This is a genomic window from Sphingomonas sp. SP2 (genome assembly GCF_058313385.1).
The window spans coordinates 1-55646 of sequence record NZ_JBZFLD010000002.1 but is presented as its reverse complement, the minus strand read 5'-3'; the positions used below and the strand labels follow the sequence as shown (position 1 = coordinate 55646).

Below are 55646 nucleotides of genomic sequence, written 5' to 3'. Positions count from 1 at the left end.
GAGATTTCGGCCAAGGAAGCGCAGGACATATTGCGCGAGGCGCCGGGCGTGATGCTGATCGATAAGCGCGAGCCGGGCGGCTATGTGACGCCGGTCGAGTGCGTGGGCGATTATGCGACCTTCGTGTCCCGCGTGCGCGAGGATCCGACGGTCGAGAACGGCCTCAACCTGTGGGTGGTGAGTGACAACCTCCGCAAGGGCGCGGCGCTGAACGCGGTGCAGATCGCCGAGCTGTTGGGGCGCAAGCACCTGCAGAAGGCGTGATCGTCATCCCGGGCTTGACCCGGGAGCCCGCTTCTTTCCTCTATGCCGTGCGTAGTATGCGGGACTCCGGATCAGGTCCGGGGTGACGGAGGAGGCAGGAAGTGACCCAGATGACCGGCGGGTGCGCGTGCGGGGCGAAACGGTTCACGGTGGACCTGCCGGACGATCACCACGCCTATCTCTGCCACTGCCGGATGTGCCAGCGGGCGAGCGGCAATGTCAGCCTGGCAATGGTCGGGGTGCGCCAAGACGCCGTGACATGGGAAAGCGAGCCCGACTGGTATCGCAGCTCAGCGATCGCCGAGCGGCCCTTCTGTGCGGCCTGCGGGACGAGCCTTGGCTTTCGCTATCTCGAGGGCACCGACAAGATGGACCTCACCGTGGCGGCCTTCGACGATCCGTCAGGCTTCGTGCCCAAGTCGCATTTCGGCGCCGAGAGCATGCATCGCGCCTGGCTCAATACCGAAGGCCTGCCCGAGACCCGCAGCGAGGATTATGCCGCGCTGCAGGACCGGTGGGAGAAAGCCAAGGGCTGAGGATCGCGGGGTCAGTCCGCGATCAGGCTCATGCAGGTAAGGCCGGCCTCGGCTTTCTCGAGTTCGCCGATGTCGACTTCCTCGACGTCGAAGCCGAGCGCCCGCAGGCGTTCGGCGGTGCGGGGATAAGCGGCGGGGTAGATGAGCTTGTCGCCGGCGCGCAGCGCATTGGCGCCGAAGTCGTCGCCGGGGAAGTTGGGGAGGAGGAAGACGTCCTCGAACACCGCCGGGTCGATCCAGTCGGGGTTGAGCAGGACGACGTCGCGCCCGGTCGCGTCATGGCCGGCATAAGTGGCGCCGGTCTTGAGGTGAAGGCACTTGTCGTGCGGCACCTCGATCACCTCGTAGCCGAGGCGACCGGCGAGGCCGGCGAGATTGACGATCCCCGCGCAGTCGGTGCGGCGCGACTGGCCGACATAGATCTTGTCGCCGATCCGCAGCACGTCGCCGCCATCGAGGCGGCCGCGGGTCAGGCGGTGGACGGTGAAGCGGTCGGCAAGGCTGTCGGCGGTGCTGTCGGCCTCGGCCCGGCGCGAAGGGGCGCCGGGGCGGGTGATGATCGCATGCTCGCCGAGCAGGATGGCGGTGTCCTCGACGAATACCGCGTCGGCGTGGCCGGGCAGGTCGGGCAAGCGGACGACGTCGAGGCCCGCGCCCGCGAGCGCCTGTTCGTAGGCGCGGTGCTGCCGTTCGGCGCGGTCGAGGTCGATCGGCTTCCTGTTGAGGTGGGTCAGTTCGCAGGCGGCAAAGGTCGGGCTCAGGCCCCGCGTGAAGGCAGTCGGCATCGTCGCTCCTGAAGGTCTTGCCTGAAGAGACGAAGCGAGGGCCTGCGAGTTCCTGAACGGACCGACAGGAAAAAGAAAAGGGCGCCCCGCGACCGGGACGCCCTCTTCGGTTCGAGTAAGGAAAAAGCTTAGCGCTTCGAGAACTGGAAGCTGCGGCGGGCCTTGGCCTTGCCGTACTTCTTACGCTCGACGACGCGCGGATCGCGGGTCAGGAAGCCGGCGCGCTTGACGGTGGTGCGGAGCACCGGCTCGTAGCGGGTCAGCGCCTGGGCGATGCCGTGCAGCACGGCGCCCGCCTGGCCCGACAGACCGCCGCCCTTGACGGTGGCGATGATGTCATACTGGCCGGCGCGGTCGGTGATGCCGAACGGCTGGTTGATGACGAGACGCAGCGTCGGACGCGCGAAATAGACTTCCTGGTCGCGGCCATTGACCGTGATCTTGCCCGAGCCCGGCTTCAGCCAGACGCGCGCAACGGCGTCCTTGCGGCGGCCGGTCGCATAGGCGCGGCCGAACTTGTCGAGCTGCTGCTCACGCAACGGAGCGTCCGAGACGGCCGGAACGAACGGCGCGGCTTCGTCCGAAGCGGCGTCGGTCGCCGGAGCGGCGTCGTCGGCAGCGGCGGTCTCGGCCGGAGCGGCAGCCGCTTCGGGAGCCGGGGCCGGCTGGCTGGTCAGGGCGCCGAGATCGGCGAGGGACTTCTTGTCGGCCATGTTATGCGCCCACCTTGTTCTTGCGGTTCATGCCCGCCACGTCGAGGACCTGCGGGTCCTGACCCGCGTGCGGATGCTCCGTGCCGTTGTAGAGATGCAGGGCGCGCATCTGGTCGCGACCGAGCGGGCCGCGCGGGATCATGCGCTCAACCGCCTTCTCGAGCACGCGCTCGGGGAAGCGACCCTCGAGCACCTTGGCCGCGGTGACTTCCTTGAGGCCGCCGGCGTAGCCGGTGTGCTTGTAGTAGGTCTTCTGCGCGGCCTTGCGGCCGGTGAAGCGGACCTTGTCGGCGTTGATGACGACGACATGGTCGCCGCAATCGACGTGCGGGGTGAAGCTCGGCTTGTGCTTGCCGCGCAGGATATTGGCGATGATCGTGGCGACACGGCCGACGACCAGGCCTTCGGCATCAATCAGATGCCACTTCTTCTCGACCTCCGCCGGCTTGGCCGACTTGGTGGTCTTCATCAGCGCCTTCATGGCTGCGAAACCTCATGAAACAAAGGAAAACGCCGCCCCGAGGGACAGCGCTTGTGGGCGCCTATTCGCGGTGGAGGGCCCGAAAGTCAAGCAAAACAGGCGGTTTGCGGGCGGGTAAAATGATACCCTGCTAATTTTGGATGAGGTGAAACAGCGAAAAATCGGGGTCGATCAGGGCCGCCCGGCGCACTTCGGGTTCCTGCTGCGGCGGGTGGAGCCGGGGCGCGCCCTTGTCCTTCACCGGAATGCCGGCATCGAGGCAGACTTGGTAGAAGGCGTCGAGGTCGTCGAGGCGCAGGCAGGTGCCGTAGCCGCTGTTCTCGGGATCGAAGTCGGGATGGTGGAAATATTCGATCTGGAGCGTGCCGCGGCGGAGGATCATCCAGCCGGCCGAGCGATAGGCGCAGGTGAAGCCGAGGCGGGCCATGAAGGCGGCGGTGACGTCGAAGTCCCGCGAGGGAAGGTTGGGGGTCTGCCAGTCGCTCATGCGAAACGCTCGGGCGTGCTGTTGGCCGCGACCCAGTCGGCATAGGGGCCGAAGGCGCGCTCGACCGGCCAGGCGGTGATGGCGGGAACGTCGTAGCTGTGAAGCTGGGCGATGCGGGCGATCAGCGCCTCGGCGGTCGCGGCGTTCGTCTTGAGGATGGCGGGCACCTCCTTCGACTCCTCGACGCGGCCCTCCCAGCGGTAGATGCTGCGGCAGGGGGCGAGGATGTTGATGCAGGCGGCAAGGCGCTCCTCGATCACGAGCCGGCCGATGCGGTTCGCTTCGTCGGCGTCGGCGAAGACGCAATAGAGGGAGACGAGGGTCATCGTCCCCCGGCGGCGCTCGGGACGAGCGTTGCCTCTTCAATGCCGTCCGTGGCGGGCGCGCTCGAGGCTTCCGCCAGCCGGTGCGCCGCGGCGACGATGCTGGCGAGGAGGAGCGCGGCGGTCGCCTGGTGGGCGACGGCGACATGGAGGTCGACGCCGGTCATCAGGGTCGCGATGCCGAGCAGGATCTGGGTCCCGATGGCGGCATGGACGAGGATCGACTGGAGCCGGCCGCCGACGCGCTTGACCCGGCGGCTCAGCACCACCGCGAAGGCGAGGACGACGAAGGCCCACCAGCGGTGGATGAACTGCACCGTGATCGGATTGTCGACGAAGTTGCGGATGAAGGGTTCGAGCCAGGGCGCGCCGGCCGGATAGAGGTCGCTCCCCATCAGCGGCCAGGTGTTGAAGGCATAGCCCGCGTCGAGGCCGGCGACATAGGCGCCGAACAGGAGCTGCACCGCGAGGGCCGCGAGGGTCCACAGGCCGATCGTCGGGACCCGCCGCGGCACCGCGCCGGGGGCGCGGAGATCAAGCGCGGTCCACAGCGCAAAGCCGAAGATGAAGAGCGCGGTGAGGAGATGCACCGCGAGGCGGACGTGGCTGACGTCGGTCCGCTGGGTGAGGCCCGACGCCACCATCCACCAGCCGATCGCGCCCTGGATGCAAACGAGGATGAAGATGCTGCCCGTGCGCCAGCCATATCCCTTGGGAATGGCCCGCTTCGCCGCGAACCAGGCGAGGGGAAGGAGGGCGACGAGACCGATCAGCCGGCCGAGCTGACGGTGCATCCACTCCCAGAAGAAGATGTTCTTGAATTCGTCGAGGCTCATGCCCCGGTTGATCTGCTGATATTCGGGGATGCGCTTGTAGAGCTCGAACTCGCGCAGCCACTGGGCCTCGGTCAGCGGGGGAATGGCGCCGGTGATCGGCTTCCACTCGGTGATCGACAGGCCGCTTTCGGTCAGGCGGGTGATCCCGCCGACGACCACCATCACGAAAATGAGGCCGCACAGGGTCAGCAGCCAGTTGCTGATCGCACGCGGGCGCGCGGACGGCGGAAGAAGCGCGGGCAGGGCAGCGGACATGGCGGCCATATGGCCGGGAGGAAAATCACGCGCAAGCGGACCAAATGTCCCACCCGTGATGTTGTAACTTTCCTAATGTTGCACTATTACATTCCGGCACGTTCATGACTCATACGCACGCCTCGAACCATCTGTGGGACCGGCTGGCCATCGGCTTGTCGGGGCTGTGCCTTGTCCATTGCGTGGCGACGAGCGTGCTGGTGGCGGCGATGTCGGCCTTCGGCAGCCTGCTCGGGGGCGAGTGGGTGCATGAGGTCGGACTGACCTTCGCGATGATGCTTGGCGCCTTTGCGCTGGGCCGCGGGATCTGGAACCACGGTTTCATGATGCCGAGCGCGGTCGGCGGCCTCGGGCTCGGCGTGATGGGCGGCGCGCTGACGCTTCCCCACGACGGGAGCGAAGCGGTCGCGACCATGCTCGGCGTTCTGATCCTGGCGCTCGGCCACGACCTCAACCGCCGCGGCACTGCCCACCCGTTCGGCCGGCGCTAGTCCTCGCCCTCGATCGCGGGAGCTTCGGTCAGGTAACGCGGGGTCTCGGGCGCCTTCAGCTTGTAGAGAACGCCAAGCGCGCTCAACGCTATTCCGATCGGCCAGCTGGCGAGGGTGACGAGCGCCGCCGCGATATTCCACGCGGTCATGGTCCGGTAGCGACGGGTGAGCCGCGTGACATAGGCAGGGTCGAGCCGGTCATCGACGTGGCCCTGCGCGTTGCCGATGGTCCATTTGAACAGCCAGGTCATCGAGGTGAGCGCGAGGCTCCAGGTGAGGAAGATGGCTGCGTCGGGAAGCGCCGCGGGGTGGGTCAGGCTCTCGGTGAACGCGCGGATCGGGAAGCTGATGTAGCCGATCATCGTCAGGAACAGGGCGGTCGCGAGCAGGAAATGATGCCCGGTGGTTCGGTAGATGGCGCCCGAGAAATGATGGTGCACCCAGTAGAGCGCGATCACCAGGCTGGCGAAGAGGTAGCTCAAATTCTCGGGCCAGCCGGCAAGCAGTCGCGCGCCGAAGCCCGCGCCCGACCCCTGCAGCGCCGGCAAGGCGACGTTGAAGATCGGCAGGGTGAAGGCGATGGCGAAGACGCCGTCGGCAAAGGCCTCCATCCGGCTGGTGCCGCGGATCGCGCCTTCGCCCTCCACGGCGTCGCGGCGCACCGGTTCATCGGCGCGCGTCGGAGGGGAGGGGGGCGTTGCCATTCGCAACCGAACGTTCCCATGGCGGTGCGGTTCACTTGCCGCTGAGGGATGGGAGGCATATTGTTACAACATGGCCAAGCACGATCATCACCACGGCGGCGGCGACGACCTCAAGACGGCGGCGCGCGAGCGACTTACCGAAAGCGGCGAACAGTGGACCGGTATGCGCGAGGCGGTGTTCGACGCGCTCGCCGGGTTCGACCGTCCGGCAAGCGCTTATGACATCGCCGAGGCGGTGTCGAAGGCGCAGGAACGCCGGGTCGCGGCCAACAGCGTCTACCGGATCCTAGACCTGTTCGTCGGCGCGAACCTCGCCCGCCGGGTCGAGAGCGCCAACGCCTATGTCGCGAACAACCACCCGGCCTGCCTCCACGACTGCATCTTCCTGATCTGCGATCATTGCGGGCAGGCCAAGCATATCGACAATGACAGCATCGCCAATGACGTCCGCCAGGCCGCCGAAAAGAGCGGTTTCGCGCCGACGCGCCCGGTGATCGAGGTGCGCGGCACGTGCGAGGATTGCGCCTGAGGGAAAAGCGGCGAGGGACCGAGAGGCCTATTCGACTTCGCCGAAGCAAGTAGCTAGGGACAGACCGGTATGAATCAACGTCCCGACACTCCGCTCCTCGACACGGTCCATTATCCGGCCGACCTCCGCAAGCTCGACAAGAGCCAGCTGCCGCAGCTTTGCGCGGAGTTGCGCGAGGAAGTGATTTCGGCGGTGTCGGTGACCGGCGGGCACCTCGGCGCCGGGCTCGGCGTGGTCGAGCTGACCGTCGCCATCCATTATGTGTTCGACACCCCCAACGACAAACTGATCTGGGACGTCGGCCACCAATGCTATCCGCACAAGGTGATGACCGGCCGGCGGGACCGGATCCGGACGCTGCGCATGGGAGGGGGCCTGTCGGGCTTCACCAAGCGCTCCGAAAGCGAATTCGACCCGTTCGGCGCGGCCCACAGCTCGACCAGCATCTCGGCGGCTTTGGGCTTTGCGATCGCCTCCAAGCTCGATGGCGACAACAAGCGCGCGATCGCGGTGATCGGCGACGGCGCGGCGACCGCGGGCATGGCCTTCGAAGCGATGAACAATGCCGCCGACGCGGGCAGCCGGCTGATCGTCATCCTGAACGACAACGACATGTCGATCGCGCCGCCGGTCGGCTCCCTGCGCAACGCGCTGGCGCGGCTGGTCAGCAGCAACAAATATCTCAGCCCGCGCAAGCTCGCGGCGCGGCTCGCCGGGCATCTTCCCAAGCCCGTCCGCAACGCGGCCGAGCGGTTCGAGGAATATGCCCGCGGGATGATGACCGGGGGCACGCTCTTCGAGGAGCTGGGCTTCTATTATGTCGGGCCGGTCGACGGCCATGACGTGGTCGGGCTGGTCGAGATCCTCGAGAATGTCCGCGACAGCGACCACGGGCCGATGCTGATCCATGCGGTGACGCAGAAGGGCAAGGGCTATGCCCCGGCCGAGAGCAGCGCCGACAAATATCACGGCGTGGTCAAGTTCGACGTCGTCACCGGCAAGCAGGACAAGGGCCCGGGTGGCGGACCGCCGGCCTATACGCGGGTCTTCGCCGACGCGCTCGTCGCCGAGGCCAATCGCGACGAGAAGATCGTGGCGATCACCGCGGCGATGCCGGGCGGGACCGGGCTCGACGTATTCGAGCAGGCCCATCCGACGCGGATGTTCGACGTCGGCATTGCCGAGCAGCATGCGGTGACCTTCGCCGCCGGCCTCGCCGCCGAGGGCTATCGGCCGTTCTGCGCCATCTATTCGACCTTCCTCCAGCGCGCCTATGACCAGGTGGTCCATGACGTCGCGATCCAGAACCTGCCCGTCCGCTTCGCGATGGACCGTGCCGGGCTGGTCGGCGCCGACGGGGCGACCCATGCGGGTTCGTTCGACCTCGCCTATCTCTGCACGCTTCCGAACTTCGTCGTGATGGCGGCGGCCGACGAGGTCGAGCTGTCGCACATGGTCCATACGATGGCGCTCCACGACAGCGGCCCGATCGCGGTCCGCTATCCGCGCGGCAACGGACGCGGCCTGCCGATGCCGGCCGAGCCCGAGCGGCTCGAGATCGGCAAGGGCCGGGTGGTGCGCGAGGGCAAGACGGTCGCGATCCTCTCGCTCGGGACCCGGCTCGAGGAAGCCGAGAAGGCCGCCGAGCAACTGGAAGCCATGGGCCTGTCGACCACGGTCGCCGACCTCCGCTTCGCCAAGCCGCTCGACGAGGCGCTGATCCGCAAGCTCCTTACCAGCCACGAGGTGGCGGTGACGGTCGAGGAAGCCGCGGTCGGCGGGTTCGGCGCGCACGTGCTGACGATGGCGAGCGACGAGGGCCTGATCGACGCTGGGCTGAAGCTTCGCACCATGCGCCTGCCGGATGCTTTCCAGGACCAGGACAATCCGACCAAGCAATATGACGAGGCGAAGCTCAACGCGCCGCACATCGTCGACACGGTGCTGAAGGCGCTGCGCCGCAACAGCGTGGGTGTCGACGCGGGAGCGATCGCCTGAGGGCAAGAAGGCAGTCTTAACGCGAAGACGCGAAGAAGGCAGGGAAGGCGCTAAGGCTTTGGAGAGCGTCGAAGAGTTCGCGCGGATCGCGGTGGATTGCGGCTTGCAGGTACACCGGGAACTGGGGCCGGGCCTGCTCGAGAATGTCTACGAAATGCTGCTCGCAGTTCGCCTCCAGAAGGCGGGCTTGGCGGTGGAGCGCCAGAAGGCGCTTCCGATCGACCTGCCCGACCTTTCGCTCGAAGTGGGATTTAGGGTCGACCTATTGGTCGAGGGGCGGCTGATCATCGAAGTGAAGGCGGCCGAGCGGCTACTTGGGGTCCATTCCGCGCAGCTGCTGACCTATTTGCGGCTCAGCCGCCAGCCGCTCGGGCTTCTGATGAATTTTGGCGAGGAGACGTTCAAGCAAGGCCTTCGGCGCGTCGTCAACTCGACTGGTGCCGCATGACCAACGGCCTTCGCGTCTTGCCTTCCTCTGTCTTCGTGCCTTCGCGTTGAAACTTCCTTCTTCCTCAAAGCAACGCGTCGATCAGGCGCTGGTCGATCGGGGGCTGGCGGAGAGCCGCTCGCGGGCGCAGGCGCTGATCATGGCGGGGCTGGTCTTCGCGGGCGAGCGCAAGGTCGCCAAGGCGGGGGAGACGATTCCCGCCGACGCCGCGCTCGAGGTCAGGGGCAAGGACCATCCGTGGGTCAGCCGGGGCGGGCTCAAGCTGGTCGGCGGGCTCGACCATTTCGGGATCGATCCGGCGGGTCTCACCTGCATGGACGTCGGCAGCTCGACCGGCGGCTTCACCGACGTGTTGCTGAGCCGCGGAGCGACCCGCGTCTATGCGGTCGACGTCGGGACCAACCAGCTCGCCTGGAAGCTGCGCCAGGACGAACGGGTCGTGGTGCTGGAGCAGACCAACGCCCGGCACCTGACGGCCGAACAGATCCCCGAAGCGATCGACCTCCTCGTCTGCGACGCGAGTTTCATCGCGCTGTCCAAGGTGCTGGAGAAAGCGGTCGATTTCGTCGTGCCGGGCGGCAAAGCGCTGCTGCTGGTCAAGCCGCAGTTCGAGGCCGGGCGCGCGGAAGTGGGCAAGGGCGGGGTAGTCCGCGATCCCGAGGTGCACGAGCGGGTCGTCACGCAGGCCCAACAATGGATCGCTTCGCGGGGTTGGGCGGTTCTGGGAGTGACGCGTAGCCCGATCACCGGACCGGAGGGCAATGTCGAGTTCCTGCTAGGCGCGACCAAGGAGCAATGACGGATGGCCACGTTGGCTGACGATTTCGGACAGAATGACGGGCGCCCGGTGCGGCCGTGGTGGAAGATCGCGCTGGTGACCGTGCCGCTGCTGGTCGTGGCCGGCTCGGGGATCGGCTATCTTTCGAACAGCGGCTTTTCGAACGGCTGGTACATTCCGCTGGAGAAGCCGAGCTTCCAGCCGCCGGGCTGGGCCTTCGGGGTGGTCTGGACCATCCTCTATACTTTCATGGGGATCAGCCTCGCGCTGATCCTGTCGCGGCCGGCCTCGCCGCAGCGGCGCCTCGCGCTCGTCCTGTTCGCGGGGCAGCTCCTGCTCAACTGGTCCTGGTCGCCGACCTTCTTCGGCGCGGGCTATATCGACTGGGCCTTCCTGCTGATCGTCGGCATGGACGTGCTGGTGACCGCGCTGATTATCGCGGCCTGGCCGCTGTCCAGGGTGGCGGCGCTGCTGCTTGTGCCCTATCTGGCATGGCTGTGCCTCGCCACGACGCTCAACTACGAGACGGGCAGGCTTAATCCTGGCGCCGACCGAGCGCCGCTGGGGATCACTGGGGGTTAGACTGATGCAATCGCAGAACCGCTTCTTCGAGGACTTCGTCAAGATCATGAACGGGGCGGCCGGGACCGTCGCGGGCATGACCCGCGAGGCGCAGGATTCGATGCGCGAGCGTATGAAGGACTGGATGGCCGGGATGGACTTCGTCTCGCGCGATGAATTCGAGGCGGTGAAGGCGATGGCCGCGACCGCCCGCGCCGACGTCGAGGCGCTGAAGGCCGAAGTCGCCGCGCTCAAGGCCGGCAAGGCGACCCGCAAGGGGCCGACCGGCGACGCCAAGGCCCCGCCCGCGGGCACGACCGGCATCGAGACCCCCGAGGAGTGAGCTTGCCCGCGCGCGACGAGGAAAGTCAGGGCGAAGAGCGCGACGACGGCGCGCCGATCGAAGTGCTCGAGGCCTATTTCGAGGCCCGAGGCTGGGCCTGCGAGCGCTCGGGCGACGGCGAGATCGTCGCCTCGGCGCCGGGCAGCTGGGCGCAATATGAGCTTCGCGGCGTATGGCGTCCCGACGACCAGGTCCTGCAGTTCCTCGCCTTCCCCGACGTCAAGGTCGCAACCGACAAGCGCGCCGCCATGTACGAGACGATCGGGCTGGTGAACGAGCAGCTCTGGCTGGGTCATTTCGAACTCTGGTCGAACAGCGGGCTGATCGTGTTCCGCTATGCCGCGCTGCTCGACAACGGCGACGATGGCCTTAGCTTCGAACAGGCGGAATCGATCAGCGAGGCCGCGCTCGAGGAGTGCGAGCGTTTCTACCCCGTGTTCCAGTTCGTCCTGTGGGGCGGCAAGAGCCCGACCGAGGCGATCCAGGCGGCCCTGATCGAGACGGCGGGCGAGGCCTGAGGTCAGACGCATCGTTCATGCTGAGCGACGTCGACGCACCATTGTACAAGCGCCCTTCGACTTCGCTCAGGGCGAACGGAAGTTAGCGAATGTCCAGACACACACTTTTTGTCGGCTGCGGAAACATGGGGCAGGCGATGGTCGCCGGCTGGCTGCTGGCGGGCGAGGCGGCGGGGGATTTCACCGCGGTCCGGCCGAGCGGGACACCGGTGCCGGGCATCCGCACGGTGCAGCGCCTCGGCGAGATCGACCGGGCGCCCGACCGGCTGGTGCTGGGCTTCAAGCCGCAGCAGCTGCGCGACCTCGCGCCCGAGGTCGCCCGCTGGGTGACCCCGCAGACGGTGGTCGTGTCGATGCTCGCGGGGGCCGACGTGGCGAGCCTCAAGCGGCTGTTCCCGGGCGCGCGCGCGATCCTGCGGGTGATGCCCAACCTCCCCGTGGCGGTGCGCCGGGGCGTCCTGCCGCTGTTCACGCCGAGCCATGAGGACCGGGCGCTCCAGTACGAGCTCCAGCCCTGGTTCTCGATGCTCGGCTTCGCGCCCTGGTGCGCATCCGAGGAGGAATATGGCGCGGTCGGCTTCGTGACCGGATCGACGCCTGCCTATGTCGCGCGCTTCATCGCCGCCTTTGCCGCGGCGGGCGAGGGGCGGGGGCTCGACCCCGCGGTGGCGCTGACCGCGGCGCGCGAGGCGGTGCTGGGCTCGGCCTGGCTGGCCGCGGCGACGGGCGAGCCGATGTACGAACTGGCGCGCAAGGTGACCAGCCCCAAGGGCACGACCGAGGCGGGGCTGAAGGTCCTCGATGGGGAGCTTCCCGGCCTCATCGACCGGACGCTCGCCGCCGCGACGCGGCGGTCTGCCGAAATGGCGGCCGAGATCCGCGGCGAACCGCTCCAGTAAGCGGCCATCAAGTTGCGCCGCCGCGCGCTGCCGCCTAAGCCGCGCGCAGATTGCAGGAGGGTGATTTCGTGAGCTTCGACGACCGCGACGGCTTTATCTGGTTTGACGGCAAGCTGGTGCCGTGGCGCGAGGCGAACGTCCACGTCCTGACCCATGCGCTTCATTACGCCTCGAGCGTGTTCGAGGGGCAGCGCGCCTATGGCGGCAAGATCTTCAAACTGTCGCAGCACAGCGCGCGCCTGAGGAAGTCCGCCGAACTGCTCGGCTTCGAGATTCCGTGGAGCGTCGCAGAGATCGACGCCGCCTGCGAGGAAGTGCTGAAGGCCAACAACCTCACCGACGCCTACATGCGCCCGGTCGCGTGGCGCGGGTCAGAGAGCATGGGCGTCAATCCCGCGGGCACCAAGCCGCACCTCGCTATCGCGGCCTGGGTCTGGGGCAAATATTTCGCGCCCGACAAGGCGGCCAAGGGCATCCGCCTCGACATCGCGCCGTGGCGCCGGCCCGCGCCCTACACTGCGCCCGTGCACAGCAAGGCCGCAGGTCTCTACATGATCGCGACGATGAGCAAGGCGCATGCCGACAATCGCGGCTTTGACGACGCGCTGATGTTCGATTATCGCGGGCAGGTGGCCGAAGCGACCGGCGCCAACGCCTTCTTCGTGCGCGACGGCGTGCTGCACACCCCGACGCCCGACTGCTTCCTCAACGGGATCACCCGCCAGACGATCATCGAACTCGCCCAGCGCCGCGGGATCGAGGTGCAGGAACGCGCCATCTGGCCGGAGGAACTGGAAAGCTTCGAGAGCTTCTTCCTGACCGGTTCGGCGGCCGAGGTGACTTTTGTTCAGTCGGCGGGGCCGTGGAATTTCGAGATCGGCCCGATGCAGCAGATGCTGGCCAAGGATTATGACGACTTGGTGAACGGGCGGCTGGGGTAAGCGACCTTGTGCTCCGGCGTAGGCCGGAGCCCAGTTTTCTCCCTTCCGAATAGGGCACTGGACCCCGGCCTTCGCCGGGGTACAAGAGCGCCCGGAGGGGGAATTCACGACCATGGCTACAGCCTCAGCATCGAGCGACACGAGCGCGATCAATCCGCAGCGCGACCGGCTGGTGATCACCGCCTCGGCGCTCGGGACCGTGTTCGAATGGTATGATTTCTTCCTCTACGGCATCCTCGCGGCGCTGCTGGGCAAGCTGTTCTTCCCGGCCGACAATCCGACTGCGGCGACGCTTGCCAGCCTTGCCGCCTTCGGAGCGGGGTTCGGGGTCAGGCCGCTCGGCGCCCTGCTGTTCGGCTGGTTCGGCGACCGGGTCGGGCGCAAATATACCTTCCTCGTCACCATCAGCCTGATGGGCGGCGCGACCGCCGCGATCGGCTTTCTTCCGACCTATGCCAGCGCCGGATTGTGGGCGCCGGCGCTGCTGGTCGGGCTCCGGTTGCTGCAGGGCCTCGCGCTCGGCGGGGAATATGGCGGGGCGGCCATCTATGTCGCCGAGCATGCGCCCGAGGGGAAGCGCGGCCAGTATACGAGCTGGATCCAGGTCAGCGTGGTCGGCGGCTTCCTGCTCAGCCTGATCATGGTGCTCGCCTGTCGCTATGCGCTCAGCCCTGAGCAGTTCGACGCCTGGGGCTGGCGAATCCCCTTCCTGTCGAGCCTCGTGATGCTGGCGATCTCGCTCTACATCCGGATGAAGCTCAACGAGAGCCCGGTGTTCCGGGCAATGAAGGAAGCGGGCACGGTCAGCCGCAACCCGTTCAAGGACAGCCTGACCTATCCGGGCAACATCAAGCGGGTGCTGGTGGCCTTGTTCGGCGTCGCGGCGGGCCTGACGGTCATCTACTACACCAGCCAGTTCGGGACGCTCTACTTCCTGCAAGGGACGGCGCGGGTCGGCGAGACCGAGGCGCTGCTCTACATGGCGGTGGGCGCGTCGATCGCGGCGCCGCTCTATGTCGGCTTCGGCGCCCTGTCGGACCGGGTCGGGCGCAAGAAGATCCTGCTGCTCGGCTACGGGCTGACTTTGGTGCTCCTGTTCCCGCTGTTTCACCTGATGGCCGACGGGGCCAATCCGGCGCTCAGCCGCGCGACCGCGAGTTCGCCCGTCACGCTGAGCGTCGACCGCAACTGCGACTATAGCGTGTTTGCGTCGAAGCAGGAGCAGCCCTGCGCCAAGGCGCTGGCCTTCCTCGCTAAGCGCGGGGTCAGCTACGCCAAGGATTATTCGGGCGTGCCCGCCGCGGGGGCCGCGCTGCGGGTCGGCGAGACCCGGGTCGAGGGCTTCGACGACAAGGCCTATACGGCGGCGCTGGTCGCGGCGGGCTATCCCGACAAGGCCGATCCGGCCGAGAAGCAGCGCTGGAAGATCATTCTCGCGGTGGCGGTGATGGTGGCGCTCTCGGCGATGACCTACGGCCAGGTCGCGGCGATCCTCGTCGAGATGTTCCCGGCCCGAATCCGCTACACGTCGATGAGCGTACCCTATCATATCGGCTCGGGCTATTTCGGCGGATTTTTGCCGCTGATCAGCCAGTATATCGTGGTCCGCACGGGCGATGCCTATGCCGGCCTGTGGTACACGATCGCGGTGGTGGCGATGGCCTTCGTCGTGAGTGCGATCTGGCTTCCCGAGACGTACCGCAAGGCGCTCGACTGAACCGAAGCGGAGGGAATATTCGGCCGTATGGGTTCCGAAGTTTAGAAATCCTTTGTTTCCCGACGCTAATGGCCGAAGCGTGGTGGAGCGGGTGGACCGGACCGAAAGACTGATGGCGTCGGAGCGGGATGACCGCGCCGACCTTCCGGCGCTGTGCTTCCTTGCCCCACCACGCGACGCGCTCGGCCAGCAGGTCCGCGACGGCCAGGTCGCCGCGCTGGTCCGGCTGGTCCCGCTGACGATCAGCGTCAACGTCCTTTCCGCGATCGTCCTCGCCATCTGCCTGTGGCCCGAGATACCGCATCTCGAACTCGGCCTGTGGACCGGGACCCTCATCTTGTTCTGCGCGCTTCGCCTGCTGCGGATCCTGCGGCTCAGGACCGACCCCGATTATGCGCGGCGCAAGGCCCCCTCGATCCGCACCATCGTCCCGCCGATCGCCTTCCTCAGCGCATTGTGGATCGTGCCCGCATTGCTGTGGTTCGACGACGTGCCGCCGCACGACCAGGTGGTGATGATCCTGATCCTGTTCGGCATGGCGAGCGGGGCGAGCGTGACGCTTTCCACCGTGCCGCCCGCGGCGCTCTCCTATATCGGCTCGGTCACCATCGCCGGTCTTTATGCGATGGCCCAGCTCGGTCCGCCGATGGTGGTCATGCTGATGCCCTTGTTCGCCGCCCTCGTCGGCTTCGCGGTGCTGTGGAACGCCCGGCAATTTTCCGGCCATCTCGCCGCCCGGCTCGAGCTCGAGGAAAAGGCCGAGCTCATCAACCTGCTGCGCGAATTCGACGCCTCGGGCAGCGAATGGCTGTGGGAGCTTGACGGCGCGCTGTCGGTGACCCGCATGTCGACCGGGATGGCCGACGCACTTGGCCGGACGATCGACGAAATGGCGGGAAGCTCGGCGCTGACCCTGCTCGATCCGCAGGGGCAGGTGGTGCTCGTCTCCGAGGGCATGCGGATCATCCAGGACGCGCTGCAATGCGGACGGCCGTTCCGCGACGTCGCCATTCCCGCGCTCGGCGGCAAGGCCTGGTGGTCGCTGTCGGGAAAGCCCGTGCTCGACGCGCAAGGGCGGGTCACGGGCTGGCGCGGGCTTGGCTCGGACATCACCGCCTCGCGCCTCACCGGGCACGACAGCATCACCGCGGCCCGCCACGACCTCATGACCGGGCTCGCCAACCGGCTGCTGATCCGCGAGCTGCTCGAGGAAGCCCTGCTGCGCCGGCGGCTCGGCCGCGGCGGCTGCGCGCTGATGCTGGTCGACCTCGACCGCTTCAAGCTGGTGAACGACACGCTCGGCCACCAGATCGGCGACGAGCTCCTGTGCGAGGTCGCCCGCCGGCTCGAGCGAGTCGCCGCAAGCCCGCGTGTCGGCCGCCTTGGCGGCGACGAGTTCGCGCTGGTCATGACCGGCAACCAGGGAAAGGAGGAGATCGCCAATTTCGCCGAGGAGATCATCCGGGTCCTTTCGGCGCCCTACCGGATCGGCGCGGCCGATCTCAACATCGGCGCGACCATCGGCATCGCGGTCGCCCCGACCGACGGGATCACGCAGGAAGCGCTGACCCGGAGCGCCGACCTCGCGCTCTACAGCGCCAAGAAGGCGGGGCGGGGGAGCTTCCTCTTCTTCGCGCCATGGATGGCCGAGCAGGCCGCCTCCAACCGTGCGCTCGAAAGCGACCTGCGGTCGGCGCTCAAGGCGGGCGAGTTGACGCTCGCCTATCAGCCGATCGTCGCCGCCGATACGCATGAGGTGATCGCGCGCGAGGCGCTGCTGCGCTGGACCCACCCGGTCCGCGGCGAGGTCCCGCCCGACCTGTTCGTGCCGGTGATCGAGGATGCGGGGTTGATCGGGCAGGTCGGCAACTGGGTGCTGCGCGAGGCCTGCTGCGAGGCGATGGCCTGGGCCGACGAGGCGCGGGTCGCGGTCAACGTCTCGAGCGCGCAGCTCGCTGCCGGGCCGCTGCTCGTCAGCCATGTCATCCATGCGCTCGGCCGCAGCGGGCTTGCCGCCGAACGGCTCGAGCTCGAGGTGACCGAGAGCATCTTCCTCGCCGACGACACCACTACCCGGGCGACCCTCGAGCAGCTGCGCGCGATCGGGGTGCGGCTGGTGCTCGACGATTTCGGCATGGGCTACAGCAATTACGGCTGCCTTGCGGCGGGCCAGTTCAACAAGGTCAAGATCGACCGCAGCTTCACCGTCGCCGCGGCCAATCCCGGACGCCCGGCGGAACGGGCGATCGTCGAATCGATCCTGACCCTCGCGCGCGGGCTCGATCTCGAGGTCACCGCCGAGGGGGTCGAGACCGAGGAGCAGGCGGCGCTGATGGCGACGCTCGGCTGCGGCCAGCTGCAGGGCTTCCTCTTCGGTCGTCCGGCCATCCCGACCGGCGACCGCCCGGTCAATCGCGACATGTCCGAATTCATTCCCGCATTGCCCCGCCCGCACGCCGCTTGAGGCTTCACCTTCGCGAATGACTGGCTATAAGCCGCCCGCGCACTGGGGCGTCGCCAAGTGGTAAGGCACCGGTTTTTGGTACCGGCATTCGCAGGTTCGAATCCTGCCGCCCCAGCCAGCCTTAAACTAAGTCGTTGATTTCACAGCATTGCGCTTCGTGAACGTAGGAGTGTTCGTCCGAAGTGACACTCCGCTGTGGAGCAACGAGCGATGGCTGCCACCTCCAACATGTTCCGCCGTGGAGCCGTCTACTACTTCAGGCGTCGCTGGAGATGGCGAGACGGCACCCCTTGTAGTATATCGATCAGCCTGAAGACGCGGCATTTGGCCAAGGCTCGCGCGCGTGCTGCAATGTTGGGAGCGTTCTGCGAGCAACTCCGAGGGAGGCTCGACATGGAGCGTACCGCAACTCTGACGGCTGATGATCGGGACGAAATCTTCCATCGGCAATTGGCCGACGAGCGGAATGCTCTCGAAGCGTTGCACGCTCGCGTTCAGGCGCTCCCGAATGAAGATATCTCTCCGCAACGGCACAGCGAGGAGTTTCCATTCGACCTCGAGACCATGGAGAAGGTTTGCGAGGAATGGATTGCCTATGGCTTGCCGATGCCGGGGCACTACCCAGACCTTGAGAGCTATCTCGAGGACACTTTCAGAAGGAAGCTGACCGAACTCGATCGAGTGAACGTCCTCGGCGGCTTGCGTACACTAGATTTTGCCTGGACCGTAGCTAACGAAGGTGCGTCCACGGCGCTGAGGGCGATCGGGGCGGAGGACACCGAAGCCAATCGCGCGCTCGCTCTCCGAGCAATCCTGAGAGCTAAGCAGCAGGGTGCACACGAGCTGAGGAAGTCACTTGAGCACGGTGCCGTCGCAATACCAATGGTCGCGGTAGGTGGACAATTCGCGCATACAAGTGCGGATCCCGCCTGGCCACATAGCCACTTGCTTCAGATGGACCATAGCCACTGGGCCAAAGACCAGGGACATGCTCGCTCGACTCCTCAATCCGACGCTCGGCAGCAAACTGGCTGGGCGGGGGTCAAAGTCGCGGTGGCTGGCGAGCGGTATCTCGAGTCTGTTCGACGTGTCGGAGGGGGCGACGCGCGCAGTTCGAAGCGTTCGTCTTGGGATCGCAAGTCCGTCAATCAGTTCAGGGCGGCTACGATGCTCCTACAGAAATCATATGGTGGGGCTTTCTGCGAGATCCAACATGCCGATTTCCTGAAGCTGGACAGCTATTTTGAGCGGCTGCCCGCCTCTCATCACAAGTCGCCAAGCCATGCCAGCATGTCCTTGGAAGCAATCTGTAACGAGGCGGCTGCGAAGGTGCAGGCCGGTGTCTTGAAGCCAGACAAGATCGGCTTAGGAACGCAAACGACCAACCGACACTTTCATTACCTTAGATTGCTCTGGGAATGGGTCCGCCGTCACGTGCCCAGCATGCCGCCTGTCTACTGGGACGACTTCAGGTCCATCGACAAGCGCGACCGGCGAGATATTCGGGCAGCTTATAGTGCCGACGAAGGCACTGAGATCTTCTCCTTACCGATTTGGACGGGATGCAGGAGCGAGCAGAAGCGGTTCGAACCAGGTCCATTTGTCTTCCACGATGCGGGGTACTGGGTGCCAATCCTGCTCTGGTACTCAGGTGCCCGCCTTTCTGAGATATGTTGTGCAACCCTTCCTCAGATTTGCCGCCGGCAGGGCGTCTGGTGCCTAGAGATTCGCGGGAATGAGCGAGGTACAATCAAGAACGAGGTTTCCCATCGCCTCGTGCCGCTAAGCAGTGAGGTGCTTAGGCTGGGGTTCCTTGAGTACGTCGAGAGGCTGAAAACGGCCGGCGAGGCGTTCCTCTTCCCCGACCTCAACACCGAGAGGACGCCTCCCGGAGATTGTTTCTACAAACGATATGGAAGACCTCTGCGGAAGGCGCTTCCAAACCTTCCCGAAGGTGTCTTCATGCATTCAATGCGGCACATGGTGGAGACGGAGCTTGCTGAGCAGGAATTTTCGGCGCGCGTTCGGAATGACCTCTTAGGGCATGTGAATGCCTCTGAAGGCGAGGGCCGCTATGCGAAGCGCTCGAGCGTTCGTCTACTCGTGCAAGCCGTTGAAGCCATTCCGAAGGTCACTGAGCATCTCAGGTCTCACCCGATCTCCCTACTACTCAGAAGACCAGGCAGGTCCTCCGAAGTTGCGAATCGACCGCGCCTTATCTGGGATGCCGATAGCGATGATGGATCGGAGTCGTAGCGTTTGAGATGGTGGCGTGAGGTTCTGAGAACGCCAGGACTTGGACCGGCGGCTCGTGTTTTTCAGCCTACGCAGCTTTGACGCCAGTCCTTCGGGGACACGTCTAAGACGCAGGTGACGCCAAGGAGAAATACCTACCTACACTCCGGAGCCAGGTCGAGCGGCCGGAATCGATAGGCGACCTTGCAGCATGGGGCTCGGACTTGACGCCTTTAAGGCAGCGCGCACGAGACACCTCCACCGGGGGTAGTGAGAGGGAAAACGTAACGCGAATTGGATCTCAAGCTTTTTCACGCGGCCATGTGCGCGGATCAAAAGCCCCGCCGGTGCTTCTTCTGTAGAACTGCGACATTACTTTTTCTCGAATGAAAGCTTCACGACCATCTTGCGGACCCTCGATCGACGCACTCTCAATCGATGCTGCATCCTAAGGTCTGATTCTCGTAGCAGCCCTCCACCCCAAGGTACGAGCGCCATCCGCATAGTCGTCGTACCTCGTCCAAGCCGCGAGGTCAGTCCTTCCATCAGCAAGGCATAGACGATATTATCATAATTTCATTCGAGTCGCATAGCATACTCTTAAACAATGACCGGCCCGGCATAGAAATACTAATGTGAGCTGCTCAGGGAATGCAGCAATTAGGAAGAAAGTGGATGTTTTAGGGATTTTTGTAGAAGATATGACTTAGCGGAGGATGTTTATATGGCTGAGGATACCTTTCGTGTCACGAGCCCGGCATGTGGCATAGGCAATCCTGCAGGAGCGCTTCCCGCCGACAACTCTGCTATTGTAGGCTGCCAGCCCACGAGTGAACCGACAAAATTCGCCATTCAGAGGGGTTCTTCGAGACTCGCGGAATTTGAGTGCATCCACGAGTGCGAAATTGACGGCTCTCGACCCGCTCCCATCGGAGAGTCAGCATGGGCTGCCAGCGCACAGCAGGCGCCGCTCGGGCCGCCGGCCGAAAATCCTGAGCGTTCAGCCTTTTCGCTGGGATACAAAAAGACTAATATTTATCCCGATATGACGTTCCTCGCCCTCTTCCAAGGGACGGGAGTCCGGCTGTTCGCCCCCACCGGCGAACTCCTCCCTTGGCTGTCGCACGCCCTCAGCCAACTCCACCTCGCGGTCGCCGACCGCTCGCGCCGCAAATACATCGGCGCCCTGCGCCGCTTCCTCACCGCCGCCAGGGCAACACCCGACCTCCTTGCCGGCCTCGCCGATCCGGCCAAGGCCCGGCCGACCCTCACCCGCCTGCTCGCCCGCGCCGGCTGCCGCCTGCGCCACCACCAGCTGCCCGGCGGCGCGGTGCTGGTCACCGCTCCCCACCCGCTGGTGCCGGCGATCGAGACCAGCCTGACGACGCTCAGCCACTGCTACGACCTCCTTGCCGACGCCGGGACCATCGATTTCGCCAATCCCGTCCAGCTCGATCCGACTGCCGCCGCTCGCATCGCCCCGGCCCGGCACCTGCGCCGCCATCGCCACTTCGTGCTCGCCAACCGCCGCATCGCCCGCCCGCTGACCGACGATCCCCACCAAGGCGAGGCCATCCTTGCTGCCGCGCACGACTGGCCCGCCGGCATCGTCGAGCTCACCCACCTGATGCACAGTACCGGCGCTCGCAGCAGCGATCTCATCGTGCTCCTCTGCCGCGACTGGGCAACTCATGGCTTTGGCGACCGCATCGCCTGCCCCGACAAGGGCTCAGGCGGGACCCGCATCAAGACCCTCTACCTCGACGAGGAACAGCGACGACGCCTTGCCGCCTACGTCGACGGGCCGCGCCGGGCGCTGACCGGCCTTCGCCTCGCTGACTTGAAGCGGCTGGCGGTCAGGGACCCCGCCGACCCCCGCCTCGACACCCCGCTGCTGCTCAACACGCGCGGGCGGGCGATCGGCTATTCGTTGTTCAACGACCATTATTTTCGCCCGGCCATGCGCCGGCTCGGGATATCCGCTACCCCGCATCTCCTCCGCCACGAGAAAACCACCGACGGCGTCATCGGCATCCGCTCGATCGCCCGCGACCACGGCCACGAGCAGCAGCTCATCGCCACCTTCGCCGAGCTGATGGGCTGGAAAAGCGGAGTGCAGATGGTGGAGTATTACTCCGCCTCCCTCGATGCCCATGATCAGCGCCAGCTGCTGTCCGAGTTGCAGGCCGCCAAGGCCCGCCCACCGGCAAACCCGCCCCGTTCGAACCGCGGCAGGCAGGGGGCAAGCGACCCGGTGCCGCCGGCGCTCGCCGCCTTTCTTGCCGGAGGCCAGTCATGACCCGGGTGCGCAGGCCATCGGCCAAGCCGCAGCCCAGCGATGGCGGCGTGCCCGCCTTTGTCGCCAGCACCACGCTCACCGGTCATGCCTTTCTCGACCGCTACCGAGCGCTGCGGCTGCGTGACCGGCTGCGCGACCAGCCCCACGAGCAAAGCGCCATCCTCGCTGCCGCCGAGATCCTCCGCTGGCGGCCGCGCCTCGCCCAGGAGCATGTCCATCAGTTGCTCGGCGGGTCGTGGCGGCAGGTCCGCGAAGCGGAACGGGCAATCGCTGCCGCGCTTGGCCGCCCGGTGCCGCTGCAGAATGTACCAGACCTGCCAGTCGATGGCGCCGTCGACCGTCTGCTCGCCTGGGCGAGGCAGCATTGCGGACCGGTTCCCGCCACCTGTCTCGATCCGGATCTCGGACCCCATTTCGCGGCGCCGCAGCCCCGCTACGCTGCGCGTGCGCTGGCATTGGTCAATCCGCCGCTGCGGGCCCAATGCTGTTTCAGCCTGCTGCTGACCGCCGCCGATCGCCTGCCCGGACACCGGGTCACCCGCGAACTCAAGGCCGCCGAGGGCCTCGATCATTGGCTGGAGGCAAGGGGCGGGGAGGTGGACCTTGCGAAGCCACGTGTCGCCCGCGAGACGCTGCTCGCCTGGCTTGGAGACGACCCTTCGCTGCTCCGGCTCGACAGCTGGCGCATCCTCGCCCAGGCAAGCGCGCGCGTCGGTCGTTTCCTCGACGAGCAGCCCGAGGTGCAGCAGCGGCTCACCTCCCTGCTCGCGCGCTTTCCGCAGCCGGGCCATTATGCGCTGGCCAAGAAGGTTGCCGCCGCCAGCAAGGCCAGGGCCGCCGGCCGCCGCGATGAGACCGCCAGCCCGCTCGCCGACGACTGGCGCGGCGTGCTGCACCTTGCTGACCTCCGGTTCGGCGAGATCGCCGCCATCCGCGACGCCTTCGAGGCGATCACCCGCGAGCTCGACGAGCAGGGGCAGGAGCAGGGGCGCTTCTCGGTGGAGCTCCCGCGCACCGATTGGCATGGCAACCCCGAGGAGGGCCAGCGCACCCTTCTGTTCACCGCCTATCGCGGCGAGCACCTTGCCGAGCGCTTTCGGCCCTTGTCGTTTCGCCGGCCCAATCACCCGCCCGAGCGATGGCTGCTCGCCTATGAGGGCGTGCGCGGCGGCGAGGGCGAGGACGATGTCCTGCCCCTGCTCGAGGCCTATCGGCTGGGCGCCTTCATCAACGCCGGCTGCCGCTCCGACCGGCACGAACAGGCGCTCGCCCATTTCGCTGCCCGTGCGGGCCGGCTGCCGATCGCGTCCGGGCAGATGCTGTTCCTCCACGCCGCCGGCTTCGACCGCCAGCTTGCCGACAAGGCCTTCGCGAAGGGCGTGGTGCTGGTACCGATCGCCATGGTCCACTTCGGCTTCGCGGTGGCGCGCGCCGTCCTACTCTCCGGTCTAATGACCGGCAACCGGATCGGCGAGACCATGCAGCAACGCTGCGAGGCCGATGCGATCAGCGCGGTCGACGGCGATCCCGGCCTGTTTGCCTTCCGTTCGATCCCCAAAGGAGAAGAGGAAGCCAAGCTGTCCTACGTCGACCAGGCGACGCTTGAAGCCATCACCCACGTTCATGTGATCGCCGCCCGCAACGGTTCGCCGCTGAAGCCAGTCACAGGCCGCGTTGGCCGGGCCGGACCCGAACCCCGCCGCTATGTCTACCAGCTATGGGGCCGCTCACTCGAGGCAAATGACCTCAATGGCATGCTCCAGGCACTGCTGTTCGGCTACCGGCTCGGCAGCCACGACGCGCGGGTCGGCTTCAGCCGGGCGGCCAAGGGGGAGGGGATCGCCCCACGCCTGGTCCAAGCGACCCTAAATCACTCCGATCCGCTGATGACCGAATATTATTCCCGCTCGACTGAGCGGATGAAGGAAGAAGCGGCGCGACGGCTGTCCCGATTGCGGGCGCCCGCGCCGGCTCCGGGAGGCAGACCATGATCCGCTGTCCGCCAGGGCTTGCCGCTCATGCCGCCGAGCGGGCGGCCCGCACCCTCATCCTCGTGCGCGAGGCGATCGCCAGCCTGCAGGCGCGGGGCGAGCCGGTTTCCCTTGGCGCCATTGCCGGCGAAACCGAACGGCGGCCCGATGGCGAGACCGTGTCCAGATCGGCGATCCTGCGCAACCGTGAGGCGCACGGGCTGTTCATGGCGGCCTGCTCGCAGCCGCGCCTCCTCAAGCGCGCCAAATCCGGGGGAAAGACGCGCGACCGGCACCTGTGGCGATTGAGCAAGGCCAAACTTATCGAACGGGTGCACATGCTCGAGGGCCGGATCGCCCAGCTGACCGCCTGCCTCGCCGCCAACGCCTTTGGCGACCCGCCACCGGAAGGCTGACGCCGGCTGCCGTCAGGGCGAGGTGTCGAGGAGCTGCTCCAGGAAGACGAGCAGCCGGCGCGCATCGCCCCGCGAGATCAGCCCAGCCGCCGTTCCTGCAGTGAGCTGGGCGTGCACCTCGCTCAGGAGGTGCTGGCGGAGCCTGCCGCGAGTAACATTCGCTGCCCATGCCGAACCCTTGTTCACCGCCGGCAGCAGAGTTTGCTGGGGGTTCCACTCGCTGACCTGCGCGGGGACGGTCAGCACCCAGTGGGTACGGCAGCTGTCATGGGCAAGGCGCAGCTCGACCTGCCCCAGCGCGGAAAAGCGGCGCGATCGGACAAACGCCTTGAGCGCGGCGGCCGAGCGGAACACCCGCAAGTGGCAGACGGTCGCCACCCCATGATGGTCCCCGGTCAGTCTCCATTCGAGCACGTAACCCACCGGCGCCGCGACTCCCTGTGCTGACGAGGGCTTGACGAGCGCTAGGCAGAATAATACTTAAAGGTATGAATTGAAAGCAGGGAGACGATGAGGTGACGGGTTAGCGAGCAAGTCAGCGGGCAGAGGTCCGGGCGGCTGGTGGGCATTCGCAAACGAGCTCGCCGATCGGCACGTCGAGGCCCGCCGCCACCCGGGCGAGGGTCAGCAGGGTCAGATTCTGTGAGCCGCGCTCGATCCGCCCGAGCAGATTGGGGTTGATCCCCACAGCTAGGGCAAGCTCCGCCTGCGTGAGCCGGCGCTGTTTGCGCAGGTCACGAATCTGTGCGCCGACCGAAGCCAGGAGCGGGTCCATGACGCTCCTTCTGCAATCTTCTTGTCACCTGCGCCAGAGCCGCAGCGCTTGCCCTGGCGCGTCAGGATCGGCGTGGATGCGTTACCAGGTCCTTGCGCACCAACGTCGGGCCTGCAGCGCGGCCGCCGCCGTGGCGAACTGCGTGAGATGAGGCTGGGTCGGGGCGTTAGCCAGCAGATGATCAGCCAAGGCGGTCCAGCCGTTGGCCAGCGGGGCGGGCGATTCAGTTTCCGCCGCCTTCAGCCAGCAGTACAAAATGAAGCTTGCTGCGACGTCAGTCTCGCCTTTGGCGCGCTGGGGGCTCGAACCTTGGGCGGCCGGGCGGCGCCGCTCGGGATTGTACGGGATCTGCAGCGCAGCGCAGACATCGCGTAAGGCGGGCCAGCGGTTGTGCCCATAGCGGGAAAATCTTTGCATGAGGTCGAGGTGCCGATCCGCTCGATCATCAAGCAGCGCGCCCAGGTGCGAGCGCCTGAATAGCCAATGATGCCAGCGGCGGTGCAGCAGCAGCGGCAGGTCGTGGCTGCCGCCGTTGAAAGTGATCAGCAGACCATCGCCGAGCAGGCACAGCTTTTGTTCGACCTGCTCAAGGAGACGAACTTCCTCCTCTCCGTCGCATGCAGCCAGACTTGTCAGGGCGAAGTTGCTGCAAGCGTTTTCGCTGTCCTCTTCGAAGCTCAGGCTGGAAACGCCTACCACGCGGTGCAGCCAGGACCTCTCGAAGCCGCCGGGGCCGCTACGCCCCGCTGATTTCAGCGCATCCCTGTCGAGCTCGGTCTCGATATCGAGAACTAGGCAGCGCATCCCACTCTCTAGTCGCTCATGGCGCCGGTTTCGGCGAGGACATCACCGCAGGCGGCGGCTTCGCTCATCAGCGCCGCGCGAAGGATGCATCGCCCCGCCGACGATCCCAGCGCCACGTCGAGTGGAGCCTGGTGGTAGAGGCCGGCGTGAGGGGTGCGGAGCCACGTCCTGATCACGGCGCGGTCACTCAGCAGCCACTGCAGCGCCGCCGAGATGTCGAGACATTGGCTGACCGGGTCGGCGCCTCCGGAGATCCGCGCCTCCCGCAGTCTTTGCCGGTCCCGCGCGTTGAGGGCCCATTGTCGGCTTAACTGATCGAGCGCATGATCCACCGGAGCCGCCCACTGCAGAAATGATCACAATAATACTTAAAAGTATTCTCTGTCAAGTCGCGAAGAAGCGGGCTGTCGGCCACGGGCGGGGAAAGGCGCGACTGTGAAGCTCGATCTTGCTTCCCTTGAGCGGCTCCTCATCAGCTTGTTCGATCTCTCGGAAAGTCAGCGTCCGGCGCTTATCGGCCGTTTTAAATATCTTCAGCGTCTCGGTGCGCCCCGGCCGCAGACCGGGGAGGGGCGCGCCCGCTATTCGCTTGAGGATTTGCTCCAGATCGTGATGATCTTCGAACTGGTCGACTCCGGCTGCGCGCCGGCTCGAGCGATCCGGATGGTGCGAACCCATTGGGCGACGCTTCGCGGCGATCTTGCCGAGGGCTGGCGAACCCTGATCGCCTTGCGCAAAGGCGAGCGGGGCGAGCGCCTCGTCTGGACCGTGATCCCGCACGCCCTGCAAGAACTCGGCGCGGGCGAGTCGATGGTCGACGTTGCCGTTGATGACCGCGCCGGCCTGCTCGATCCTGGTACGATCCTCGACTGGCCACTCGAGCGTGCCCTTGGCGGGGACCGGCACGCGATTTTCATCGACCTCCTGCGGCTGCTCGCCGCTCTCGAAGCAGCCTTCGAGCGTATCGATCCTGCGCGCAGCTGGTCGCTCGGCCAGGAGCTGAGCAAGTTCAGCAAGCCTCCGCAGACACGCAGGAGCCGCTCCTGAGCGCTTAGGCGAACCTTCGGCGATCAGCGATCCGCCCTAAGTTTCTCCAAGCGTCAGAGGCTCAAAGCAGCGAAAGCAGGCCGGTAGAGAGCGGCGCTGCTGCTGGCTCGCCAAGCGACGGGCCGGTCTCCTCAGCAGCCAACCTCGCTTCTCCGCCTGGCCAATCAGATCATCGAGCGGCGCAATCGTCGGGTAATCCTCGCCTGCCTCGGCCGCTGCGCGGCCTTTGTGCAGGGACATCCTCAGCACATCATTGTTGCGCTGCAGCCGCCGCAGCATCTCGGCCGAGCCGAGGTCGTTGGCGGGATCGCCAGAGATCTCCTTCAGCGCCACCACGCCTTCGGCCGAGCGAAGCGTGCGAAAGCCGATGGTGCGGACCCGCTCGGCCAGCACATCGGTGCTGGCCAAGACCTCGCTCGCGATCTCGTCGAAGAAGCGATGCAGTGACTGGAACTGCGCGCCGGACACGTGCCATTGGTAGCTCTTGGCTAGGAAGTAGAAGTCGAAACTGGTGGCCAGGATGGCATTGAGCGCGGCGGCAATGGCTACCTTGCTGTCGATCGGTTCGGGCCGGTCAGCCTCGTGCGCGGCGGTTGCCATTTCCACGCTTCTCGCTTGCTTGAAGAAAAGATGGGGGCGTTAGTGACAGCCATTCGCCGGCGCTCCCCCGCTGGTTACGTTGCTCGGAGCTAGCGCCCCGGTCGGTGACGGGATCACCAGTTCACGCCGGCCTGGGCATATCGGAAGCGCCCGTTGAGCCCGAAGGGCGAGTATTAGGGGAAACCCAGCACGCCACTGGGTGCGTTGAGCGCCGCCGGCACCTTGTCGGGATAAACGTCGAAAAGGTTCTGAGCGCCGATCGCCAATTGAAGGCCCTTTTTCGCGCCATAACGGACCTCTTAGCTCGCGTGGGCACAAGCTGATGGAATCTTACTTGGCGAGCCTGCCGGCGAGGTCAGGTTTCAGTCGTTTGGCTGCTTCTACATAGCTCTCCTGCGATCACCCTTCGGCGTAGCGCAATCCTGCGATGGAGGAAGGGCCCCGATCCCGGCTGGCGAAGTCACACGATAAGGTGATCCTCGATCACTTGCGGTGAGACTGTTAGTGGCTATCTTGAGGGCATGGCGACCAAGGCGACTAGCAGCAAAACTGGGAAGGGCCGCGCTGCTGGCTCCATCAAGATCGTGACCGCCAAGCTAGGTGAAGGCCGATCGAGCAAAACCGTTCGTTTTGGCTCTGTCGAAATCAAGGGTTCGGCACCGGCACCGGAGGTCATCGTTTCTAACGTGAAGAGCGGGCAGGACGCGCTCAAGCGCGCCAAGAAGGCCTTTACCAAGCCGGGTGTAAGTCTCCGGCTGGCGAAGGGTATCGCCCGCTACCGTGTCGATCCGGACCGCCCGCACATCATCGTTCGGGAAGTAAACGGTCGCATCGACATGGGAACCTTTGTCGACGGGCGGTTCCAGCAAGCCGAATGAGGTCGCTGTCGGGCGCGGTTGATCGGGCTCTGGAGGCCCAGGTCTCGTCCGGCAAACCGCTCGGTATCATCCTTGCGGGGCACAATGGTTCCGGCAAGTCGACGATGTGGCGGCGGCACCTCTCCCCCAAATTGCAGCTGCCGCTCGTCAACGCGGACCGGATGATGCTGTCGATCCTGCCGGAGGCGGATGCCAAGGGCTTTGTTCCGGATTGGGCGGCGCAGCTTCGCGATACCGATCAGAGCTGGATGCGGGTGGCGCAGAAGGGTGTCGAAGCCTTTGTGGCGCAGGCCATGGTCCACAAGGTGCCGTTCGCCATGGAGACCGTCTTCTCTCATTGGCAGGTCAACGAAGACGGAACGGTCGACTCCAAGATCAAGCTGATTGAACAGCTGCAGGCGGCTGGGTACTTCGTGCTGCTGATCTTTGTTGGCCTGTCGAACGCATCACTTTCCATCGCCCGAGTGTCGACCCGCGTGCAGCTGGGCGGCCATGCAGTTGACCATGTGAAGCTGCTCGAGCGTTTTCCGCGCACCCAGAAAGCTATCCGTGCCGCTTCTTCGGTGGCGGATGCCACGCTGCTCAACGACAACAGCCTTGACGAGAAACGGGCCTATTCGGTTTGTCGGATCCAGCTCAAGGACGAAGAGGTCTTCGATATACGGCGCGAGGGCAATCCGCCGAAGGCGCTGACCGAGTGGCTGGACCTGGTTAGTCCTCTACAAGCCTAGCATCTTAGCCAATCATGGGCGGTATTAGACGTCGAGAGTTGCACCGACGTTTCGGCTTCGTGCATGCCGAATGTAGCCTCGAGGCTCCAGACGCGTGAGGGGGCGGGTACGTGTCGCGAGGCTGGCGCGTATTTGAAGTTCCGCCGGACTTCACTCTTCGTGGTCAATCGATCGAGTCCCGATATCCACATGCTAGCGCCACTGGCCCTGCTCCCGCTTCCAGATGACGAGGAACTTGACCACCGCCTCGCCCCCCCCCCCCCGCCAACGTGATCTTTCCGCGTCCAAGCTGGTGCAAGAACTCGCCGGCTGACGTCAGTTCGATGCTCAATTGCGACGCTTGCAACACGCAATTCGTCGACGGTCGACCGCCCATATTCCGCAATATTCTCGCGGCCACGGATAGTCTCCGCACCTGGAGGAAGGATGATGGAATCCTGAGTGTAGGTGGACGCTTTAGCGCCCTCTACATCACCTCGATTGAGGGCATCGGTAAATTGCTTGTCGATAATCTGAGCAGATAGGCGTTGTCCCCACGAAGGTATATCGCTGATATCAACGCAAATCTTCGGGCGAACTAAAGAATTCGCCCCCGGCACGCCTACCAGACGTCCACCGGACGATTGCGCGCAGACTTTTCTCGTGACCTATGCGAATGAAGATTTGCTCCCCGATTGCAAGTATCTCGTCGGACACAAAGCAAAACCCTGAGACAGATAGATCAACGATGCGAACGGGCACGCGGACACCATCGGCGGTAATCAGACTGGCGCCAAGATTGACGTCGATGCGCTTATCTCGTCGCTCCAACCGTTCCTCCCTAATCTTACTTGCTGGACGCTAATATTTTCCGTCCTTCTTTGCAACGCGCGCCCGCGGCGCTGGGCGCCGAAGCGTTTCTGTTTCCATGTGGCCTACCTCTTTGTCACCTCGGGGCTTAACATGCGTTAGCTGGAGCGGATTTCGCGATTTTGTTATAAAGATTGGCCCCCTGTTGCACGCAGTCGGGTGAGGACCGGGCGAGCTGCGGTGCCAGCGCTCGCCCGGCCTCTTCAGTCAGCCCGGAGGTAGGTCATGCCAGGGGTTGCCGAGGCGCGAGAAGTAGTCCGCTGCGCGATCTACACACGCAAGAGCACAGAATGCCCGACGAGCCAGGAGATGAACTCGCTGGCGGGGCAGAGAGCGGTCTGCTCGGCCTACGTCGCGTGCCAAGCGCACAAAGGCTGGGTCGAATTGCCCCAGCATTACGATGATGAAGGCTTTACGGGAGCGAACCTGGATCGCCCTGCGCTTCACCGATTGCTGACCGATGCCCGCGAGGGTCGCGTCGACGTGATCCTTTTCTACAAGATTGATCGGCTCACGCGGTCTCTTTCTGACTTTGTACGACTGATGGACGCTTTCCAGCATTTCGATCTGTCGTTCGTGAGCGTGACCCAATCCTTCGACACATCCGACAGCATGGGCCGGATGGTCCTGAACATCCTTCTGACCTTCGCGCAATTCGAGCGCGAGATGATGGGGGATCGCATCCGCGACAAAAAGAACACAATGCGGCGTAGCGGCCTCTATATCGGCGGCATGGCTCCTCTCGGCTATCTAAGCCACAAGGGTAAGCTCCGCGTCATTCCGCGAGAAGCCGAATTGGTAAAGGCGGCCTTCGAACGCTTCGATGATTATCCAAGCGTCGCCAGCCTCTGGCGAGCTCTCGATGCTGAAGGGAAAGGCAAGCTTGTGAGCCGGCACCGGTTCAAGACGAGCCGCCGCAATCCACTTTGGTTCAATGGCTCAGCTCAAAAGGTTTTTCGGAATCCGCTCTATGCAGGATACCAGTACGTTGAAGGTGAGCTGATCAAGGCAAACCACGAAGCCTTCATCTCGCTTGAGCGCTGGCACGAGATACAAGCTGTCTTGGCCACACGCAGCAAGAAGAGCGGGAAGGTCGATCCGAGCATCCACCCACTGGCGGGACTTATCTTCGACGAAACGGACCGGGTGCTGGCGCCGCGGATGCGTGGGTGCAAGCGCTGGCCGCAACGGTACTACGAGAGCGTCAGCCGACAGCTGCGGAGAGGGCAGCGAATCGATCGCGTTCGTATTCGCGGCACGGAGATCGAGGACGTCGTCGTTGCCGCACTCGTCGCCTTTCTCGAGGATCCGGAGAAGCTGCGGGCTGCGGTGGTTCGCGCCTACGCCGATCCCAATCTGGCCTATGCGATGCAGATGCGCGGGCCCGCAGCGGCTGAGCGGTTAGCTGCCTCGCATGGCATTGATCTGAGTCATGCATTTCGCGGACTGACCGGCCGCGTCGAAGTGGCGAAGACAGAGGTCAGGGTTTGGGTCAGTCTGCGCGCTCTAGACAGCTATCTGAGCTGGAGTGGGATCGGGCTTTTCGACTGCATATCGGAGACTACGAAGTCATACGAAGATCTGCATCTGCTGCGGATCGACACAATTCTCGGCCCGCATCGCGTGAAGCTTCAACTTCCTTATGAGCATAACGCAGGTGAACACCGCGACGCTCGCTTAATAAAATTGCTTAGCCGCGCAGCCGAGGCTGAGGTTGCCTTCCTGGCTGATCCCACCCGTGATCTCGAAAAGCATGCTCGCGAGATGAAGTGGGGGCCAAGCAAGTATTCAAGGCTACTCCGCCTCAACTATTTAGCGCCCGATATCAAGGCCGCCATTCTAGACGGGAGGCAGCCGGAAAGCCTGACTGAGCGGAAACTGCTCTATTCACCGATGCCAGCGGATTGGCAGCAGCAGCGTGCAATCCTCGGCTTCCCCACGCCAAAGAGCGATCGCACCTATCTTTCCACGCGCAGGGCCGAAAAATGACGGACGGGCAATTGAAAGGGAAGGAAGCCGCCCTTCTGGCCAACAGGGACAATGTTGGCGGCGCTACGTTTGCTTCGGAAACGCCGGGCCATCGCTTTTGCGATGACGGCGCTCTTCCAGTCATGCAAGCTATTCACCACCTATGCGAACGAACAGCCGGAATTGGCCGGGAGGGGACTGTCCGGTCTTGGCGGCAAGGCCATGAAAGCGGCCGCTGGTTCATCGGCGGGCGAATGTCTGTTTTCGACCCATTGCGGACATTGCGACCGGCAGGTGTCGAAGCCTGCACCCGCTGCGCGGGACCGTTGTTACGGTGCGTCTACCATTCCGCCACGGTCGCTCAGCAAACATACGGGGGCTTATGTCCGCTTTCCACCCAAAGCCGTCGTCCGCCAAATCGCGCCAGGATCGCCGGCTGAATGTCCGCAATGAGTGGAAAGCGGGCATTCGACTTGTTAGTCTTCGAGGTATGCCCAGCGAGAAGAAAGCGATAGCGGCAGGGCAGAGGCGGAGGAAGGCAGCCGTCTTGGCCATTGCTGTCGCAGTTGTAACGATCGTTGCCGGTTATCGCCCACCGGGCGAGAAGACTTGCGAAAATCCCGTTACGCGGAAGTCTCCTGAGGGCAAGCTACTCATAAGCGTGCGGTGTGAGAGAAAGGGCTGGTCTTGGCGCTTTCCGCCATGGCATCGCTTGCCTTCAGACTAAGCCAATAATGTTATGATGTCCGCAACGGTCGGAGTCGGACTGTCCGCTTTGGGTGGAAAACGGACATCAAGCTGCTGAGCGAATCTCCCAATGGTCAGCATCCGGCGAGGCCGCGAGGAACTCGCGGACTTCAGTTCCCAAGTCATGCTGAGAATAAACGGAATACGTGTAGGAGTCGTGATATTCGGCCGGACCACCAATGCGTGTCCAGAACTCCGTCGCGATGCAAAGAATAGGACGACCATCGCCTTCAACGAGGATAAACAAGGGAGGCTCTCTTTCCTCCGGCGGCAACGCTGACCACTGGTCCCGAAAGTCTTCAAGCGACAGCGTCGTTTCGCTCCAGCCTCTTCGAGCGGGTGTCGCATCAATAACCTTGACGCCCTTCGCCCTCGGAACCTGCTGTGCGTAGTCGAGGAGCCGTAAAAACAGCGCCTCATCGAAATACATATCGACCTTGTCTGGCCGATACGTCTCCTGAATGACGGCTAGGCGGCTCAACAGTCCGTTCTCGCTCGCGTGCTTTGGGACCACCGTGTTGGCGTCAATGCCCGTCCGGAACCGTATCTCGGTTTTCACCTCGGTCGTCATCGTACCGATGATAGACGGCAAGCTAATGTCCGCAATGGGTCGGAAGCAGACATTGGCCCGATCGATGAACCAGTGGCAGCTTTTACGGACTCGCCGCGAAGTTTCGACCGTCCTCTGGCGGCCAGGTCCGGTCGTTCAGCTAAGCGCCCTTTTCGGTTGTTTAAGGCGTTCGCGCCGAGTCTCGATAGCGGCCATTCGTACCCGTTAGGAAATCTGCCGCCACAAAGGCGGCCGGCTAAGCGTGCCGCATTTATTTCGCGCGCCTCTTCTTCGCCTTTTTACGCCGCTTCAGCCGGCCTTGGTGATCCTCGATGTAGGCGCGATGAGCCTTGCGGTTGGTCTTATCGATATCGACTTTCAGATAATCACTCCGAAGCCGGGCAAGGATGCGATCGAGACCAGCACGCATCTGATTGCGGGCGTCGAGGATGTCGTTCCAATCCGCTTGCGCAGCATTGCGCTCAGCAAGCGTGTGCGGCCAAGCGAAGGCATGTACGTCGCCGTTGCCGACATCATGGTAGCGGTCGACGTGGGAGAGGGCGCGGCTCCAGCCGGTGTATAGCAACTCTACCGCTTCCTTAAGCTCAGGATCGTAGAGCTCGAACAGGCTGTTCTCCATCAGGCCGCGAAAGCCCTCCCAGAACCAAATGGCGCGCCCGCGAACGCGTTGGGGAAGCTCGAGAATAAAATCATCGATCGTCGGCAGGTGCAGCGCAGACATTAGCCATTTCATCTGCGCGGTGTCTCGGTCGTGCGCGATCCGCTCGGGCGACAAACCCTTGACCTCGGCGGGCCGCTTTGGATTTCGAACGACGATGGCCTTGAGCACGAAGCGCAGTGTTTCCGCGAGCTCCCGTTTCGCTTCTGCGGTGGCGCCCGGCCCGAGTTCATACGGAGTCGCGCGGTTCTGCTGAAAGTCGAACGGCATGTCGGTCGGGAACCGCCCATGGGCCTTGTTGAATAGCAAAATAACCCGTTCCCAGCCTACTTGGGCGACGCCGTAGCCGAGCTCAAAGGTGACGTTGGGATTGGGACAGGGACGCGCGGCACGGCGGCCGGTAATGCTGGTGACGTCGGCGACGATAATGTCGGCTTTTTCAAGCTTCTCGATGATCTTGTCGGAGATCTTAACCGCACCCGACGTATCGCGGGTCGCCTCGTCGATGACGAAGTCCAGATCGGGAAACTCCGCTCGCAGTTGCTTGGCAGCCTTGCGCAGACCAATGCGGATGGCATTGAGGTTAGTGTCAGCGGGGCGGTCGCTTTGCCAGGAGTAGAAGATCGTTACCGTCTTCGCCCGCTCCGCCTTGGCCATTTCCCGCTCCTTCGTTCCGCTGGACGCATATCATGGCGCCCGCCGGACGCATCAACCTTGAACCATTTTGGTTGCGGCGCACCAAGCAGGCGATCGAGCGCACAGCAACTTGGTTCTTAGCGCTGCCGCTCTTATGGCTCGAGTGGCCGGGGGCTGCTGACTCCACGTGTGGTATCTGGACGAAAGCGCGGCGCGGTGCACGACACAGCCATTGCAGAGGACATATGGATCAGAGAGAGCGCATTGCGCATCACGAAGCCGCGCACGCCGTTGTAGCCTTAGCCATGGGTCTTCCGACGCCATCGGCCGGCATCGAGATCGATCGGGAGAATCCAGAAACGGGCGGGCTCGGCAGCTTTTTCGCCAATCTGTGGGAGATCGAGGATTTGACGTTCCTAGAGGGTCCCGCCTTGGAGAAAGCGCAAGCGGAGCAGGTCAAATACGCGCGTTTCAACTTGATGGCGATACTCGCTGGCGCGGCATGCGATAGCCGGGTGCTGGGGGAGGACCTTATGGATACCCTATCGCAGCAGCATAGCGATCGAGCCGCCGCCATAGGCATACTCACCAGAATGGCCGTTCCCATGGCCGACCACGAGGAGTCGCTGCGCAATCAAATGAGTGATGCAGCATCAGCGCTGAAGGAATTTGAGATCTGGAACGCGATCAAGGAGGTTGCGACAGCCACGCTGGTCACAGGTCAACTGGCGGGCGAGAAGATCGAGGAAATCGCAAAGCCCTATGTCGCGGCGTGGCAGCAACGATTGCAAGCTGAGAAGGAAGCCTGAGACGGCGGGGGCCCGCCGCCTTGCGATTCTCTTGAAGTCTTCGGCGTCGTGACCGCGAACCTGTATGACGAAGCTTGGGGTCGCGGCCGCTCACCAGGCCCTCCGCGGAACGACAGATATCGCGCGCGCCGATGCTGAAAGCTGACAATCCGCTAACGGCCATCATGCGACCCGTGTTGAGGTGGCACGTTCATCGCACCGCAGCCTGACCATAACTCGGCTTCCTTCGAGGGAAAACGACATGAAATTTGCTACCCCGCTCGTTCTTTTAGTCCTCACGGCTGCAGCGTCGCCGCCTGGAAACACGTTCTTGGCGGACATGACGACCGCGATGGAGCGCATGCATCACGGCATGATGCGGCCTGCGAGCGGCGATCCAGACCGCGATTTCGCCGAGATGATGATTGTCCATCACGAGGGTGCGATCGATATGGCGAAAATCCAGCTCCAGTACGGAAAGAACGAACAACTTCGCCGCTTGGCGCAGGGGATTATCGTCGAACAGCAGCAGGAAATCGCGACGATGAAACGCATTCTGGATGAGCATAAAGCCAGTCATTGAACGTATCGCGGGAGGCCGCGTTAGGCTCGCAAGTTTTCAAGGAGATACGCCTGTGACCCACCGTTCAGTGGCCGCAATTGCGGCCGGCCTGCTGGCAATTGCGCCCGCCAAGGCGCAGCAGGTTCCGAACGGCAAATACGACGTACCGGTCAGCGCGCGTGATCGGTTCTACACGTCTGATCAGTTCTCGAACACGGTTTCAGTCATCGACCCATCGAGCAACCAATTGCTTGGGGTCATCAAGCTTGGCGACCAGACGCCGGGCAATCTCAGTCCGCTCTATAAGGGCCAGCTGCTGGTTCACGGCATGGGCTTCTCGCCCGACGGGAAGACGCTGGCGGTGGTATCGATCGGGTCGAATTCGGTCAGCTTCATCGACACCGAGACCAACACGGTGAAGCATACCGCCTACGTCGGACGCTCCCCGCACGAGGCCTTTTTTCGCCCCGATGGCCGCGAGGTATGGGTCAGCATCCGGGGCGAGGATTACGTCGCCGTGCTCGACGGCAAGACGTTCCGCGAAACAGGGCGGATCACGGTCCCTACCGGACCAGGTATGACCATCTTTTCGCCAGACGGGCGCTATGGCTTCGTCTGCTCCAGCTTCTCGCCGGAAACCGTGGCGATCGACACACGGACGAAAAAGGTCGCCGGGCGGGTCAAGCAGGCCAGCCCTTTCTGCCCCGACCTTGCCGCCACGCCGGACGGTAAGCAGGTGTGGCTAACATTGAAGGACGTCGGAAAGGTCATGGTGTTCGACGCTCGCCCGCCGTTCAATATTCTCAAGACGATCGATACTGGCCCGATCACCAATCACGTCAACATCGCGCGCACCGCGAAGGGGCAGTTCGCCTATGTCACGGTCGGCACCGAGAACGTCGTAAAGGTTTTCCGGACCAGCGATTTCGTCCAGGTGGCGTCAGTCCCGGTCGGCGCGCTACCCCATGGTCTTTGGCCGTCGGGCGACGGAAGCCGGATGTACGTCGGTCTGGAAAATGCCGACATGGTGGCGGTGATCGATACCGCCGCGAACAAGGTCATCGCCAACGTGCCCATCGGCCAGGGGCCGCAAGGCGTCGCCTATGTGCCGGGTGCGGTCACTTCCGGTGACGGACGGTCGAATTTGATGCCGCTGGCCAAGGCGCTGGCAAAGACCCAGCTGGAATTGTCCGGGACCGGGCGAAGCCAGGTCACACTGTTCGATCAGGGCCAGGTTCAGATCCTGCAGGCGGCGGTCGCGGGCCTTCCGCCCAAGACCGACTTCATCCTTGCACTTGCGGACCGGCCGGACGGGCGAGGCAAGCTGCAGCCGCTTGCCAAGTTCACGACAAACCCAGCGGGCAGCGCCATCGTCAACGCGATTGGCCCGATCCGTCAGGTCGTGACCGACGAGGCCAGTGACGATCGGCGTTACCTCGTCGTTGCTAATGGGACGCCCGATGCACCGGGCGCTCCGGTGCAAGTGCAGCGCTAGGCGAGGCCGATCGCGAATAGCAACGCAAAGCTGATTGCGCCGAGCAGCACGAGCGACAGGACGACCGTCGCGGTCACCGGCCCTCCGGCCTTGGCGACGGTGCGGACATCGACACCCAAGCCGAGCGCGGCCATTGAGACGATCGTAAGAAAGGTCGCCAGGGTGGCGAGCGGCGCTAGGATGGCCACAGGGATCAGCCCCAGCGAGCGGAGCGCAACCATCGCCAGGAAACCGAGGATGAACCACGGCGCCAGCTTGCTCAGCGGTGGAATTTTTCTAGTGGGAGCCTCGCCGGCAATTACTGCGTCGGCCGGCTCGGACTGAGGCGCGAGGCGCGGCGCGAGGAGGGCCAGAATCACGCACACCGGTCCTAGCATTAGCACCCGCACCAGCTTGACCAGCGTTCCCATTTGCACCGCTACTGCGCCCATTGGCGCGGCGGCGGCAATCACCTGTGGCACGGCATAGACGGTGAGGCCAGCGAACGCTCCATAGCCATGACTGCGCAGCCCGAGCGCCATGCCGATGAACGGCAGCGCCAACACCACGATGACCCCCAGCACTGCGGTAAAAGCGATCGACGCCGCGACGTCGTCTCCGTCAGCGCCGATCACCGGCGCAACCGCCGCGATGGCCGAGTTGCCGCAGATCGAATTGCCGCACGCCACCAGCAGTGCCATCCGCGTCGGCAATCCCAGCATCCGCCCGATGGCGAAGCTCGCGACGATGGCAATCGTCACTACTATGACGATTCCGAACAGAAGGGCCCAGCCGGCAGCCAGGATCGTAGCCGCGCTGACCGAAGCGCCGAGCAGCACAACGGCGATTTCCAGCAAGGTCTTGACGCTGAACTGGATTCCTTCGTGCCACCGCTCGCCGGGCGTCCACAGCGATCGAACCACCGCTCCCGCCAGAATCGCCATTACCAATGCCTCGATCCACGCCTTGCCAAGCAGCGCGATTTCGCCGGCTTGGAGGGCGTATGCCGCCCCGGTAACGGCAAGACATAGCAAGAGGCCGGGGACGATCGATCTCGGACCGAATGGGAGGGCGAAGCGGGCAAACATGGGCGCTCTCTAGCTCATTCGCGTCTTTCCGACGCGAGTTGTCAGCTTACAATTGCAGCTTGCGACAGCTCAGAGGGGACAACGCTGGGAGGTGCACAGCCGAGCCATGGCTTTGGATCAATAGCAGTTATCCCCGCGTGACTGGACGATTGTCTAGAATGCCGCCTTGTCGCCGAAAAGTGGACAGTCTCCTTACGGCCACCTACGGACGCTCGGGGAGCGGTGTGGTGGGCTGGCGAACCAGACCACAACTCCACTCAAATCTCGGTCGCTTCGGCGAGCGCCAAAGCATCTTCGACCTCTACACCAAGGTAACGGACCGTCGTTTCGATCTTGGTGTGGCCGAGTAGGATTTGCACTGCGCGTAGATTGCCAGTCTGCTTGTAGATCAGGGCTGCCTTCGTGCGCCGAAGCGAATGGGTGCCATAGTCCTCTCGACGCAGTCCGATCGCAGTGACCCACTCGTCTACCAGGCGACCATACTGGCGGGTACTCATGTGCGCGAACCGATCAACGCGGCTGGGAAAGACATAGTCGTCCAGCGAGCCACCGCGACGTTCAAGCCACTGAAGGAAGCTTGTACGAGCGGGCTCTAGGAGCTCGAACTGCACCGGGCGGCCAGTCTTCTGTTGGACGATGATGGCTCGCTGCCGGATGCGAGCTCCGCTGACCAGTTCATCGATCTTGATCTTCACGAGGTCGCAACCACGAAGCTTGCTATCGATGGCGAGGTCGAACAGCGCACGATCGCGCATGCGGTGCTCCTGGTCCAGGAAGAAGCGTACCGCCCAGACCTGTTTGGGCAGGAGCGGGCGCTTCGCACCAAGCTTACGGCCAACATTCCACGCGGGGCGGTCTTCCTGACCGGGATCGTAGATTGCATGTCCCATGCTTCATCTCCTCAGGCCAACGGCGGCCGAGGGGAAAACGAGCGAAGCGCCTTAGCTTGGTGGGAAGCGGAACGGCGGCTTTCGGGTGCGCGGAGGCGCATGGCGGACGCTCGTTCAGCTGCCAGGCTTTGGTCCTCTTCTGACCCCATTGCGAACATCAAGTCTCTTCTTATCATTCTAGGGATGGGTGTTTTCCGAACAACATGGCTGAGCGTGCTTGTCATTCTTCCGTTAGGGGCGTGTGATTCCCGTAACTTCGATGACATTCTTCAGACATCGATGGAGATGAGCGCCTATGCGGCTGGCTGTGATGCCGAGGCATCACGCGGAAAGCCGCTAATCGAGAACCGCGACTGCAGATATTTCATTTCCGCTCGGAAGCGGTTCCAGAAACAGGTCATACCAAAGTATGTTGCGGTAGGTGATACTTTCGGCATTGGGCATTGCCCGAGCGATTGCGAAGCCGCGTTCAACAACTTCAGCGATGCCGAACGAAAGTTCTACCGTGCTCTGGCGATATCCACCGCGCCGGAGGGCGTTAACATGGACGATGCGCTAGAAGCCGACAAGTTCGACAAAGTCGCCCGTTCTATACAAGCTACTCGTAGCTCTGGACGCTGAAGACATCGCCGCGCCTGGCATTCCGATTCACGTTGCCCAGCCTTTCTTGTCGTTCGCGTCAGGCCGAGCCGGACGGCGCTGAGTGGTGGTAAGCGGACCGGCTGCTTTCGGGTGAACACCTTCGAGTAGCCGTCGCTCGTTCAGGTAGATCGAGATGGCCGTTTTGCGCCCATTCCTGACGCTCAGCGTCGATGGGAAGAATCCGGCAAAACAGACATTCGTTCAGTCGTGGTGGCTATCGTCCGGCTCGACTGACCCTCTGTGATGACCAAAGTTTTGGAGGTGAAAGGACTGACTGAATGAAAGACATTCTAAACCAGAGTGACTGGACCGTTGCCGTGCTCGATATTGAGGCCTCGGCATTGGGTCTGGAAGCTATCCTCTCGAGGTCGGGTTGGCGCTGGTTCGCGGCCCCATTAGGACTATCGAATTTGGTGCCTCGCTGATCCGCCCGACGGAAGCATGGGTACGGAACGGTCTTTGGTCGGACGCGGCCGAAGCGGTTCACGGCATCCCGCTCGAGCTCGCAGTGAACGAGGGCGGCGACGTGTCACAGGTTTGCGACCGCCTAAATGCGCTGCTCGGGTTGAGAGCGGTCGTCACCAGTGATGCGCCTCGGTACGATCAGGATTGGCTCGACACCCTGTTCAAAGCTGCTGGGCGAGAGCAGCAGTTCACACTCTACAATTGTGAGATCCTCACGGCCGACTTTAGCTCTGATCAACACCGGCAGCTGGCCTACCTTCTCAGTCGCGCTCCCGTCCCGCACCGGGCCGGCCCTGATGCTCTTCGGCTCGCGTCGAAGCTGATGGAAGCCCACTTGGGATACCCGCCCAGGTGCGACCCTCTCAAGATCATCCCCGATGCGAAGGGCGATTAGAAGCGCTTGGATAGCTAAATGAGGGCGAGATGCTTTTGGGGCGAGGAATTGTGGCAGCTGTCGTGGGACGTTTATTCGTCGAAATCTCGCAGATTCATCGCGATAAGATAGTATTCCTCCACAATGCGATCATCGAGCGCAGCGACGTGACGGATCAAGGCACGGTGTTCGACCTTTCGATGGCGAAGACCGCTGCAGGATGTAGATTGCCCGTATGAACGCTGTTGAAATCGAAGAAGCTGTATCTGGACTTGCGTCCAAGCCGTTCAACAGCAAAGAATTTCCTTTCGAATTCCTGGCTGCTTTCGGCGCCAAGGAGACGTCGCTGAAGCGCCTGAGGAAGGGTGATTCTAACGCCAGTGACGTCGATGGAGGCATTCTGTGGCGCAATAACATTCACCTTGCCGTCGTCACTGAGGGTGGCGTCGCCGATGCCTTCGCTGCCCTACGGGCCAGTTCAAAGACCACGAGCGCCAAGGCCAAATTCGTCTTGGCGACGGACGGGCAATGGGTTGAGGCAGAGGACCTTCAATCGGGCGAGACCATCGCGGACGATTACGCCAACTTAACACAGCACTTTGGTTTCTTCCTCCCGCTGGCCGGCATTTCGACCGTTCGGGAAATCAAGAACAACCCGATCGACATCAAGGCGACGGGGCGGCTGAACCGGCTCTACGTCGAGTTGCTAAGGGACAATCCCGATTGGGCGACCTCGGAGCGGCGACCCGAGCTCAACCATTTCATGGCCCGGCTGATCTTCTGCTTCTTCGCTGAGGACACCGGCATTTTCCGCTCGGGCCAGTTCACTGCGACGGTCGAGCGAATGTCCCACGCCGGCCATGGCGCAGGCGAGGCGCAGTGGGGCAACACGCACGAGGTGCTCGAAGAGTTGTTCCGGGCAATGGACACTCCGGTAAAACACGAAGGGCGGTTCGACGATCGCCATCGCAAGGCTGCCGGCATCAAGTCCTGGGCCGACGTCTTTCCCTATGTGAACGGCAACTTGTTCAGCGGAGGCACCGCCTGTCCCCGGTTCAGCCGCATCGCCCGAACCTATCTGTTGCGGGCGGGCGAGCTCGACTGGAAGGAGATCAACCCCGACATCTTCGGCAGCATGATCCAGGCCGTCGCCGATGACGAGGAGCGCGGCGCGCTCGGCATGCACTACACTAGCGTGCCGAATATCTTGAAGGTGCTCAACCCGCTGTTCCTCGACGACCTGCGCAGGGCGCTGAAGGAGGCAGGGGACCATGGCCGCAAGCTGCTAAACTTGCGGAACCGCATGTCGAGGATCCGGGTATTCGACCCGGCCTGCGGCAGCGGCAACTTCCTCGTCATCGCCTACAAGGAAATGCGGGCGATCGAGGCTGAGATTAATCAGCGCCGAGGCGAGCCTGAACGCAAGTCCGAAATCCCGCTGACCAATTTTCGCGGCATCGAACTGCGGGACTTCCCCGCCGAGATTGCGCGGCTGGCGCTCATCATCGCCGAGTATCAGGCGGATGTCCTCTACCGGGGGCAAAAGGAGGCTATTGCTGAGTTTTTGCCGCTTAATTCCAAGAATTGGATTACTTGCGGCAACGCGTTGCTGCTCGACTGGCTGAGCATCTGCCCTCCGACCGGAAAAGGGGTGAAGGTGCGCGGCGACGATCTTTTTCAGACGCCGCTCGATCAGTCAGAAATCGATTTTGAGAACGCCGGAGGGGAAACTTACCTATGCGGCAATCCTCCCTATCTCGGCGCTCGCGACCAGAATGCGGAGCAAAAAAGGCACATCGAGCGATTGTTCGCCGAAAAAGACAAAAACTGGAAATCCCTCGACTACGTTGCGGGATGGTTCTTCAAGGCGGCTTTATACGGATGCGAAACGGCATCCGCCACTGCATTCGTTACGACAAATTCTCTTTGCCAAGGCGGGCAGGTCTCCATTCTATGGCCGCTAATTTTTCAAACAGGCCATGAGATATTCTTCGCACATACCTCTTTCCGGTGGACGAACCTCGCGAGTCACAATGCGGGTGTCACGGTCGTCGTTGTCGGTATTGAGCGTCGTGCTCGGAGCCCAAGATGGATATTTTCTGCTGACAAGGATGGCACTACAACAGAACTGCAATGCGCGGAAATCAACGCCTACCTTGCTCCCGCTAAAAATATCATCGTCGAGAAGGTCAGCAAGCCAATTGGCCACCAATCCGAGATGACCTTCGGCAACACTCCGATCGACGGAGGGCACCTCCTTATGACACGGGAGGAAAAATCGTCTCTCGGTCTAAGTCCCGAGCAAGAGACGAGATTCGTCAGGAGGATACATGGATCAGCTGAATTTATAAGAGGGTTGGAAAGGCACTGCCTCTGGATCGAAGACGAGTACTTACAGGAAGCTCTTACTATTCCAAGCATTGAAAGGCGGATTGAAGCAGTGCGCGCCTTGCGGAAAAAGGGTGGAACGACTGCACAGTATATTTCTGACCGTCCGCATCAATTTCAGCGGATGATTAAAGCCAAGAAAAGCTTGATCATTGTTCCCGTAACCTCTTCAGAGAATCGTGAGTATCTCCCCGTTGGCTTGCTAAACGGTCAAGAAATTGTCCTAAACACGGCCAACGCAGTCTACGATGCCTCGCTATGGAATCTAGCCATCATCGCATCAAAATTGATGCATAGTTGGATTGGAACCGTGTGCATTAGAATGAGAACTGATTTTCGTTTCACCCCTACCCTCGGTTGGAACACCTTCCCGCTGCCCAAGCTCACGGAGCAGAACAAGGTTGATCTCAGCTGCTGCGCCGAAAAAATCCTTCTCGCGCGCGAGGCGCATTTCCCGGCGACCATCGCCGACCTCTACGATCCCAAGGCCATGCCAGAAGACCTCCGCCGCGCGCACGAGGAGAATGACGAGGTGCTCGAGCGCATCTACATCGGCCGCCGTTTCCGCAACGACACCGAACGCCTCGAAAAGCTTTTCGAGCTCTACACCAAGATGGCCGGCAAGAAGGCGACCGCATGAGTGGCGCGTCACTATCAGTGCTGCCGTCCACGGACGAGCTCGAGGGGCTATTCGTCAACAATGAGAATCTGGACCGCATCGCGGCTTATCTCAATCGCTTCAACCCGATCCGCACCATGCGGATGGAGCATATGGAGGTTCGGCATTCGGCCATCCTCGCCTGGCTACTCGATCCATCGGAAACCCACGGCTTCTCCGACCGCTTCCTGAAGGCTTTCATCGGCGAGGCGCTGCGGGGACGCAGCGATTTAGGCCACCCCACGGCGCTCGAGATATCGCAAAGTGACTTGCGGGACGCCGAGATACGCCGGGAGTGGCAGAACATCGACCTGCTCATCGTATCGCGGCAGAACGCATGGGCGTTCATCGTCGAGAACAAATTTAATTCCCGTCAACATCAGGGCCAGCTGGCCAAATATGCTGGCCGCGTCACCGCAATCTACGAGGAGACATCGCGCCCGATGACCGTGCGGGGCATCTTTCTCACCTTGCACGACGAAGAGCCAGAGGACGCTCGCTACGCACCGATCAACTACGCCACGATCGTCGAACTTCTGCCGCGGCTCATGGCAATCGAAGGCCAGGCCTTCGGGCAGGAAGTGACGACGTTTTTGAATCACTACATCGAGGTGCTGAAGGATGCGACGGGGATGAGCGAGGAATTCGACGCAATGGAGGCCTTGGCCCGTCAGTTGTACCAGAAGCATCGGAAGGCGCTGGACTTCATATTTGAGCACGGCGCCAGCACCGATTTTTCGCTGGCTATCGAGGCCATCTTCGGGTCGGACGTGGAGTACGGGTCGATCGCCGAAATCGGCGGCCTTAAATACATGTATTCCTGGAATAACACCGACACCCTGGGCCTCATCCCGCTGGACTGGAAAGACGCTCTCGGCGGGGACGACTATGTCTGGCCGGGCTGTAAGAACTGGCAGGCCGAATACCCCGTGGCGGTCTGGCTTCTGCTTCGGCCGTCAGAGGACGGGACGTCAGGCTCCCTGAGCGTGAAAACTGAAGTCGGGCCGTTCGCAAATTTTGAGGGACGCGCCGCTCTAATCGAGCGGATCAAGGAAGTCGCCAGCGAGCAGGGTCTCGAAAGCTTCAAGTTTCAGAATAACGCGGCGGACGAGGGGAGGCGCTATTCCCGCTTTCTTCGTCGCAATACCGTCCAAATCCACGATCTCAGCGACGCCAGCGAAATCGCCGATGCCATTCGGAAGGCTTTGAAACCCTTCCACGACGACTTTGCTGCGCTGACTCCAGCGTTTGCTGATCTCACGAAGTATGCGGAACCCGCCTGATGCCGGTCGAATCCATTCCAGCCGTTGCGATCACCACCTCTCGAACCGGCGCAAGCGTTCACTCGAACGAGATGGGCATGCGTCCCATGCAGGAGCGCGCTTACGCCCGTCGCGGCGAGCAATATCTGTTAATCAAGTCACCGCCGGCCTCGGGCAAGTCCCGGGCGTTGATGTTCATCGCGCTCGACAAGCTGCACAATCAGGGCCTGAAGCAGGCGATCATCGTGGTGCCGGAGCGTTCGATCGGCGCCAGCTTCGCTGATGAGCCGCTCAGCAATTTCGGATTCTGGGCGGATTGGGAGGTGAAGCCGCAGTGGAACCTATGCAACGTGCCTGGCGCCGACGATCCCAAGGTCGCCAAGTCGAAGGTCAAAGCGGTTGGCGAGTTTCTAGCTAGCGACGACAGGGCGCTGGTCTGCACCCATGCGACGTTCCGGTTTGCGGTCGAAGGGCTGGGCATCGAAGCCTTTGACGATAGGCTGATTGCCGTCGACGAGTTTCATCACGTGTCAGTCGATGTCGACAATCGCCTGGGTAGTCAGCTTGCCCAGATCATCGCCCGCGACAAGGCGCATGTCGTCGCGATGACGGGAAGCTATTTCCGCGGTGACGCGCTGCCCGTGTTAAGTCCCGAGGACGAAGCGAAGTTCGATACGGTGACCTACACCTACTACGAGCAGCTCAACGGCTACGAATATTTGAAGTCACTGGGAATTGGCTACAGCTTCTACACCGGTCCCTACGTCGAGAAGATCAACGCGCTGCTCGACCCGAACGTCAAGACAATCGTTCATATCCCCTCGGTCAATTCGCGCGAAAGCACGAAGGACAAGCATCGCGAGGCCGAGGAGATCATGGGCCATCTTGGCGAGTGGGACGGCGTCGATGATGCGACTGGCTTCCATCGAATCAAGACGGTCGACGGCAAAATCATCCGCGTTGCCGATTTGGTCGATGACGATGCCGCCAAGCGCGATAAGGTCATCACCGCGTTGAAGTCACCGCAATCGCGCAAGGACCGTGATTTTGTCGACGTCATCATAGCGCTCGGGATGGCTAAGGAGGGCTTCGACTGGATCTGGTGCGAGCACGCCCTGACCGTCGGCTATCGCTCAAGCCTTACCGAGATCATCCAGATCATCGGTCGCGCGACCCGTGATGCGCCGGGCAAGGAAACCGCGCGCTTCACGAACCTGATAGCCGAACCTGACGCTTCGCCCGATGCGATCACGAACGCCATCAACGACACTTTGAAGGCAATCGCCGCCAGCTTGCTGATGGAGCAGGTGCTGGCGCCGCGTTTCGAATTTACGCCGAAAGACACTGGGCCGAAGCCCGGCTTCGACTATGGCGACGGCGGGTATCATGCCGGCAAGAACAACGTTGGCGTGAACGATCATGGCCAGATGCATTTCGAAATTGGCGGCTTGGTCCAGCCCAAGGGCGCAGAGGCGAAACGAATCTGCAAGGAGGACCTGACCGAACTGATGGCCGCCTTTATTCAGGACAAGCCGTCGCTCGAACGGGGCTTGTTCGACGCCGACGCGGTTCCTGAGGAGCTGACGGTGATGCGGATGGGGAAGATCGTCGCAGACAAATATCCGGAGCTCAGCGATGAGGACAAGGAGGTCGTCCGCCAACATGCCATCGCGGCGCTGACCGTCACGCAGCAGGCGCGAAAAATCATCGACGGCGGCGATGAGGGCGAAACCAAGCCGAACATGGCGTTCGTCGAGGGCGTTCGGAAGTTCGCGATGGACGTGCGTGAGCTCGACATCGACATGATTGATCGAATCAACCCTTTCGAGGCAGCCTATGCTGTCCTCGGCAAGGCAATGAACGAAAGCACCCTTCGCCAGGTGCAGGCCGCCATCAACGCCAAGAAGGTCAACTTGACCTACGATGAAGCGCGGGCGCTGGCAGAGCGGGCCTTGCAGTTCAAAAAGGAGAGGGGGCGCTTGCCGTCATTGACTGCGCAGGATGCCTGGGAGCGGCGCATGGCCGAGGGCGTGGCCTACCTACAGCGCAACACGAAGAGGGCGGCCGCCGGTGATTGAGCTTTCTGACGAAGACCTGCTTGCCGAGCTTGGTGTCGAAGTCGCGCCTGAAAAAAAGCGGACGCATACGCCGCGCGAAGAACGGATCATCGCGGGTTTCGAGGATATCCAGCGCTTCGTCGCCGAGCATGGCCGTGCTCCACAGCATGGCGAGGATCGCGACATCTTCGAGCGCCTTTATGCCGTTCGCCTCGATCGTCTTCGGACCCAGCAGCATTGTAGGGCATTATTGGAAGACCTCGATCCCGACGGCCTCCTCGATGTCGAGACGGAATCGGGAACAGACGTCACGACGCTCGATGACGATGACCTCTTGGCAGAGTTGGGCATCGAGGCAGCCGATCACGACGACGACATTACTCGGCTGCGGCACGTGGCGCCGGCAGCCGAGCGCAAGGCTTCGGAAGAGATCGCCAACCAGCAACGCTGCGCCGACTTCGATGTCTATCGACCTCTCTTCGATGATGTCGAACGTGATCTAGCCAGCGGAGCGCGCGTCACGCGGCCCTTCGGCAAGGACGCCGCCATCGAGAAAGGCGACATCTTCATCCTTCGCGGCCAAATGGCCTATGTCGCTGACGTCGGTGAGCAGATTAAGGCCGCCAATGGCCAATTCGACGCCCGGCTCCGGGTCATCTACTCGAACGGAACGGAGAGCAATCTACTCGCGTGGTCGCTTCAGCGAGCGCTTTACAAGGATGAAGGCGCTCGTCGAGTAAGTGATCAGGCGGCCGGGCCCTTGTTTGGAGCGGCCCCTGAAGATGACGATCTCGCAAGTGGCACGATATACGTGCTGCGTAGCGAGTCGAATCATCCCTTTGTCGCTGAGCATCGCGAACTGATTCACAAGATCGGCGTAACAGGTGGGATGGTGGAGGCCCGGATCGCCAATGCTCCGAAGGACCCCACGTTTCTCTTCGCCGGCGTGGTTGTTGTCCGGCGGTATCAGCTGTTCAACATCAGTCGTTCGAAGCTGGAAAGCGTTCTTCACCGCGTTTTTGCGGAAGCTCGTCTCGACGTCGGTTTGCGCGATCGCTTCGACCAGCCGGTCCAGCCACGAGAGTGGTTTCTGGTGCCGCTTCACGCTATCGATGAGGTCGTCGAGCGCATCAAGGATGGCACGATCGTGGAGTTCCGCTATGATCGCGAAACCGCTCAATTGGAGCGGTGCTGAGGGAAGCCATTTGCTCGGATCGACATTCGCCTCGTTCGGTATATTTCGGGCAAGCGGGATCGACAAGACTGCTAAGTCACTATTCTTTCAGGTGGAAATTGGATGGTCCCCTGCATTGACATCGCAGGGGTCGCAAGTTCAATCCTTGCCACGCCCACCATTTAGAAGCCTCGGAAGACCAAGCGGTTTTCTGGGGCTTTTTCTTTGGCCTGTCAGTCCGGGTGAGGGATCCGGGTGAAATCCGGATGTAGGTGCGGCTTGGAATGGGAACGGGCAGTGAACGCTCGTTATTGCTGCCGACGATTTACGCCCTTCTTGTTGTTGGTCGGTTGGCGGAATTACCTCGTCTGGTGGAAAGCGGACTGGCAGCTATCCGGTGAACAATGCCAACAAGCTGCCGTTCGTTCAGGCGGACCAAGACGTCGGCTTAGCACCCGTTAAGGACGCTCGGCGCTGGCGTGCTGCTTATCAGAACCAGCCACTTGTTTAGCTCAGCGGCGTTCGTCAGATTTCTAGGGAGTGTGACCCCTCAGCTAGTTGCCGCAAGCCAGCGTGCACATAAGTCGCGCAAGGCATCCGCACGTCGCTCGACTTCCGCCCTATCCTGGAAAACAATCACACCCCGGTCGGGCGCCGGCCATTGCGCCAAGCCCCCCGGATCTTCAAACCTGAACCCGTCGACCGTTTGAGGTCTGGCGCCACGATGCACGACCACGCGGACGCCGCCCTTGCGGTCGAGACCAAGCGTAATCCGGTCTTGGCCCCCAAGCGAGAAGCTTGGCGCATTCCACTTTATGCCTTCTGTCAGCGCAGGATGGGAAGCCGCAACAATCTCCCGGATGGCATCGACCGTCTGGACCGTCTGGATGTCGAGGCTTTCCCTGAAGCGTTCGATTTCCTTGGCCACGTTTACCTCCCAGGTGTCATCATGTTCCGCCGTGTTGAAGCACCGGTGCTGTGGATCGAAAACCCTGCCCTAAATGTCACGCCCCATGCTCAGGACCCATCATGCGCGGCTTGGCTGTCCACCGGCGCCTCCGCGCGGTCCGTCATACCGTAGTCACGGACAATATTGGCGATCCGAAGCCGGTAGTCGCTGAACACTCCCGTGCGGCCAAGCCTTTGCGTTGCGCGATGGGCGGATGTGTTGCGCCAGGCGGCGACAGCTGCCTCGTCACGCCAGAAGGAGAGCGACAGGAGCTTGCCTGGCTCGGCGAGGCTTTCAAATCGTTCGATTGAGACGAAGCCGTCGATGCGATCGAGGTTAGGACGCAACGCTGCAGCGAGGTCGAGGTAGCGCTCCTGTTCGCCCGGTGCTGGCCTCGCCTCGAACAGTACCGCTATCATCGCTGCACCACAAGTGCGTGCGGCGCGGAAGCAAGGCGGAGGAACAGGCGCTCCTCACGCTTGATGAACTGCTCACGCTGGCTGAAGGCGTAATTCTCGCGGCCAAGTGGATCTTCTCGCAGGCGCTCGCGATAGGCCTCGTAAGCGGCAAGACTGCCGACCGTATAGACCCCATAAGCCGTGGTCGCCGAACCCTCGTGCGGCGCGAAATAGCCGATGAGGTCGGCACCGCAACGTGGGATGGCTTGCCCCCAGTTGCGGGCATATTCGTCAAAGGCGGGCAGCTTGTAAGGGTCGAGTTCGTAGCGGATGAAGCAGGTAATCACGTGCGGTCTCCAGTTGTGCATTTCACTTACCGGAGGTCGTGCCGGTGTTGCTTTGGTCCCCGCCGAAGCGTTTTGCCTCGCTGTTCACTAGGCTATCAGTTGTCCTGGACCAGAAACCCGCATGACGAACATCACCTCCCTCGCTGGCATGGCCTCTTTAATGGGGGAGCCCGCGCGTGCAGCGATGCTGGTGACCTTGATGGACGGGCGCGCGCTGACTGCAGGCGAACTGGCCGACGCTGCCGGCGTGACGCCCCCGACCGCTAGCGGGCACCTTGGCCAAATGCTTCAATCGGGCCTGCTTGCGCTCGAGCGGCAGGGACGACATCGTTACTACCGCCTTGCCAGCACATCGGTCGCCGATCTGATCGAGCGCATGTTGTCGCTCTCTGGAGAGTTGGAGAGGGCATATCCCCGTAGACCGGTGCGGACAGGGCCGAGCGACCGGGCGCTGAGGCGCGCCCGACTGTGCTACGACCACCTGGCCGGCGAGGTAGCGGTTGCGATCGCCGACTGCCTGATTTCGCGCGGAGAGCTGGAATTCGGACCGGACGGCGGCGTTCTGACGGAAGATGGTCGCGCATTCCTAGCCGAGCTGGGTGTCGAACTCGATCCAGACGCGGCGGTCCTTTCGCACGGAGTTGCCTTCTGCCGGCCCTGCCTGGACTGGAGCGAGCGTCGGCCACATATCGCGGGGCTTGTCGGACGCGCTATGTACAAAAACTTCGTACGGTTGGGTTGGATGCGCCGGTCAGATGCGGGCCGAACCATTCTGATCACCCCGCCAGGAACGCTGGCGCTGAGCCGGCATTTCGGCGTTGCACTCGGATGAAGCCCGTAATCCGATCCCGAGAACGAGGCAGGGGGGAAGCAGACCCTGGCTCCCGGCCAAGTGCTTCCGCTCACCCGAACCTGCCGGTGCGGCCACCGATGGTGGGAAGCGGACCGGCCGGTTTCGGGCCGGCGATAGCGGTTGCAGACGCTCGTTCACGAAGGGCGCCGGGTCAGCTAGGCGCCCTTTTCGGACGCTACCGGGGCACTCATCGCCCCCCGCGAACGGATGTTCGTTCAGCTAAGCCGCTAATGCCCAAATTCTAAGTTCGAGTGGCCAGCCTCCAAGACAAAGACTCAGGCGGAAGACCGTGTTAGGCCATTGTCAGATTTCATAGGTCTCACATCCAGCGTTTTGTGCAAGAAGCGCACGATACGGCGCCAGGCGTCACTTGTGGAGAAACCGTCGGCGTCCAGGTCTGGCTTGCGCGGATCGTCCGAGCTATCGGCCCACAGCCGGGTCGGATAGGTGCCGTCTCCGCAAATTCCATGGCCTGCCTTTTGATAGACGACCAGCTCGGACTGCCGCCCCTTGCTGGCGCGCACCATCTCTTCATGGTTGGCCTTCGCCATCGCACCGGACGCCCAGACCTCGTCCCGTCCGGAACCCAACCACAGGAAGCGAGCGGAAGCTTTTTCGACCTTGATGCGAGCTAGCCGCGCCGCGTCGGGGTCGGCCGACCGCCGGCTCTCATAATAAGCGGTATTGTTGTAGTATGTGGAGCGATCGTCCCCGGGAGGAAGGGAGATGTATGGCAGTGGCTTTCCCTGCCAACTCCACGACGACATCTGCTCGGGCCTTGCGAGCGACGTCGCTGCCTTGTTGCGGGGGTCACCAATCCCGTAGCCTTCCCACACGGAGTCACTCGGCACGCAGGCTGCCACTGCCCTGATCCACGGTAGGTAAGTGGCCGCGACCGCCGCATACTCCGCACCTTTTGAATGACCATAGACCCCAATGCGTCCCGCGTCGGCCTCGGGTTGCTGCGCCAGCCACTTGCGCACCTCGTCCAGCAATTCGATCGGCTGATTGATATGTGCGTTCGGCACTCCGGGAACCTGCTTGAGGTCCCACGCAAAATAGTTGAGCGCGAAGGCTGCGAAGCCCTGTCCCGCAAAGCGTTGAGCGAGCGCGAGCGCTCCCTCCTTGTCACCGCCTTCGCTTCCGTGCAGCAGAATGACCGCTGGATGCCTCCTGCCGTCGGCGGGCGCCGCATAGGCGCCGTTCAGTACCCCGGCTCCGATTTGCGCAGTCCTCAGGTTCGGAGGTGGGGCACTCCGCAGGCTCGCCTGCGCCCGCATCGTTTCGCCGACCGTGACGACGATCCTGCCTTCGCCGTCCCTCAAGAGCCGCGGGTCGAAGCCGGCCACGAGGGCCAACGCTAGGAGGGGGTCGCCCGGCTTGCGGCCCGACCAGAGCAGTCCATAGGGATCGCGCCCCTGGTAAGTGCCTGAGCGTACCGGCGTGCGGGCGATGTCGACCTCACCTCGGCGGTCGGCCTGCACGTCGGCCCATGCATGGAGCCACACCGGCACCTGCTTCCAACCGGTCCGCTTCGCGGGATCGTCGGTCTCCCATCGAGAGAACATGCGAAAGACATGAAGCCGGGCCTTGGCCCTTGGCTGCAGACCCGAGACCCTGATGACGGGGGCGAAGCCAAGGATGACCGGCGGCGCGTCGATCCTGACCTCGGCCGCGAGAGGGCGCCCAAGCGAGGCAAGGGAAAGAAGTATCAGCAAACGTCGCAAGATCATGTTCGTTGTCCCGATCCACCGGTCCGCCGGGCCGATCCGTTGACTGTTCACCGGCAATGCTTTGCAGTCATCCTCAGCGTGGCGGGACGAGTCCCATGATGGCGAGGCTGTTTCCGTCGGGATCCTTGAACTGCTGGAGCTTCAACTCGCCGCCCGCCGTGCGTTGAACCGTTTCAACCGGGCCCTCCAGGGTCACGCCCGACGCCTTCAAGCGGACCAGGGACGTATCGAAGTCCGGCGCATCAAAGTAGAGGATGGAGGTCGGACGGACGCTGGGACGATCCTTGTCGAGGGCGATCATGAGGCGCATGCCGGCGACGTCGAAGAAGCTCATGCCGTTGCTCTCGAACATCAACGGCAGTCCCAACTTGTCACGATAGAAGGCGGTCGCCCGGGGCAGATCGGTGGTTGTAAGCGCGACCTGCTGCAAGCGGTGACCGCCCAGTTCGGCAGAAGCTCCTGGCGCAGACTGCGCCGAGAAGCCCGCAGACGGCAACGAGGACGCGATCAACAGGCAAGCCAGTCTTGCGCCATTCCTGATGAGCAGCTTGGTTCTGGGCATCGTCATTCCTCCTCCTTGCTTGAGCGTTGCGGGACCGCCTGTGCCATCAGCGCCAGCGGTCGCCCGTCGGGATCGTTGAAGAATGCCATCCACTCTTCCGTCCCATCCTCGTGACGATGGATGCAGTGCGGAGCGCTGATGAACCGCACTTTCTTCCTTGAGAGGGCAGCGTGCGCCGCCCTGATGTCGCGGGTGGAAAAGTAGAGAATAGAATCGGCCGTTCCTTCTCCCTCGCTCAGCATGAGGCGAACTCCGCCGCAGTCGAAGAAGGCCAGACGGCCAAAGCTGTAGAGGTGAGGCAGGCCAAGCACTTCGCGATACCAGCGCTCCGCCGAAGCAATGTCGCTGACGCTTCGTGCAACCTGGCCAAGTGGGCCAAGACCGGTCGATTCATCCCTGGAAGAGCCGTTACGTGAGAGATTGCTGTTCATGCTCACTCCGTTCCAGCGCCGAAGTTCCTGCCTGTTGGCGAACCCGAGCTTCGAGAGGGCGTTGCCGACGTGGAACTTCACCGCATCTGCACTGATCCCCAGGCGAGCGGCGATCGCCTTGTTGGTCGAGCCGTGCCTTACGCCTTCAGCCACCCTCCATTCGGCCGGGGTCAGGACATCGGGATGCGGAGGGCGGCCGGGAGGCCTGGCGCTGGTCATGACGATGATCCTAGAAGTGGATCGGCGGCTTTACCCTACCCTGGTGCAAGATGCGGAACTGGCGGCGGTAAGCCTCGCCAGCTCCGCCATCAGGGCGTCATCGACCGACTTGAAATTGAAGCAGGACTTGCCCTGCCGACGGGCATTCAGGGCCTGCGAGATTTCCTTTCCGAGAGCCGGGTCCTCGTAGAGCGGGAACAGGTGATAGGCGACGTAGCTCTTCTTGATCGCCACCGCGCCGAACCAGATCGGCTTACCGGTACTCGGATCGGTCCGCCGCGTATGGAGCACCAAATCACCTGGCGCGTCATGGACGATCTCCTGCTCAGGTGCGGCGGAGATCATGATCCGCCTGAGAGCCGCATAGACTTCGTTAAAGCTGCTCATCGGCTCGCCCGGGTGGCATCCGTTTGCCGGAACCGCCCGGCAATGACGGTGCCAAGGCGCCAGCCGCAGAAGAGCGCGAGAACGGCTACCGGCATGAACCATAGCGGGTGCGGGAAGGCGAACAGGTTGATCAGCGCCAGCAATGCCAGCAGCATGGGAACAAAGATGCTGGTCCTGTGGTCCGCAACGGCGGCCGCGACCATGCTTCCGGCAAGGGCACCCAGGCCGTAGCCAAAAATCACGGCCGCGAACAGCTGGTCACCGGCAAGCGACCCGTGGGCGACAGTCTCGACGGCGGCGATGACCAGACTTGCTGCGGCAGCCCCCGTGACGACAGCAATAACCTTGCGCACCACAGTCATCGGCTTAGCCTCCCACGATCCGGCACGATGCGTATTACCGTCAGAGTATGATGCCGGTCTTGTAAAAAGCGGTCAGCTCAGGCGCAGCAGATGAGGGGGATTGACGGCGGGTCGCGCGCGAAGCCTGCCGGGCGTGACCCCCGTCAGACGCATGACGTCCCTACCGAAATGGGCCTGGTCGGCAAAGCCATGCTCGTAGGCGAGGCTGGCAAGCGGCCTGCTGCGGTCACGAAGGGCCGGGTCGCGAAGGACTGCGTCAAGCCGGCTGAGAAGCTGCCATTGCTTGGGGGAAACTCCGACCTGCCTGGCGAAGTGCCGCCGCAGGGTGCGAGGCGAGGCAATGTCTTCAAGCGGGTTGCGAGCGAGCAGCGGCCGCGGAAACCTCGCGGTCAACCACTCAGCGAGCACGTCGAATAGGTGCGCTTCGGTGCAAGCTCCACGCAGACGCCGCCTCAATGTGGCAACGTCGCCGCCAAAATAGCGTGCCAGCGCGACAGGCGGCGTTCCATCGCCTCTCGGTAAGTTCGGGAACAGGAGGGTAGCTGCCCATGGCTCCAGCCGTGCGCCGATCAGTCGCCTTTTACCGACCGATCGAGCGAAGCGTGGTGCGAGCTGGAGAGGAGTGATCCAGGCATCCCTGAACCGGTGCTCGCATCCGCCTGGCGCGGCGCGCCACCAGTGCAGTCCCGCCAGACTGACCACCAGCTCCACATGGGGCTTGGGCAAGCCCGCGCTCATCTTGCCGTCGTCCTCCAGGAGCCAGAACTCCCGAATGATGGACGAGAGGTGCCTAGGAGCAGATTGAGTCACGAATCGCATCGGCGGAGCAACTCTTGTCTAACTCTGAATATCAAGCAACAAGCATTGAGCGAAAATACCCGGTCACGACACGCTACTGAGCGGGTGGCCGATCTGGTCTAAGTCGCAAATGTGAATGTCCGCTCTGACGCCCGCATGACCGAAGAGCGGACATTCAGCCATCGGCCACTTGCCGACAAACGAGCTACCTAACCCTAGGGTCTGCTCGTGGTGGGAAGCGGAACGACCGCTATCGGCCTAGAATTGGCAGAAGCGGACATTGGTTCAGTTCCGCAGCCTCGACAGCAATGCGCCCTTCCCAGTCATTCACGGCCGGTAGGCTGGCGCCAGCAAGCAGACGCTCGTTCAGCTGCCAGGCTAATGTCTGCTTTCGACCCATTGCGGACATTTAGCGGGTTACCGGATTGGTCTGGTCGCCGCCCACATTTCCGGACGAAACCAATTGCAGGTGAGGTCGGGCTTAGCGTCCCGCAGTCGATCGAATTCCGGTTTCGGAGCGACACAGGCGAT

At 63.1% G+C, this 55646-nt stretch carries 59 protein-coding genes and 2 tRNA genes (1 of these 61 running past the window's edge); 34 read left to right on the top strand and 27 right to left on the bottom strand.

Annotated features, from left to right (window positions below):
• Both AC4GYU_RS10880 and AC4GYU_RS10875 read left to right on the top strand, forming a co-directional pair.
• Positions 1–264: the 3' portion of an aspartate-semialdehyde dehydrogenase gene (locus tag AC4GYU_RS10880; protein WP_491086972.1), read on the top strand. The gene continues 762 nt to the left of window position 1, outside the view; 264 of the gene's 1026 nt are visible here — the last part of the coding sequence; the start codon falls outside the window, past its left edge; the stop codon is at positions 262–264.
• Between the two features lie 110 nt (positions 265–374).
• On the top strand, positions 375–800 hold the full coding sequence (locus AC4GYU_RS10875; protein ID WP_491087352.1) for a GFA family protein: 426 nt from the start codon (positions 375–377) through the stop codon (positions 798–800).
• 11 nt (positions 801–811) lie between these two features.
• Here AC4GYU_RS10875 and AC4GYU_RS10870 read toward each other — a convergent pair whose 3' ends face one another.
• The 6 genes from AC4GYU_RS10870 to AC4GYU_RS10845 form a co-directional block, all read right to left on the bottom strand.
• The gene (locus AC4GYU_RS10870; protein WP_491086971.1) at positions 812–1585 is read right to left on the bottom strand and encodes a dimethylarginine dimethylaminohydrolase family protein; all 774 of its coding nucleotides are present in this window, start codon (positions 1583–1585) and stop codon (positions 812–814) included.
• Positions 1586–1713: 128 nt separating this feature from the next.
• The gene (gene rpsI / locus AC4GYU_RS10865; protein WP_491086970.1) at positions 1714–2298 is read right to left on the bottom strand and encodes a 30S ribosomal protein S9; all 585 of its coding nucleotides are present in this window, start codon (positions 2296–2298) and stop codon (positions 1714–1716) included.
• 1 nt (position 2299) lies between these two features.
• Positions 2300–2779, bottom strand: coding sequence for a 50S ribosomal protein L13 (gene rplM / locus AC4GYU_RS10860; RefSeq protein ID WP_491086969.1), 480 nt, complete (start codon positions 2777–2779; stop codon positions 2300–2302).
• Between the two features lie 130 nt (positions 2780–2909).
• Positions 2910–3266 carry a bleomycin resistance protein gene (locus tag AC4GYU_RS10855; RefSeq protein ID WP_491086968.1) on the bottom strand — a complete coding sequence of 119 codons (357 nt, stop codon included), beginning with the start codon at positions 3264–3266 and terminating at the stop codon, positions 2910–2912.
• On the bottom strand, positions 3263–3592 hold the full coding sequence (gene cutA / locus AC4GYU_RS10850; protein WP_491086967.1) for a divalent-cation tolerance protein CutA: 330 nt from the start codon (positions 3590–3592) through the stop codon (positions 3263–3265). Before cutA ends, AC4GYU_RS10855 begins: the two co-directional genes overlap by 4 nt.
• The gene (locus tag AC4GYU_RS10845; RefSeq protein WP_491086966.1) at positions 3589–4680 is read right to left on the bottom strand and encodes a COX15/CtaA family protein; all 1092 of its coding nucleotides are present in this window, start codon (positions 4678–4680) and stop codon (positions 3589–3591) included. Before AC4GYU_RS10845 ends, cutA begins: the two co-directional genes overlap by 4 nt.
• A gap of 104 nt (positions 4681–4784) precedes the next feature.
• On the opposite strand from AC4GYU_RS10845, the gene AC4GYU_RS10840 reads away from it, so the two are divergent.
• Positions 4785–5171: a MerC domain-containing protein gene (locus tag AC4GYU_RS10840; protein ID WP_491086965.1), complete on the top strand. Its 387-nt coding sequence runs from the start codon at positions 4785–4787 to the stop codon at positions 5169–5171.
• On the opposite strand, the gene AC4GYU_RS10835 is transcribed toward AC4GYU_RS10840, so the two are convergent.
• Positions 5168–5833, bottom strand: coding sequence for a TMEM175 family protein (locus AC4GYU_RS10835; RefSeq protein WP_491086964.1), 666 nt, complete (start codon positions 5831–5833; stop codon positions 5168–5170). The two genes, AC4GYU_RS10840 and AC4GYU_RS10835, sit on opposite strands and share 4 nt — an antisense overlap.
• Positions 5834–5945: 112 nt before the next feature.
• Here AC4GYU_RS10835 and AC4GYU_RS10830 point away from each other — a divergent pair, with 112 nt between their 5' ends.
• From AC4GYU_RS10830 to AC4GYU_RS10755, 16 genes are all read left to right on the top strand, one after another.
• The gene (locus AC4GYU_RS10830) at positions 5946–6404 is read left to right on the top strand and encodes a Fur family transcriptional regulator (RefSeq protein WP_491086963.1); all 459 of its coding nucleotides are present in this window, start codon (positions 5946–5948) and stop codon (positions 6402–6404) included.
• Between the two features lie 69 nt (positions 6405–6473).
• Complete coding sequence (dxs, locus tag AC4GYU_RS10825; protein ID WP_491086962.1) at positions 6474–8402, top strand: 1-deoxy-D-xylulose-5-phosphate synthase; 1929 nt, start codon at positions 6474–6476, stop codon at positions 8400–8402.
• A gap of 58 nt (positions 8403–8460) precedes the next feature.
• The gene (locus tag AC4GYU_RS10820) at positions 8461–8850 is read left to right on the top strand and encodes a GxxExxY protein (protein ID WP_491086961.1); all 390 of its coding nucleotides are present in this window, start codon (positions 8461–8463) and stop codon (positions 8848–8850) included.
• 46 nt (positions 8851–8896) lie between these two features.
• A complete protein-coding gene (locus AC4GYU_RS10815; protein WP_491086960.1) occupies positions 8897–9649 on the top strand; it encodes a TlyA family RNA methyltransferase in 753 nt (250 codons plus the stop codon).
• Between the two features lie 3 nt (positions 9650–9652).
• Positions 9653–10210, top strand: a complete 558-nt coding sequence (locus AC4GYU_RS10810; protein ID WP_491086959.1) for a TspO/MBR family protein — start codon at positions 9653–9655, stop codon at positions 10208–10210.
• Between the two features lie 4 nt (positions 10211–10214).
• On the top strand, positions 10215–10532 hold the full coding sequence (locus tag AC4GYU_RS10805) for an accessory factor UbiK family protein (RefSeq protein ID WP_491086958.1): 318 nt from the start codon (positions 10215–10217) through the stop codon (positions 10530–10532).
• A gap of 2 nt (positions 10533–10534) precedes the next feature.
• Complete coding sequence (locus AC4GYU_RS10800) at positions 10535–11050, top strand: type III secretion system chaperone family protein (RefSeq protein ID WP_491086957.1); 516 nt, start codon at positions 10535–10537, stop codon at positions 11048–11050.
• Between the two features lie 125 nt (positions 11051–11175).
• On the top strand, positions 11176–11949 hold the full coding sequence (locus tag AC4GYU_RS10795; protein WP_491086956.1) for a pyrroline-5-carboxylate reductase family protein: 774 nt from the start codon (positions 11176–11178) through the stop codon (positions 11947–11949).
• 68 nt (positions 11950–12017) lie between these two features.
• Positions 12018–12890 (top strand): branched-chain amino acid aminotransferase, encoded by an 873-nt coding sequence (locus tag AC4GYU_RS10790; protein ID WP_491086955.1) that lies wholly within the window; start codon positions 12018–12020, stop codon positions 12888–12890.
• A 112-nt stretch (positions 12891–13002) separates the two neighbouring features.
• Entirely contained in the window at positions 13003–14607 is a 1605-nt protein-coding gene (locus AC4GYU_RS10785; RefSeq protein WP_491086954.1) for an MFS transporter, read from the top strand.
• 91 nt (positions 14608–14698) lie between these two features.
• Positions 14699–17071 carry a putative bifunctional diguanylate cyclase/phosphodiesterase gene (locus AC4GYU_RS10780; protein WP_491086953.1) on the top strand — a complete coding sequence of 791 codons (2373 nt, stop codon included), beginning with the start codon at positions 14699–14701 and terminating at the stop codon, positions 17069–17071.
• Between the two features lie 43 nt (positions 17072–17114).
• Positions 17115–17189 (top strand) — tRNA-Gln (locus tag AC4GYU_RS10775).
• 275 nt (positions 17190–17464) lie between these two features.
• On the top strand, positions 17465–19327 hold the full coding sequence (locus AC4GYU_RS10770; protein ID WP_491086952.1) for a site-specific integrase: 1863 nt from the start codon (positions 17465–17467) through the stop codon (positions 19325–19327).
• A gap of 1024 nt (positions 19328–20351) precedes the next feature.
• Complete coding sequence (locus AC4GYU_RS10765) at positions 20352–21605, top strand: site-specific integrase (RefSeq protein WP_491086951.1); 1254 nt, start codon at positions 20352–20354, stop codon at positions 21603–21605.
• Positions 21602–23596, top strand: a complete 1995-nt coding sequence (locus tag AC4GYU_RS10760; RefSeq protein ID WP_491086950.1) for a hypothetical protein — start codon at positions 21602–21604, stop codon at positions 23594–23596. The genes AC4GYU_RS10765 and AC4GYU_RS10760 overlap by 4 nt, the downstream gene beginning before the upstream one ends.
• Entirely contained in the window at positions 23593–23991 is a 399-nt protein-coding gene (locus AC4GYU_RS10755) for a hypothetical protein (protein WP_491086949.1), read from the top strand. Before AC4GYU_RS10760 ends, AC4GYU_RS10755 begins: the two co-directional genes overlap by 4 nt.
• Before the next feature lie 12 nt (positions 23992–24003).
• On the opposite strand, the gene AC4GYU_RS10750 is transcribed toward AC4GYU_RS10755, so the two are convergent.
• From AC4GYU_RS10750 to AC4GYU_RS10735, 4 genes are all read right to left on the bottom strand, one after another.
• Entirely contained in the window at positions 24004–24414 is a 411-nt protein-coding gene (locus tag AC4GYU_RS10750) for a hypothetical protein (RefSeq protein ID WP_491086948.1), read from the bottom strand.
• 112 nt (positions 24415–24526) lie between these two features.
• The gene (locus AC4GYU_RS10745; RefSeq protein WP_491086947.1) at positions 24527–24766 is read right to left on the bottom strand and encodes a helix-turn-helix domain-containing protein; all 240 of its coding nucleotides are present in this window, start codon (positions 24764–24766) and stop codon (positions 24527–24529) included.
• Positions 24767–24847: 81 nt separating this feature from the next.
• Complete coding sequence (locus tag AC4GYU_RS10740) at positions 24848–25570, bottom strand: 3'-5' exonuclease family protein (protein ID WP_491086946.1); 723 nt, start codon at positions 25568–25570, stop codon at positions 24848–24850.
• 8 nt (positions 25571–25578) lie between these two features.
• Positions 25579–25902 (bottom strand): hypothetical protein, encoded by a 324-nt coding sequence (locus AC4GYU_RS10735; protein ID WP_491086945.1) that lies wholly within the window; start codon positions 25900–25902, stop codon positions 25579–25581.
• Between the two features lie 103 nt (positions 25903–26005).
• Between AC4GYU_RS10735 and AC4GYU_RS10730 the strand changes: the two genes are divergently transcribed.
• The gene (locus AC4GYU_RS10730) at positions 26006–26617 is read left to right on the top strand and encodes a MerR family transcriptional regulator (RefSeq protein WP_491086944.1); all 612 of its coding nucleotides are present in this window, start codon (positions 26006–26008) and stop codon (positions 26615–26617) included.
• A 36-nt stretch (positions 26618–26653) separates the two neighbouring features.
• Here AC4GYU_RS10730 and AC4GYU_RS10725 read toward each other — a convergent pair whose 3' ends face one another.
• Positions 26654–27217, bottom strand: coding sequence for a Dps family protein (locus AC4GYU_RS10725; RefSeq protein ID WP_491086943.1), 564 nt, complete (start codon positions 27215–27217; stop codon positions 26654–26656).
• 521 nt (positions 27218–27738) lie between these two features.
• On the opposite strand from AC4GYU_RS10725, the gene AC4GYU_RS10720 reads away from it, so the two are divergent.
• Complete coding sequence (locus AC4GYU_RS10720; protein WP_491086942.1) at positions 27739–28095, top strand: hypothetical protein; 357 nt, start codon at positions 27739–27741, stop codon at positions 28093–28095.
• Positions 28092–28826 carry a zeta toxin family protein gene (locus AC4GYU_RS10715; RefSeq protein WP_491086941.1) on the top strand — a complete coding sequence of 245 codons (735 nt, stop codon included), beginning with the start codon at positions 28092–28094 and terminating at the stop codon, positions 28824–28826. The genes AC4GYU_RS10720 and AC4GYU_RS10715 overlap by 4 nt, the downstream gene beginning before the upstream one ends.
• Before the next feature lie 555 nt (positions 28827–29381).
• On the opposite strand, the gene AC4GYU_RS10710 is transcribed toward AC4GYU_RS10715, so the two are convergent.
• Positions 29382–29636 carry a PilZ domain-containing protein gene (locus AC4GYU_RS10710; protein WP_491086940.1) on the bottom strand — a complete coding sequence of 85 codons (255 nt, stop codon included), beginning with the start codon at positions 29634–29636 and terminating at the stop codon, positions 29382–29384.
• Positions 29637–29900: 264 nt separating this feature from the next.
• Here AC4GYU_RS10710 and AC4GYU_RS10705 point away from each other — a divergent pair, with 264 nt between their 5' ends.
• Positions 29901–31664 (top strand): recombinase family protein, encoded by a 1764-nt coding sequence (locus AC4GYU_RS10705; RefSeq protein WP_491086939.1) that lies wholly within the window; start codon positions 29901–29903, stop codon positions 31662–31664.
• Positions 31665–31925: 261 nt separating this feature from the next.
• Here AC4GYU_RS10705 and AC4GYU_RS10700 read toward each other — a convergent pair.
• The 3 genes from AC4GYU_RS10700 to AC4GYU_RS10690 all read right to left on the bottom strand — a co-directional run bounded on the left by AC4GYU_RS10700 (position 31926) and on the right by AC4GYU_RS10690 (position 34276).
• A tRNA-OTHER gene (locus AC4GYU_RS10700) sits at positions 31926–32004 on the bottom strand.
• Positions 32005–32436: 432 nt separating this feature from the next.
• On the bottom strand, positions 32437–32961 hold the full coding sequence (locus AC4GYU_RS10695) for a hypothetical protein (RefSeq protein WP_491086938.1): 525 nt from the start codon (positions 32959–32961) through the stop codon (positions 32437–32439).
• Positions 32962–33211: 250 nt separating this feature from the next.
• Complete coding sequence (locus tag AC4GYU_RS10690) at positions 33212–34276, bottom strand: hypothetical protein (protein ID WP_491086937.1); 1065 nt, start codon at positions 34274–34276, stop codon at positions 33212–33214.
• Positions 34277–34308: 32 nt separating this feature from the next.
• On the opposite strand from AC4GYU_RS10690, the gene AC4GYU_RS10685 reads away from it, so the two are divergent.
• From AC4GYU_RS10685 to AC4GYU_RS10675, 3 genes are all read left to right on the top strand, one after another.
• The gene (locus AC4GYU_RS10685) at positions 34309–35064 is read left to right on the top strand and encodes a hypothetical protein (RefSeq protein WP_491086936.1); all 756 of its coding nucleotides are present in this window, start codon (positions 34309–34311) and stop codon (positions 35062–35064) included.
• A gap of 241 nt (positions 35065–35305) precedes the next feature.
• The gene (copM, locus tag AC4GYU_RS10680) at positions 35306–35626 is read left to right on the top strand and encodes a CopM family metallochaperone (protein ID WP_126717947.1); all 321 of its coding nucleotides are present in this window, start codon (positions 35306–35308) and stop codon (positions 35624–35626) included.
• A 52-nt stretch (positions 35627–35678) separates the two neighbouring features.
• Positions 35679–37100 carry a YncE family protein gene (locus AC4GYU_RS10675; RefSeq protein WP_491086935.1) on the top strand — a complete coding sequence of 474 codons (1422 nt, stop codon included), beginning with the start codon at positions 35679–35681 and terminating at the stop codon, positions 37098–37100.
• Here the strand turns inward: AC4GYU_RS10675 and AC4GYU_RS10670 are convergent.
• Both AC4GYU_RS10670 and AC4GYU_RS10665 read right to left on the bottom strand, forming a co-directional pair.
• A complete protein-coding gene (locus AC4GYU_RS10670; protein WP_126717945.1) occupies positions 37097–38167 on the bottom strand; it encodes a YeiH family protein in 1071 nt (356 codons plus the stop codon). The genes AC4GYU_RS10675 and AC4GYU_RS10670 overlap by 4 nt on opposite strands.
• A 257-nt stretch (positions 38168–38424) precedes the next feature.
• On the bottom strand, positions 38425–39057 hold the full coding sequence (locus AC4GYU_RS10665; RefSeq protein WP_491086934.1) for a tyrosine-type recombinase/integrase: 633 nt from the start codon (positions 39055–39057) through the stop codon (positions 38425–38427).
• 99 nt (positions 39058–39156) lie between these two features.
• Here AC4GYU_RS10665 and AC4GYU_RS10660 point away from each other — a divergent pair, with 99 nt between their 5' ends.
• From AC4GYU_RS10660 to AC4GYU_RS10630, 7 genes are all read left to right on the top strand, one after another.
• Entirely contained in the window at positions 39157–39678 is a 522-nt protein-coding gene (locus tag AC4GYU_RS10660) for a hypothetical protein (RefSeq protein ID WP_491086933.1), read from the top strand.
• 394 nt (positions 39679–40072) lie between these two features.
• Positions 40073–40558, top strand: coding sequence for a hypothetical protein (locus AC4GYU_RS10655; protein ID WP_491086932.1), 486 nt, complete (start codon positions 40073–40075; stop codon positions 40556–40558).
• Positions 40559–40620: 62 nt separating this feature from the next.
• On the top strand, positions 40621–40776 hold the full coding sequence (locus tag AC4GYU_RS10650) for a hypothetical protein (protein WP_491086931.1): 156 nt from the start codon (positions 40621–40623) through the stop codon (positions 40774–40776).
• Positions 40773–43565: a class I SAM-dependent DNA methyltransferase gene (locus tag AC4GYU_RS10645; RefSeq protein ID WP_491086930.1), complete on the top strand. Its 2793-nt coding sequence runs from the start codon at positions 40773–40775 to the stop codon at positions 43563–43565. Before AC4GYU_RS10650 ends, AC4GYU_RS10645 begins: the two co-directional genes overlap by 4 nt.
• Positions 43562–44866 (top strand): PDDEXK-like family protein, encoded by a 1305-nt coding sequence (locus AC4GYU_RS10640; RefSeq protein ID WP_491086929.1) that lies wholly within the window; start codon positions 43562–43564, stop codon positions 44864–44866. The genes AC4GYU_RS10645 and AC4GYU_RS10640 overlap by 4 nt, the downstream gene beginning before the upstream one ends.
• Positions 44866–46923: a DEAD/DEAH box helicase gene (locus AC4GYU_RS10635; protein ID WP_491086928.1), complete on the top strand. Its 2058-nt coding sequence runs from the start codon at positions 44866–44868 to the stop codon at positions 46921–46923. Before AC4GYU_RS10640 ends, AC4GYU_RS10635 begins: the two co-directional genes overlap by 1 nt.
• Positions 46916–48097 carry a GIY-YIG nuclease family protein gene (locus AC4GYU_RS10630; RefSeq protein ID WP_491086927.1) on the top strand — a complete coding sequence of 394 codons (1182 nt, stop codon included), beginning with the start codon at positions 46916–46918 and terminating at the stop codon, positions 48095–48097. The genes AC4GYU_RS10635 and AC4GYU_RS10630 overlap by 8 nt, the downstream gene beginning before the upstream one ends.
• A gap of 529 nt (positions 48098–48626) precedes the next feature.
• Here AC4GYU_RS10630 and AC4GYU_RS10625 read toward each other — a convergent pair.
• From AC4GYU_RS10625 to AC4GYU_RS10615, 3 genes are all read right to left on the bottom strand, one after another.
• Positions 48627–49004 carry a DUF1801 domain-containing protein gene (locus AC4GYU_RS10625; protein ID WP_491086926.1) on the bottom strand — a complete coding sequence of 126 codons (378 nt, stop codon included), beginning with the start codon at positions 49002–49004 and terminating at the stop codon, positions 48627–48629.
• An 89-nt stretch (positions 49005–49093) separates the two neighbouring features.
• The gene (locus AC4GYU_RS10620) at positions 49094–49444 is read right to left on the bottom strand and encodes an antibiotic biosynthesis monooxygenase family protein (protein ID WP_491086925.1); all 351 of its coding nucleotides are present in this window, start codon (positions 49442–49444) and stop codon (positions 49094–49096) included.
• Positions 49441–49770, bottom strand: a complete 330-nt coding sequence (locus AC4GYU_RS10615; RefSeq protein ID WP_491086924.1) for an NIPSNAP family protein — start codon at positions 49768–49770, stop codon at positions 49441–49443. The genes AC4GYU_RS10620 and AC4GYU_RS10615 overlap by 4 nt, the downstream gene beginning before the upstream one ends.
• A 121-nt stretch (positions 49771–49891) precedes the next feature.
• Here AC4GYU_RS10615 and AC4GYU_RS10610 point away from each other — a divergent pair, with 121 nt between their 5' ends.
• Complete coding sequence (locus AC4GYU_RS10610) at positions 49892–50602, top strand: ArsR/SmtB family transcription factor (RefSeq protein WP_491086923.1); 711 nt, start codon at positions 49892–49894, stop codon at positions 50600–50602.
• 296 nt (positions 50603–50898) lie between these two features.
• On the opposite strand, the gene AC4GYU_RS10605 is transcribed toward AC4GYU_RS10610, so the two are convergent.
• The 6 genes from AC4GYU_RS10605 to AC4GYU_RS10580 all read right to left on the bottom strand — a co-directional run bounded on the left by AC4GYU_RS10605 (position 50899) and on the right by AC4GYU_RS10580 (position 55136).
• Positions 50899–52356: an acyl-CoA thioesterase/bile acid-CoA:amino acid N-acyltransferase family protein gene (locus AC4GYU_RS10605; protein WP_491086922.1), complete on the bottom strand. Its 1458-nt coding sequence runs from the start codon at positions 52354–52356 to the stop codon at positions 50899–50901.
• Positions 52357–52429: 73 nt separating this feature from the next.
• On the bottom strand, positions 52430–52924 hold the full coding sequence (locus tag AC4GYU_RS10600; RefSeq protein WP_491086921.1) for a VOC family protein: 495 nt from the start codon (positions 52922–52924) through the stop codon (positions 52430–52432).
• The gene (locus AC4GYU_RS10595; protein ID WP_491086920.1) at positions 52921–53568 is read right to left on the bottom strand and encodes a LuxR C-terminal-related transcriptional regulator; all 648 of its coding nucleotides are present in this window, start codon (positions 53566–53568) and stop codon (positions 52921–52923) included. The genes AC4GYU_RS10600 and AC4GYU_RS10595 overlap by 4 nt, the downstream gene beginning before the upstream one ends.
• Before the next feature lie 30 nt (positions 53569–53598).
• Positions 53599–53955, bottom strand: coding sequence for a hypothetical protein (locus AC4GYU_RS10590; RefSeq protein ID WP_491086919.1), 357 nt, complete (start codon positions 53953–53955; stop codon positions 53599–53601).
• Positions 53952–54317: a hypothetical protein gene (locus tag AC4GYU_RS10585; protein ID WP_491086918.1), complete on the bottom strand. Its 366-nt coding sequence runs from the start codon at positions 54315–54317 to the stop codon at positions 53952–53954. The genes AC4GYU_RS10590 and AC4GYU_RS10585 overlap by 4 nt, the downstream gene beginning before the upstream one ends.
• 72 nt (positions 54318–54389) lie before the next feature.
• Positions 54390–55136 carry a helix-turn-helix transcriptional regulator gene (locus AC4GYU_RS10580; RefSeq protein WP_491086917.1) on the bottom strand — a complete coding sequence of 249 codons (747 nt, stop codon included), beginning with the start codon at positions 55134–55136 and terminating at the stop codon, positions 54390–54392.
• Between the last annotated feature and the right edge of the window lie 510 nt (positions 55137–55646).

Bases quoted from the DNA above. Each gene is read 5' to 3' on its own strand.
- AC4GYU_RS10705 (WP_491086939.1), top strand. From the start codon at position 29,901: ATGCCAGGGGTTGCCGAGGCGCGAGAAGTAGTCCGCTGCGCGATCTAC.
- AC4GYU_RS10640 (WP_491086929.1), top strand. From the start codon at position 43,562: ATGAGTGGCGCGTCACTATCAGTGCTGCCGTCCACGGACGAGCTCGAG.
- AC4GYU_RS10845 (WP_491086966.1), bottom strand. From the start codon at position 4,680: ATGTCCGCTGCCCTGCCCGCGCTTCTTCCGCCGTCCGCGCGCCCGCGT.
- AC4GYU_RS10600 (WP_491086921.1), bottom strand. From the start codon at position 52,924: ATGACGATGCCCAGAACCAAGCTGCTCATCAGGAATGGCGCAAGACTG.
- AC4GYU_RS10795 (WP_491086956.1), top strand. From the start codon at position 11,176: ATGGGGCAGGCGATGGTCGCCGGCTGGCTGCTGGCGGGCGAGGCGGCG.
- AC4GYU_RS10660 (WP_491086933.1), top strand. From the start codon at position 39,157: ATGGCGGACGCTCGTTCAGCTGCCAGGCTTTGGTCCTCTTCTGACCCC.
- AC4GYU_RS10685 (WP_491086936.1), top strand. From the start codon at position 34,309: ATGGCGCCCGCCGGACGCATCAACCTTGAACCATTTTGGTTGCGGCGC.
- AC4GYU_RS10595 (WP_491086920.1), bottom strand. From the start codon at position 53,568: ATGACCAGCGCCAGGCCTCCCGGCCGCCCTCCGCATCCCGATGTCCTG.
- AC4GYU_RS10875 (WP_491087352.1), top strand. From the start codon at position 375: ATGACCGGCGGGTGCGCGTGCGGGGCGAAACGGTTCACGGTGGACCTG.
- AC4GYU_RS10610 (WP_491086923.1), top strand. From the start codon at position 49,892: ATGACGAACATCACCTCCCTCGCTGGCATGGCCTCTTTAATGGGGGAG.
- rplM (WP_491086969.1), bottom strand. From the start codon at position 2,779: ATGAAGGCGCTGATGAAGACCACCAAGTCGGCCAAGCCGGCGGAGGTC.
- AC4GYU_RS10720 (WP_491086942.1), top strand. From the start codon at position 27,739: ATGGCGACCAAGGCGACTAGCAGCAAAACTGGGAAGGGCCGCGCTGCT.
- AC4GYU_RS10635 (WP_491086928.1), top strand. From the start codon at position 44,866: ATGCCGGTCGAATCCATTCCAGCCGTTGCGATCACCACCTCTCGAACC.
- AC4GYU_RS10670 (WP_126717945.1), bottom strand. From the start codon at position 38,167: ATGTTTGCCCGCTTCGCCCTCCCATTCGGTCCGAGATCGATCGTCCCC.
- AC4GYU_RS10590 (WP_491086919.1), bottom strand. From the start codon at position 53,955: ATGAGCAGCTTTAACGAAGTCTATGCGGCTCTCAGGCGGATCATGATC.
- AC4GYU_RS10830 (WP_491086963.1), top strand. From the start codon at position 5,946: ATGGCCAAGCACGATCATCACCACGGCGGCGGCGACGACCTCAAGACG.
- AC4GYU_RS10580 (WP_491086917.1), bottom strand. From the start codon at position 55,136: ATGCGATTCGTGACTCAATCTGCTCCTAGGCACCTCTCGTCCATCATT.
- AC4GYU_RS10785 (WP_491086954.1), top strand. From the start codon at position 13,003: ATGGCTACAGCCTCAGCATCGAGCGACACGAGCGCGATCAATCCGCAG.
- rpsI (WP_491086970.1), bottom strand. From the start codon at position 2,298: ATGGCCGACAAGAAGTCCCTCGCCGATCTCGGCGCCCTGACCAGCCAG.
- AC4GYU_RS10810 (WP_491086959.1), top strand. From the start codon at position 9,653: ATGGCCACGTTGGCTGACGATTTCGGACAGAATGACGGGCGCCCGGTG.
- AC4GYU_RS10755 (WP_491086949.1), top strand. From the start codon at position 23,593: ATGATCCGCTGTCCGCCAGGGCTTGCCGCTCATGCCGCCGAGCGGGCG.
- AC4GYU_RS10805 (WP_491086958.1), top strand. From the start codon at position 10,215: ATGCAATCGCAGAACCGCTTCTTCGAGGACTTCGTCAAGATCATGAAC.
- AC4GYU_RS10855 (WP_491086968.1), bottom strand. From the start codon at position 3,266: ATGAGCGACTGGCAGACCCCCAACCTTCCCTCGCGGGACTTCGACGTC.
- AC4GYU_RS10605 (WP_491086922.1), bottom strand. From the start codon at position 52,356: ATGATCTTGCGACGTTTGCTGATACTTCTTTCCCTTGCCTCGCTTGGG.
- AC4GYU_RS10690 (WP_491086937.1), bottom strand. From the start codon at position 34,276: ATGGCCAAGGCGGAGCGGGCGAAGACGGTAACGATCTTCTACTCCTGG.
- AC4GYU_RS10620 (WP_491086925.1), bottom strand. From the start codon at position 49,444: ATGATAGCGGTACTGTTCGAGGCGAGGCCAGCACCGGGCGAACAGGAG.
- AC4GYU_RS10715 (WP_491086941.1), top strand. From the start codon at position 28,092: ATGAGGTCGCTGTCGGGCGCGGTTGATCGGGCTCTGGAGGCCCAGGTC.
- AC4GYU_RS10665 (WP_491086934.1), bottom strand. From the start codon at position 39,057: ATGGGACATGCAATCTACGATCCCGGTCAGGAAGACCGCCCCGCGTGG.
- AC4GYU_RS10765 (WP_491086951.1), top strand. From the start codon at position 20,352: ATGACGTTCCTCGCCCTCTTCCAAGGGACGGGAGTCCGGCTGTTCGCC.
- AC4GYU_RS10695 (WP_491086938.1), bottom strand. From the start codon at position 32,961: ATGACGACCGAGGTGAAAACCGAGATACGGTTCCGGACGGGCATTGAC.
- copM (WP_126717947.1), top strand. From the start codon at position 35,306: ATGAAATTTGCTACCCCGCTCGTTCTTTTAGTCCTCACGGCTGCAGCG.
- AC4GYU_RS10645 (WP_491086930.1), top strand. From the start codon at position 40,773: ATGAACGCTGTTGAAATCGAAGAAGCTGTATCTGGACTTGCGTCCAAG.
- AC4GYU_RS10745 (WP_491086947.1), bottom strand. From the start codon at position 24,766: ATGGACCCGCTCCTGGCTTCGGTCGGCGCACAGATTCGTGACCTGCGC.
- AC4GYU_RS10585 (WP_491086918.1), bottom strand. From the start codon at position 54,317: ATGACTGTGGTGCGCAAGGTTATTGCTGTCGTCACGGGGGCTGCCGCA.
- cutA (WP_491086967.1), bottom strand. From the start codon at position 3,592: ATGACCCTCGTCTCCCTCTATTGCGTCTTCGCCGACGCCGACGAAGCG.
- AC4GYU_RS10760 (WP_491086950.1), top strand. From the start codon at position 21,602: ATGACCCGGGTGCGCAGGCCATCGGCCAAGCCGCAGCCCAGCGATGGC.
- AC4GYU_RS10870 (WP_491086971.1), bottom strand. From the start codon at position 1,585: ATGCCGACTGCCTTCACGCGGGGCCTGAGCCCGACCTTTGCCGCCTGC.
- AC4GYU_RS10725 (WP_491086943.1), bottom strand. From the start codon at position 27,217: ATGGCAACCGCCGCGCACGAGGCTGACCGGCCCGAACCGATCGACAGC.
- AC4GYU_RS10770 (WP_491086952.1), top strand. From the start codon at position 17,465: ATGGAGCGTACCGCAACTCTGACGGCTGATGATCGGGACGAAATCTTC.
- AC4GYU_RS10740 (WP_491086946.1), bottom strand. From the start codon at position 25,570: ATGCGCTGCCTAGTTCTCGATATCGAGACCGAGCTCGACAGGGATGCG.
- AC4GYU_RS10840 (WP_491086965.1), top strand. From the start codon at position 4,785: ATGACTCATACGCACGCCTCGAACCATCTGTGGGACCGGCTGGCCATC.
- dxs (WP_491086962.1), top strand. From the start codon at position 6,474: ATGAATCAACGTCCCGACACTCCGCTCCTCGACACGGTCCATTATCCG.